Origin of the sequence: Paenibacillus sp. NPDC056933, assembly GCF_042674385.1 — a bacterium.
In the GTDB taxonomy this organism is placed as follows: Bacteria; Bacillota; Bacilli; order Paenibacillales; family Paenibacillaceae; genus Paenibacillus.
The window spans coordinates 2,086,842-2,144,512 of sequence record NZ_JBHUQN010000001.1; the positions used below are offsets into that span (position 1 = coordinate 2,086,842).

The 57,671-nt window shown below is 46.5% G+C and carries 38 protein-coding genes and 2 pseudogenes (1 of these 40 only partly in view); 34 read left to right on the forward strand and 6 right to left on the reverse strand.

From position 1 onward, the window contains the following. Window positions 1-85 precede the first annotated feature (85 nt). The 4 genes from ACFTRD_RS09520 to ACFTRD_RS09535 are packed head-to-tail and all read left to right on the forward strand — an operon-like array spanning window position 86 to window position 4,657. Window positions 86-1,129 (forward strand): ABC transporter ATP-binding protein, encoded by a 1,044-nt coding sequence (locus tag ACFTRD_RS09520; protein WP_379379160.1) that lies wholly within the window; start codon window positions 86-88, stop codon window positions 1,127-1,129. After that, complete coding sequence (opuFB, locus tag ACFTRD_RS09525) at window positions 1,122-2,636, forward strand: osmoprotectant update ABC transporter permease/substrate-binding subunit OpuFB (protein WP_379379162.1); 1,515 nt, start codon at window positions 1,122-1,124, stop codon at window positions 2,634-2,636. Before ACFTRD_RS09520 ends, opuFB begins: the two co-directional genes overlap by 8 nt. 39 nt (window positions 2,637-2,675) lie before the next feature. After that, window positions 2,676-4,019 (forward strand): dihydrolipoyl dehydrogenase family protein, encoded by a 1,344-nt coding sequence (locus tag ACFTRD_RS09530; protein WP_379379164.1) that lies wholly within the window; start codon window positions 2,676-2,678, stop codon window positions 4,017-4,019. Between the two features lie 29 nt (window positions 4,020-4,048). Then, window positions 4,049-4,657 (forward strand): DUF1349 domain-containing protein, encoded by a 609-nt coding sequence (locus ACFTRD_RS09535; RefSeq protein WP_379379166.1) that lies wholly within the window; start codon window positions 4,049-4,051, stop codon window positions 4,655-4,657. Window positions 4,658-4,859: 202 nt separating this feature from the next. Here ACFTRD_RS09535 and ACFTRD_RS09540 read toward each other — a convergent pair whose 3' ends face one another. Next, window positions 4,860-5,336, reverse strand: a complete 477-nt coding sequence (locus ACFTRD_RS09540) for an SET domain-containing protein (RefSeq protein WP_379379168.1) — start codon at window positions 5,334-5,336, stop codon at window positions 4,860-4,862. A 244-nt stretch (window positions 5,337-5,580) separates the two neighbouring features. Here ACFTRD_RS09540 and ACFTRD_RS09545 point away from each other — a divergent pair, with 244 nt between their 5' ends. Together ACFTRD_RS09545 and ACFTRD_RS09550 are read left to right on the forward strand one after the other, a co-directional pair. Beyond that, a complete protein-coding gene (locus tag ACFTRD_RS09545; RefSeq protein ID WP_379379170.1) occupies window positions 5,581-7,137 on the forward strand; it encodes an ABC-F family ATP-binding cassette domain-containing protein in 1,557 nt (518 codons plus the stop codon). A gap of 416 nt (window positions 7,138-7,553) precedes the next feature. Next, window positions 7,554-12,788 carry an S-layer homology domain-containing protein gene (locus tag ACFTRD_RS09550; RefSeq protein WP_379379172.1) on the forward strand — a complete coding sequence of 1,745 codons (5,235 nt, stop codon included), beginning with the start codon at window positions 7,554-7,556 and terminating at the stop codon, window positions 12,786-12,788. A 157-nt stretch (window positions 12,789-12,945) separates the two neighbouring features. Here the strand turns inward: ACFTRD_RS09550 and ACFTRD_RS09555 are convergent, their stop codons facing one another. Beyond that, complete coding sequence (locus ACFTRD_RS09555) at window positions 12,946-13,506, reverse strand: NAD(P)H oxidoreductase (protein WP_192266812.1); 561 nt, start codon at window positions 13,504-13,506, stop codon at window positions 12,946-12,948. 178 nt (window positions 13,507-13,684) lie between these two features. Between ACFTRD_RS09555 and ACFTRD_RS09560 the strand changes: the two genes are divergently transcribed. The 13 genes and pseudogenes from ACFTRD_RS09560 to ACFTRD_RS09620 all read left to right on the forward strand — a co-directional run. After that, a complete protein-coding gene (locus ACFTRD_RS09560; RefSeq protein WP_379379174.1) occupies window positions 13,685-14,074 on the forward strand; it encodes a winged helix-turn-helix transcriptional regulator in 390 nt (129 codons plus the stop codon). A gap of 214 nt (window positions 14,075-14,288) precedes the next feature. Beyond that, complete coding sequence (locus tag ACFTRD_RS09565) at window positions 14,289-16,127, forward strand: assimilatory sulfite reductase (NADPH) flavoprotein subunit (protein WP_379381259.1); 1,839 nt, start codon at window positions 14,289-14,291, stop codon at window positions 16,125-16,127. Window positions 16,128-16,181: 54 nt separating this feature from the next. Further along, window positions 16,182-17,903, forward strand: coding sequence for an assimilatory sulfite reductase (NADPH) hemoprotein subunit (cysI, locus tag ACFTRD_RS09570; protein WP_379379176.1), 1,722 nt, complete (start codon window positions 16,182-16,184; stop codon window positions 17,901-17,903). Window positions 17,904-18,101: 198 nt separating this feature from the next. Then, window positions 18,102-18,818, forward strand: a complete 717-nt coding sequence (locus tag ACFTRD_RS09575) for a YebC/PmpR family DNA-binding transcriptional regulator (RefSeq protein WP_062319838.1) — start codon at window positions 18,102-18,104, stop codon at window positions 18,816-18,818. 197 nt (window positions 18,819-19,015) lie between these two features. After that, entirely contained in the window at window positions 19,016-19,327 is a 312-nt protein-coding gene (locus tag ACFTRD_RS09580) for a tyrosine-type recombinase/integrase (protein ID WP_379379178.1), read from the forward strand. Between the two features lie 770 nt (window positions 19,328-20,097). Beyond that, the gene (locus ACFTRD_RS09585) at window positions 20,098-21,090 is read left to right on the forward strand and encodes a phosphotransferase enzyme family protein (RefSeq protein ID WP_379379180.1); all 993 of its coding nucleotides are present in this window, start codon (window positions 20,098-20,100) and stop codon (window positions 21,088-21,090) included. Window positions 21,091-21,559: 469 nt separating this feature from the next. Next, window positions 21,560-21,877: a hypothetical protein gene (locus ACFTRD_RS09590; RefSeq protein WP_379379181.1), complete on the forward strand. Its 318-nt coding sequence runs from the start codon at window positions 21,560-21,562 to the stop codon at window positions 21,875-21,877. Window positions 21,878-22,476: 599 nt separating this feature from the next. Further along, a complete protein-coding gene (locus ACFTRD_RS09595) occupies window positions 22,477-22,923 on the forward strand; it encodes a LytTR family DNA-binding domain-containing protein (protein ID WP_379379183.1) in 447 nt (148 codons plus the stop codon). 13 nt (window positions 22,924-22,936) lie between these two features. After that, window positions 22,937-23,365, forward strand: coding sequence for a DUF3021 family protein (locus ACFTRD_RS09600; RefSeq protein ID WP_379379185.1), 429 nt, complete (start codon window positions 22,937-22,939; stop codon window positions 23,363-23,365). Window positions 23,366-23,543: 178 nt separating this feature from the next. Next, window positions 23,544-24,848: an alpha/beta hydrolase family protein gene (locus ACFTRD_RS09605; protein WP_379379187.1), complete on the forward strand. Its 1,305-nt coding sequence runs from the start codon at window positions 23,544-23,546 to the stop codon at window positions 24,846-24,848. 162 nt (window positions 24,849-25,010) lie between these two features. Further along, the gene (locus ACFTRD_RS09610) at window positions 25,011-25,286 is read left to right on the forward strand and encodes a DUF7674 family protein (RefSeq protein WP_379379189.1); all 276 of its coding nucleotides are present in this window, start codon (window positions 25,011-25,013) and stop codon (window positions 25,284-25,286) included. A gap of 420 nt (window positions 25,287-25,706) precedes the next feature. After that, a pseudogene (locus ACFTRD_RS09615) lies at window positions 25,707-25,790 on the forward strand (TCP-1/cpn60 chaperonin family protein); the annotation flags it as partial. A 177-nt stretch (window positions 25,791-25,967) separates the two neighbouring features. Beyond that, window positions 25,968-26,180: pseudogene (locus ACFTRD_RS09620) on the forward strand (YebC/PmpR family DNA-binding transcriptional regulator); the annotation flags it as partial. 85 nt (window positions 26,181-26,265) lie between these two features. Here ACFTRD_RS09620 and ACFTRD_RS09625 read toward each other — a convergent pair. The 4 genes from ACFTRD_RS09625 to ACFTRD_RS09640 form a co-directional block, all read right to left on the reverse strand. Next, entirely contained in the window at window positions 26,266-26,751 is a 486-nt protein-coding gene (locus tag ACFTRD_RS09625; RefSeq protein WP_379381261.1) for a DMT family transporter, read from the reverse strand. A 17-nt stretch (window positions 26,752-26,768) separates the two neighbouring features. After that, window positions 26,769-27,467 carry a Crp/Fnr family transcriptional regulator gene (locus ACFTRD_RS09630; protein ID WP_379379191.1) on the reverse strand — a complete coding sequence of 233 codons (699 nt, stop codon included), beginning with the start codon at window positions 27,465-27,467 and terminating at the stop codon, window positions 26,769-26,771. A 33-nt stretch (window positions 27,468-27,500) separates the two neighbouring features. Continuing rightward, window positions 27,501-27,926 carry a DMT family transporter gene (locus tag ACFTRD_RS09635; protein WP_024633836.1) on the reverse strand — a complete coding sequence of 142 codons (426 nt, stop codon included), beginning with the start codon at window positions 27,924-27,926 and terminating at the stop codon, window positions 27,501-27,503. 104 nt (window positions 27,927-28,030) lie between these two features. Further along, window positions 28,031-28,828: a Nif3-like dinuclear metal center hexameric protein gene (locus ACFTRD_RS09640; protein WP_379379194.1), complete on the reverse strand. Its 798-nt coding sequence runs from the start codon at window positions 28,826-28,828 to the stop codon at window positions 28,031-28,033. A 194-nt stretch (window positions 28,829-29,022) separates the two neighbouring features. On the opposite strand from ACFTRD_RS09640, the gene ACFTRD_RS09645 reads away from it, so the two are divergent. The 15 genes from ACFTRD_RS09645 to rhaA all read left to right on the forward strand — a co-directional run. After that, window positions 29,023-29,622 (forward strand): biliverdin-producing heme oxygenase, encoded by a 600-nt coding sequence (locus ACFTRD_RS09645; protein WP_379379196.1) that lies wholly within the window; start codon window positions 29,023-29,025, stop codon window positions 29,620-29,622. Window positions 29,623-29,853: 231 nt separating this feature from the next. After that, window positions 29,854-31,440, forward strand: coding sequence for a TerB N-terminal domain-containing protein (locus ACFTRD_RS09650; RefSeq protein ID WP_379379198.1), 1,587 nt, complete (start codon window positions 29,854-29,856; stop codon window positions 31,438-31,440). Between the two features lie 7 nt (window positions 31,441-31,447). Then, window positions 31,448-32,791, forward strand: a complete 1,344-nt coding sequence (locus ACFTRD_RS09655) for an ATP-binding protein (protein WP_379379200.1) — start codon at window positions 31,448-31,450, stop codon at window positions 32,789-32,791. Next, complete coding sequence (locus ACFTRD_RS09660; RefSeq protein ID WP_379379202.1) at window positions 32,788-35,001, forward strand: DEAD/DEAH box helicase; 2,214 nt, start codon at window positions 32,788-32,790, stop codon at window positions 34,999-35,001. The genes ACFTRD_RS09655 and ACFTRD_RS09660 overlap by 4 nt, the downstream gene beginning before the upstream one ends. A 334-nt stretch (window positions 35,002-35,335) precedes the next feature. Beyond that, window positions 35,336-36,289: an EamA family transporter gene (locus tag ACFTRD_RS09665; protein WP_379379204.1), complete on the forward strand. Its 954-nt coding sequence runs from the start codon at window positions 35,336-35,338 to the stop codon at window positions 36,287-36,289. A 212-nt stretch (window positions 36,290-36,501) separates the two neighbouring features. Then, on the forward strand, window positions 36,502-36,927 hold the full coding sequence (locus ACFTRD_RS09670) for a cupredoxin domain-containing protein (protein ID WP_379379206.1): 426 nt from the start codon (window positions 36,502-36,504) through the stop codon (window positions 36,925-36,927). 96 nt (window positions 36,928-37,023) lie between these two features. Beyond that, entirely contained in the window at window positions 37,024-38,046 is a 1,023-nt protein-coding gene (locus ACFTRD_RS09675) for an SDR family oxidoreductase (RefSeq protein WP_379379208.1), read from the forward strand. Window positions 38,047-38,055: 9 nt separating this feature from the next. Then, window positions 38,056-38,712: a carboxylesterase family protein gene (locus tag ACFTRD_RS09680; RefSeq protein WP_379379210.1), complete on the forward strand. Its 657-nt coding sequence runs from the start codon at window positions 38,056-38,058 to the stop codon at window positions 38,710-38,712. Window positions 38,713-38,885: 173 nt separating this feature from the next. Next, on the forward strand, window positions 38,886-46,400 hold the full coding sequence (locus ACFTRD_RS09685) for a fibronectin type III domain-containing protein (RefSeq protein ID WP_379379212.1): 7,515 nt from the start codon (window positions 38,886-38,888) through the stop codon (window positions 46,398-46,400). Between the two features lie 126 nt (window positions 46,401-46,526). Then, window positions 46,527-47,237, forward strand: a complete 711-nt coding sequence (treR, locus tag ACFTRD_RS09690; RefSeq protein ID WP_192273421.1) for a trehalose operon repressor — start codon at window positions 46,527-46,529, stop codon at window positions 47,235-47,237. Window positions 47,238-47,414: 177 nt separating this feature from the next. Further along, window positions 47,415-50,753 carry a DUF5107 domain-containing protein gene (locus ACFTRD_RS09695; protein WP_379379214.1) on the forward strand — a complete coding sequence of 1,113 codons (3,339 nt, stop codon included), beginning with the start codon at window positions 47,415-47,417 and terminating at the stop codon, window positions 50,751-50,753. A gap of 40 nt (window positions 50,754-50,793) precedes the next feature. Beyond that, window positions 50,794-53,118 (forward strand): beta-galactosidase, encoded by a 2,325-nt coding sequence (locus ACFTRD_RS09700; RefSeq protein ID WP_379379216.1) that lies wholly within the window; start codon window positions 50,794-50,796, stop codon window positions 53,116-53,118. 374 nt (window positions 53,119-53,492) lie between these two features. Then, the gene (locus ACFTRD_RS09705; protein WP_379381264.1) at window positions 53,493-54,425 is read left to right on the forward strand and encodes a glycoside hydrolase family 5 protein; all 933 of its coding nucleotides are present in this window, start codon (window positions 53,493-53,495) and stop codon (window positions 54,423-54,425) included. A gap of 190 nt (window positions 54,426-54,615) precedes the next feature. Then, window positions 54,616-56,685, forward strand: coding sequence for a bifunctional aldolase/short-chain dehydrogenase (locus ACFTRD_RS09710; RefSeq protein WP_379379218.1), 2,070 nt, complete (start codon window positions 54,616-54,618; stop codon window positions 56,683-56,685). Window positions 56,686-56,703: 18 nt separating this feature from the next. Continuing rightward, window positions 56,704-57,671: the 5' portion of an L-rhamnose isomerase gene (gene rhaA / locus ACFTRD_RS09715; RefSeq protein WP_379379220.1), read on the forward strand. The gene runs 304 nt beyond the window's last position; the window shows 968 of its 1,272 coding nt (coding positions 1-968); it begins with the start codon at window positions 56,704-56,706; its stop codon lies off the right edge, out of view.

Here is a 57,671-nt window from a genome sequence, read left to right on the forward strand (position 1 = left end):
CTCAGCCCGGCACGGTGATTATATGTCTGTGATTTTGGGGAAATAGATGAGAATGAATGTTTGATAAAAGGAGAGAAGAGAACGGATGATTCAGTTCGAAAATGTATCCAAGCAATATCCTGATGGAACCCATGCGCTGCGTCAGGTTCATCTCAACATTAATAAGGGAGAATTGTTCGTCATGATTGGTCCGAGCGGTTGCGGTAAAACTACCATGCTCAAAATGATCAATCGCCTGATTGAGCGGACAGATGGAATCGTACGAATTAACGATCGGCCTATCGATGATTACAACATTCATGAATTGCGCTGGAATATCGGATATGTGCTGCAACAGATTGCATTGTTCCCACATATGACGATTGCCGAAAATATTGCGGTTGTTCCTGAACTCCGAAAATGGAAGTCAGAGCAAATCAAGGAGCGCGTGCATACTTTGCTGGACATGGTCGGACTGAAAGGAACTACATACAGTAATCGCAAGCCTGCTGAATTATCTGGTGGACAACAGCAAAGAATCGGTGTACTCCGGGCCCTCGCTGCCGATCCCGAAATAGTACTGATGGATGAACCGTTCAGTGCACTTGATCCAATGAGCCGTGAGAAATTACAGGACGATATTCTGGATATTCAGCGTCAGATGAAGAAGACGATTGTGTTTGTCACCCATGATATTCAGGAAGCGATGAAGCTGGGGGATCGCATCTGCATCATGAAGGATGGGCAGGTGTTACAGGTGGGCACCCCGGAAGAACTGATCCAGCAGCCAGCGAATGAATTCGTGCGTGACTTTGTCGGAAGTCCCAGTCTGGATATGAGCTCACAGCCTGTATCTGGAGAGAGCAACCCGATGTATGGATTACAAATTGCCTCCGATGAACAAGAACGACTGACTGCATTATTTGAACTTGAATCGATCATGTCACCGCTCTCACCCGGACATGTGCCAAAGTCAGCTAAAACGGCAGTTTCCGCATCAATCTCGCTGACAGATCTTTTGGATATTATGACTTCCCATGACCAACTACTGGTTGAGAGAGACCACCAGATTATAGGCCAGATCAGTCGAGCCGATCTGATCCGGTACTGGTCCGGTCAGCTGCAGGAACGGGGTGAAGGACATGAGTAAATTTACGGAGGTGTTCAGTGAGCGCAAAGGACAGTTGTTGTCTGCTCTCCTTGAGCACATTCAGATCTCATTTATCGCATTGTTCTTTGCCGTTCTGATCGCGATCCCGCTTGGTATTTATCTGACACGCAAGCCAAGAGTGGCTGAGCCGATTATTGGGGTTACGGCCGTATTGCAAACGATCCCGTCCCTGGCTCTGCTCGGATTGCTTATTCCGTTATTCGGGATCGGTACACTTCCTGCGATCATTGCGCTTGTGGTGTATGCCTTACTTCCGGTACTCCGCAACACGTACACGGGCATATCCGAAGTCGATCCTTCCATGGTCGAGGCAGCAAATGCCATGGGCATGAACAGTCGCCAACGTCTGACCAAAGTGGAGCTGCCACTTGCGATGCCTGTCATTATGGCAGGCATTCGTACCGCCATGGTTCTCATTGTTGGTACAGCAACGCTTGCTGCCCTGATTGGCGCAGGGGGGCTGGGTGAACTGATTTTGCTTGGGATCGACCGAAACGATACAGCATTAATTATTTTGGGAGCGATCCCAGCCGCATTGCTTGCCATTTTGTTTGATGTGCTGCTCCGCCAGTTCCAACGTTTATCGTTCAAGAAAACATTGGCTACGCTCGGAACACTCGCTCTGGTGGCTGTGCTGGTGATCACGATTCCCTGGCTCTCCCGTGGCGGTCAAAAAGATCTGGTTATTGCTGGCAAGTTAGGTGCTGAACCGGAGATTCTGATTCATATGTACCAATTGCTGATTGAAAAGGATACCGATCTGAGGGTTGAATTGAAACCGGGATTGGGGAAAACTGCATTTCTGTTCAATGCACTAAAATCAGGTGATATTGATATTTATCCGGAATTTACGGGTACCGCCATCTCGGAATTTATGAAAGAAACCGCAGTCAGCACAGATCGCACAGAAGTGTATGAACAGGCAAGGGACGGGATGTTAAGCCAGTTCAATATGGTTCTTCTGAACCCGATGGATTACAACAATACGTATACGTTGGCTGTGCCTCAGAAGGTTGCGGATCAGTATAATCTGAAGACTATATCAGATCTCAAGTCAGTGCAGCAGCAGATGAAGGCAGGGTTCACACTGGAATTCTCTGATCGGGAAGACGGATATGTTGGCATTCAGAAGAAGTATGGCATCCAATTCCCCAACGTAGCCACAATGGAACCGAAACTGCGTTATTCAGCCGTTCAGCGTGGAGATATCAATTTGCTGGATGCTTACTCCACAGACAGTGAGCTGAGACAGTATAAACTGGTTGTACTGGAGGATGATCAGGAATTGTTCCCGCCATATCAAGGAGCGCCGATGCTCCGCAAAGAAACGGCAGACAAATACCCTCAGCTGGTGGAGGTACTGAATCAACTTGCAGGGCGAATCACGGACGATGAGATGCGCCAAATGAATTACGAAGTGAACGTTAATGGAGCAAGTGCAGAACAAGTTGCAACGGATTATCTGCAAAAAGCAGGATTACTATAGCTTGATGTTCACGGTTAACCATGAAGAGGAGGAACCAACATGACACAACTTTATGATCTGATCGCGATTGGTACCGGGAGCGCAGCAAGCTCTGTTATATCCCGCTGCGCCGAAGCCGGATGGAAAATTGCCGTGATTGATGAACGAGAGTTTGGCGGAACTTGTGCGTTACGGGGCTGTGACCCCAAAAAGGTGCTTGCAGGAGCCGCTGAATTGATCGACTGGAATGAGCGAATGAAGGGCAAAGGAGTGGAAGGAAACGCCTCAATTCATTGGCCGGAACTTATGGCGTTTAAGCGAACATTTACGGAAAGTATTCCGAGAGCAAGTGAGAATAAGTTCAAACAGGCCGGAATGGATACATTCCATGGCAAGGCTTCTTTCGTCGATGAAGATCACATTCGTGTAGGAGACGAAGTGCTGCAGGGGAAACATATTCTAATCGCTACAGGTGCGCGTCCAGCGACACTTCCAATCGATGGTGCTGAGCATCTGATATATAGTGATGATTTTCTTGATTTGGAACAGCTGCCAGATAAATTGGTTCTGGTAGGTGGGGGCTACATTGCATTTGAATTTGCACATATTGCAGCCAGAGGCGGTACTGAAGTTCATATTATTCATCGAGGGGAGCAGCCGCTGGAACAGTTTGATTCGGAGCTGGTGGATTTGCTGCTGCAAAAATCAGAAGAAGTGGGCATTCAGGTGCATTTGAATGCGGAAGTGAAGGCGATTCGTCAGGAAGGCAGCACGTATGTAGTCAGCGGAACCCGAAATGGGGCAGATCATCAATGGCAGTGCGGACTTGTCGTTCATGGAGCAGGACGTATTCCGAATGTAGAGGGACTTGAACTGGAGAAGGGAAATGTCAGCTATACGAAAAAAGGTATCTCCGTTAATGAGTACTTGCAAAGCGAAAGCAATCCAAAAGTCTACGCAGCTGGCGATGTTGCCGCAACGGAAGGGCTTCCGTTGACTCCGCTCGCAAGTCAGGAATCACGCGCTGTATCCTTGAATCTGCTCGAAGGCAACCATAATAAACCTAATTATAAAGTGATGCCCTCGATTGTATTTACGGTACCATCCCTGGGTTCTGTAGGCCTTGATGTCGTACAGGCCAAGAAAGAGGGATACGAGGTGAAGGTAAATGACATGTCGAAATGGTATACTTATAAACGTACGAATGAAAAATTTGCCATGGCCAAAGTTGTAACTGATAAGGCAACGGGGCGTATCCTGGGTGCCCACGTATTGGGTGGCAAAACAGAAGAACTGATTAACCTGTTCGCCATGGCGATTCAGTTCGATTTGACGACCGATCAGTTAAACACCATGAATTTTGCTTATCCTACAGCCGCATCGGATTTGGGCTCTTTATTTTAATGTGATGGTGTGGAAGGAAGGGAAGAATCATGTCAGCTAATTTTCACCGAATTCATGACGCCGAGTGGACAACCGAACCAGCTAAGGCGCGAACGGAAGGTGACCGTCTGATTGTGGAGGCACAGGAGGGCAGTGACTTCTGGGAGAAAACCTTTTATGGTTTCTGTCATCAGAATGGACATGCCATGCTTGCTCCATGGGATGGTACCAAGGCAATCGAAGTATCGTTTGATCTCAGTTCATTCACGGAATTATATGATCAGGCAGGGTTGATGCTCTGGCACGGCCAGGATCAGTGGATCAAGGCGGGGGTAGAAGTGAATGACGGTGTGGCCCATGTAGGAGCGGTCGTAACGGATCGATTTTCTGATTGGTCACTCTCGCCTGTACCGGAATGGGGTGGACGCATCGTTACCATTCGGGCTTCATACCATGACGAAGCAGTAGTCATTCGTGCCCGCACTGATGAGCATCCATGGCGCACCATTCGTGTTGCAAGGTTCGCCTATCCGACGAACAAGCAGGCAGGACCGTTTCTTTGTTCTCCGAAGCGGGCCGGGTTCGAGGTTGCGTTTACCAAATGGAAATTGACAGAACCGGATCAGGATCTGCACACAGACCCTCCCATTACCGATTGAGATGGGCCTTATTTGGTTGAAAATGGTGAAGCAATCCATCGTAATAAACTCAACAAGCACGTTTTCCTTGATGGAGAACGTGCTTGTTGAGTTTGAATTTTGGCAACTGCATAGCCGTTATATCGTGCTTATACTGAATGGCATTCAGCCATTTTTTGTTCATACATGAGCATGCAGCTATCGCGGGAGTGTGCATCACAATTTATTTGCTTGGATCCGTCGTGTCTATGGAATTGCTTTCGATGTCAACAGCATCCCCGTTACTATCATTTGTTTCATTCAGCTCACGCATGCGTTCCTCGTAATCGTCCAGAAACCAAAGCGGGTCCATATTATCTTCCTCGCCATTATAATTAATCAAAACTTCTTCGCCGGCTTTGATATCTCTGTACGCATAGAAGTCAAAGGTATGGTTTTCGAAGTTAATGTCATAAGTGGCATTAGGTTCGTAGGAATGGTTGATCAAACTGCCGTATCCCAACAGGATGGCGGTATGATTTGCACCATACTCGAATACGTAATCTTCCAGAATCGTTTTTTCGACATGTTCATGGTCTTCATTCGGATAAGGAACAACCGGGGCCTGATGGATCAGCTGTCCTTTTGGAATATCTACCGTAGCAAAAACACCGCGGTTAAATTCGCCATCTCCCAATTTGGACTGTTTCACTTCAATCATAATGTTCACCTGATGCTCTGCATGAGAGCTCCATTCTTATAGTTGTAAGTCGTTTAAGCAAAAATTTTAACTCATCCATACCTATAAGGCAAATGCATTGATCTCAGTTTGAATGAATTGGGGGTCGAAACGGAGGTTATTTGATCGAAAAATGGTGTTAAATTTACAATATGGCGTTGAGTTGTGCATGATATAACGCTTATAATATACAAAGAATTAAGTCTATATAGAAAAGGTGTCATGAATGAGCATATTAAATGTCGAAAAATTAAGTCACGGTTTTGGTGACCGTGCTATCTTTAACAACGTTTCTTTCCGCCTGCTGAAAGGCGAGCACATTGGGCTGATCGGGGCCAATGGTGAAGGTAAATCCACGTTTATGAACATTATTACGGGCAAGCTTCAGCCGGATGAAGGCAAAGTGGAGTGGTCCAAACGGATGCGTGTTGGTTATTTGGATCAACATGCTGTGCTGAACAAAGGGCAATCCATTCGTGATGTACTTCGCGGAGCGTTCCAGTATTTGTTCGACATGGAGCAGGAAATGAATGATATGTATGGCAAGATGGGTGATGTAACTCCTGAGGAATTGGAACAGCTGCTGGAGGATGTAGGTACGATTCAGGATACGCTCACCAACCAGGATTTTTACATGATCGATGCCAAAGTGGATGAGACGGCGCGTGGTTTGGGTCTAACCGACATCGGTTTGGACAAGGACGTGAACGATCTAAGTGGTGGACAACGTACGAAGGTATTGCTCGCCAAGCTGCTGCTTGAAAAACCGGATATTCTGCTCCTGGATGAGCCTACGAACTATCTGGATGAATTGCATATTGAATGGCTGAAACGCTATTTGCAGGAATATGAGAATGCTTTTATTCTGATTTCGCATGATATCCCGTTCCTGAACAGTGTCATTAACTTGATCTATCACATGGAGAATCAAGATCTCACCCGTTATGTGGGCGATTATAGTCATTTCCAGGAAGTCCATGAGATGAAAAAACAGCAGCTAGAGTCGGCGTATAAGCGGCAGCAACAGGAAATTGCTGATCTCAAGGACTTTGTGGCACGCAACAAGGCAAGTGTGGCTACGCGCAACATGGCGATGTCCAGACAGAAGAAACTGGACAAGATGGAAGTCATTGAAATCGCCAAGGAAAAACCGAAACCACAGTTTAATTTCCGTGATGCCAGAACGTCCGGCAAGCTCATTTTTGAAACAAAAGGGCTTGTCATTGGATACAATGAGCCGTTGTCGAGACCGCTGGACCTGCGCATGGAACGTGGACAGAAGATCGCACTGGTTGGTGCGAACGGAATCGGTAAAACAACCCTGATGCGCAGTATTCTGGGTGAAATTCAGGCTCTGGAAGGAACCGTTCAACGCGGTGAACATCTGGAGATTGGTTACTTTCAGCAAGAGATGAAGGATGCCAACTACAATACGTGTATTGAAGAGATCTGGCAGGAGTTCCCGTCCTACACCCAATTCGAGGTGCGTGCTGCACTTGCGAAATGTGGACTGACGACAAAGCATATTGAGAGCAAGGTAGCGGTGCTGAGCGGTGGGGAGAAAGCCAAAGTGCGTCTCTGCAAATTAATCAACAATGAAACGAACCTGCTCGTACTCGATGAGCCTACAAACCATCTGGACGTTGACGCCAAGGATGAATTGAAACGTGCACTCAAAGCGTACAAAGGCAGTATCCTGCTGATCTCTCACGAACCTGAATTCTATCGTGATGTGGTTACGGAGACGTGGAATTGTGAGTCGTGGACAACGAAGGTATTTTAAAGGATTACAAGTGAGCTTGCGAACAAGCTCGAACGGTGATAAAAGGCGCGTATTTGCTTGCGAAGCAGGCGGAATACGCGTTTTTTTACGTGGTTTCAGCGCGAAATGTCCGAACTGAGTTGGTGGTTGACAGCTTCAAACAGGCAATAATATAATTGAAAGCACTTACATTTACGTGATATAAACCTGTTTCACTACATAGGGGCAAAGAAGACGAGGTATTCCGTTTTGGTACATTGCACTTAGGAGGGAAAACGGGTCTTTTTTTGCACTCTACTGAAACCGGTTTCATTAAAAGAGGAGGTGAAACGCGCACGGCACCGCACGTTGGTTGCATTCTCAGTAAAGGCTGGATAACAGTACCGCGCCCTTAAGAACTATGCTTTCATCTTCCGAGGCAAAGGAGAGAATGAACATTGGATAAACTCAGGAAACCCTTGATATTCATGTTATCTGCTACATTGGCGTTGTCCTCCGGACCATTGATGTCACCAGGCAAGGCATATGCGGATGTGGACGGAATACCCATCACGCTGCTGCAGGACGAATTTTCGGACGGGGATTATACGGCATCACCTGCGTGGAACGTAAGCTCAGGCAATTGGGAGGTAATCGCGGACCCGGCGGATGCGTCCAACGATACTCTTTTTCAGAACGATACCGGGGAAGGCGTTATATCCACCGGTGATCCCTTGGCCGACATGTCCATATCCATGCGTTTTTATACAGGGGCGGGTCAGGGATATCCGGGGATTTTGCCGCGGTTTCAGGATAAGAGCAACTTTTATTATTTTCAAATGCAGGTTCCTTCCAATAAACTCGTCTTCTCCAAGCGGGTGAACGGAACCGATACGACGTTGAAATCGGTGGATTATGCGTTTGCCAAACATACGTGGTATACGCTCAAAATGGTGTTGTCAGGTACTTCCATTCGCGGATACATCGTCGAAAACGGCACGGATAAGTTAGTCTTTGATCTGGTAGACAGTTCCTACGGGGCAGGTACGGTCGGCATTCGGAATCGCTGGCAGTCGGTACATATAGATGACGTTATTATTGCCGAACCGCCGCCAGGGAATGAGGTTATCCTCTCCAGTGATGAGCAATCGGTGTCTTCGGTTTCACTGAACTGGGCCGAAGTAACAGGTGCCACAAACTATCGGCTATATCGTTCGTCTACGCCTGAAGGTGGATATTCTCTGGTAACCAGCACGGGTTCTCAGGTTTACGTGGATGAGGGACTAAGCACCGATACATTGTATTATTACAAGCTCGCATATGAATACGGAGGGATGACGGAATCGTTATGGTCTGCGCCACTGGAGGTTCGTACGACAGCCGCTGCTCCACAGGCTCCAGGCGAACTGAAAGCTGTAGCAATCGATGCCACAACCGTGAAGTTGTCCTGGCTCGCCGTGGACAAGGCGACTGGTTACCGTGTGAATCGGGCAGAGACGGGCAGCGATCAATACGAGCAAATTTACGAAGGCAAGGAACTTGCTTTCAAGGATGAAAGGCTCATGCCAGGGCGTAGCTACAGCTATCGTGTAACAGCCTTCAACGCTGCTGGAGAGTCAGCGTTCATTCCGGCAGAGGCTACGACGTATTCGTTTGATTCCCCTACAGGATTTGCCGCTACAGCCATGACCGATACGTCGATCTCTCTGGGGTGGAACCCCTTGTCAGGATCGGATGTAACGTATACCGTGTCCAGGGCAACCAGTGCTGCTGGTACGTATCAGCAAGTATACAGCGGTAATGAAAGTTCGTTCAGTGATAGCGGCCTGACGACGGGCACGGGATATTTTTATGTCATTCAGGCAACAGTAGACGGCGTTGTTTCTCCGGCATCGGCACCGTTGGGTGTTGCCACCATCCGCACGAGCTTTACGCCCGGACAGTTGTGGCCGGATCAGGGCGGCAAGCCGATTGACGCGCATGGGGCAGGCTTTTTCTATGATGAACAGACTGAGAAATATTATTGGTACGGTGAATACCATACAGGAGGATGGCCAGCCACTGGTGTACGGGTGTATTCGTCAGAAGATTTGCTGAACTGGACAGATGAAGGCATGGCTCTAAGGACGATTCAGTCGATGGATGATTTTGACAATGATCCGATCATTTCCGAATTGTACGCCGGGCGAGAGGACAAAGTGAACATTTGGGCGGACATCCGCAGAGGGCGTATTATCGAACGGCCAAAAGTTATTTATAATGACAAAACGAAGAAATACGTCATGTGGGCCCATATCGATGGAGACAAGGACCCGTACAATGATAATGCCAATTATGGCAAAGCACAGGCCGGTTACGCAATCAGTGACTCCCCGACAGGGCCCTTCGTGTATCAGAAGAGTTACCGGATGGACAGAGCTCCCGAAGGGGAGAAAGACTACTTCCCAAGCGATCGGGGCATGGCACGTGACATGACGTTGTTCAAGGACGACGATGGTACCGGATATCTTATCTATTCCAGTGAGGAAAACCTGACGCTGTATATCTCCAAACTGAATGAAGACTACAGTGACGTAACAGGGTGGCATAAGGAAGGACGAACGGATGACAAAGGCAATCCGGTACGGGATTCCACCTATCAGGCGGAATATGGCGTCGATTATGTGCGCGTGTTTCCAGGAGGACAACGTGAAGCACCAGCGATGTTCAAGTATCAGGGCAAATATTATATATTGACCTCCGGAGCATCGGGTTGGGCCCCTAACGAGAACAAAGTAACGGTAGCGGATAACATTTTTGGTCCCTGGTCAACGATGACCAATCCGTTTGTGCGCACATTGCCAAGCGATCCTGATCCGGGCAAGGCGTTCGGCACGCAGACCACATCGGTAATTCCAGTCGATCCGGAAAAAGGAAAATTCATCTACGTGGGAGATACATGGAATGGCGGCAATTTCTCCAATGATGGAGCAAAATATGTGTTCTTGCCGATTGAGTTCGGAATAGGCTCTGACATTGCAATCCGATGGTACGACAGCTGGACGCCCGATCTGCTGAATTCAATGGGCAAGGTGGACATCGCCGATCCGATGCCGGAGGCTGTGCCGCTTGGGAAAGTGCCGTCCCTGCCAGCAACGGTCAACGTGCGTGACGGAGGCACGCTTGTGCCAACACCAGCGGTGTGGACGGTGGATAACCGGGCCATGACGGCAGACGATTTTGCCAAGCCCGGCCCGATCACGCTGCAGGTAACGACACCGGAGTTCGGTAACAAAAAGCAGGCGGTCCGTGTATATGTCATTCCGGAGAACACGCTGTTTTTCGTGAACAGCGGCGGATACGAAACGGCCGATTACAAGCTGATGGGCGCCTACATGAAAGGCTCGCTTGCCAACCCGGGAATGGCGGATCAGATGTACGCCCCGGCGGAAGGACGAAATTGGGGGTATGTCAGTGCCGATGCGCTGCCTTCCGGTTCGAGCGGCGGGGATATGTTCTCGACCGTTCGTTATCTGAACGGCGGTAATGTCAGCAACTCACCCAAAGGCAGTGATCTGACCTATACCTTCGATGTGCCGAACGGGACATACGATGTATACGCCGGGTTCAACGATCCGTGGACGAACATGTCGCGCAAAGCGAATTTCCTCATCAACGGCACGAATACCGGTGCCGTTACTTATACACCGGCCAGTGTTAGAGCCCACACAGGCATTGTCGTTTCGGACAACAAGCTGGAATTGACCGTACGCAATACGGCATCACAGGACCCGCTAATCAGCTGGATCTTGATCGCCAGGCCTGATGCCGTGCCATCTACAGACGATAGCGCCGGGCTGGATGCCGATATAACGGCTGCAACGAGTGCATCACTCCGTTGGGATGCTCTTCTCGGTGCAGCGAGCTACAAGCTCTATCGCTCGGAGCGCGAGAAAGGAGAGTACAGCGTCGTATACAGCGGCAGTTTGCGGGAATATACGGATAACGGACTGAGTCCCGGCACCAGTTATTATTATAAAGTGGAAGCTTTTGACGCGGCGGGGCATTCGATGCGCGGTTTGTCCTCCGCTTATCAGGTGTTTACGGCCCAACAGACCGCTGCCGATGTGGCTGCAAGCATTACAGCACTGGAGCAGCCTTCTGCAGGTGCGAAGAGGCTGGAGCTGCCGAAAGTGCCGCAAGGATTTGCGGTGGAGATCGCTTCCAGTTCGGTACCGTCCGTCATTCAAACCGATGGAACGATCATACCGCCATCGAAGGAAACGCTGGTAACGCTAGAATTGGAGATTACTCGAACCTCTGACGATAGTAAATCCATGACAGGGCCGTTGACAGTGACGGTGCCAGCCTATGTGTCTACCCCTGGAGGAACAGACCCCGACGGTTCGGGCGGTAACCCAGGTGGAGGTACAGGCGGCAATTCAGGTGGGAATTCAGGAAGTGGCTCTGGCAGCTCCGGAGAGCAGGAAGGAGGCAGTATCCCAAGCACAGGGGCTCCTTCACCCAAACCTGAGCTGCAAAAGGACCGCTCCGTTCTAGTGCTGCAGGGTAAGCCTGACCAGAAGGGCGAAGTAAAGACCCAAGTGGAAGCTTCAACAATTAGAGAGGCTTTCAAAGTTGCTCCCTTTACAGATGCTGGCCAACGTTTGGTTGAACTACGGCTGAAGCCGGTCTTGGGAGCGACGGCTTATGAAGTGTCCCTGCCCGTGTCTGCGTTGTTGGATCATGGCGAGTCACACATACTTCATATCGTTACGGAACTCGGGACGTTAAAGCTTCCCGCGACAGTGTTAACAAAGGATGTGAAGGGCAAGGAGATCGCTTCGGTACGACTAATCAGAACAGTGCTGCCGCAAACGGTCGCCAATCAACTAGGCAAGCAGTATGGGGTTCAATTTGAACTGCATCTGGATGGTCATGAATGGCCGTTGGGGAGCGAGTTGACGCTTCATCTGCCTTACAAATCAGCGCAAGCTGCACTGCAGGAAAGGATTGTAGCGTTTGCCATTGACGCGAGGGGTGTGGCAACCCCGTTGCCGCAAAGTCATTACAATGCAAACAGCGGTGAAGTTATATTCTCTGTAACGTCACCGACAGGAAATTATGTTGTTATGTCTGTGGAGCACACGTTCGCTGACCTTTCAGAAGTGCAGTGGGCCGAGAAAGCGATGAAGGCATTGGCTGTCCGGGGAGTGATTGATGCGGAGGCAAACGGTCATTTCCGCCAGCTGCATCCCAAAGCGGATATGACGCGTGGTCAATACGTGCAGTGGTTAATAACCGCACTGGGCTTAAACACTTCAAGCGGGAATGCGTTCACTGATGTCAGTGCAGAGGCGCCCTACTATGAAGCGGTATCTGCGGCGCGTTCGCTTGGCATCACCAGCGGCACCGGCGATGGACGCTTTATACCTGAAGCAACCATTACCCGTCAGGAAATGATGACACTGACGGTACGGGCACTTGGAGCGGCCGGACTGGTCGAGCCCGAATCGGCTTCGGAGGATAGCCTCGCTCATTTCCGCGATGCTTCGATGATCCGGTCATATGCCCGTGACAGTGTAGCCCTGCTTGTAAATCTGGGCATCGTCGGTGGATACAACAACGAGGTGAAACCTCTTGCCCATGCGACTCGTGCTGAATCGGCAGCGCTGCTGTATGCGATGATGAACAAAATGGTTTGGCCTAAATGACGATAGCAGCAATTGTAGTGTAAGGAGAAAAGGCTTACTTCAACCTGGATTACAGGATGACGTAAGCCTTTTGCTTGTGTGCCCGGCATGGGCAATAACTAGGCGGTGAAAGTCTGCTTCTCAACCAAATGAGTAGCCTTCTGTCCAATTGCCAAGGTCAATTGTAATGTCTGCCGATTTGATACGCTTGCTCCAGCAAACCTTCGATATGTGTTTTGGATTCGGATATGGTTTCATAGAGAAACTCGACTCGGGATTCCTGCATTCTTGCATAGCCTGCGATTCCATTATTCAGATAGTTCGAGATCATGTTGTAATAATCGTATTTATGGAAGGAAGCCTCCGTTCCTCCAGCTAGTGCAATCCAGAGTGCCTTTTTGGAGTTTGCCTTGTTCAGCAGCCCCATGTTCCATACCTTGTCCAGATAGGCTTTGAGCATGGAAGGAACGTTGTACCACCAGATCGGGAAAACAAATACAATGGCATCCGCCGCGAGCACGCGATCCAGCTCTTTGCGAATCACAGGGGCATGCTGCTTATCGGGGTTTTGCCAATCTCGCTCATCTTCTACGCTATATAACGGATCAAATCCATCACGATACAGATCGAGGATATCGATTTCGTGGTCATTCTCCTTTATCCCTTCTATAAAACGATTCATCACGGCAAATGTTAGAGAATCCTGTCTTGGGTGAGTAACGACCAGTTTGATTTTCATGTATAAGTAACCATCCTTTTTTTCTTCAATTTTTGGTTTAGCGTGCTGACCAATGTTATTATAAGATTCATGACATCTAATTGAGAAGTACGCACCTTCGAGTGCTGTAGATACCTTGAGGTTCTTCGGTTACTTTTAATAATGGATATACATATATGTGATTTAAGGGGGACAACGAGTGGAACAGGAACTGAAAAGATATGAGAGCGGTGTGCAGGCGATGCTGGAACTGGTCGGTGGAAAATGGAGGATTCTTATTCTGCATCAACTGATATCAGGTAAAAAACGAACAAGTGAACTTCGCAGAGCCATTCCTGGCATTACTCAAAAGGTCCTTACCCAGCAGCTTCGTGATTTGGAAAAGAATGAAATCATCCATCGAATTATTCATCCCGAGATTCCGCCCAAGGTAGAGTATGAGCTGACCGAATATGGCTTGACATTGCAGGAAATCATCGACCGTATCTGTCTGTGGGGAGAGAATCATTTGGACAAAGTATATGGAGATAAAAGCAAAGTGCTGGAAGATCATTTTAGTGACTATATTCCGCTTTCGAATTCAAACTGAACTGACCGCCAAAATGAAAATAAAACAAAAGCCTCCCTCAATTGAAGCGGAGGTTATTTGTTTTTGTTCTGTCCTTTATCAGCGAAACTGATAAATGCCATAAAATCATCGAAATTGACCCTCAACACCCCGTGTGTTAGGTTCTAAGTAGTAGAAATTAATATGATCATTTTAGTAGGAATTAAAATTGACGCAATGCGCGAGGTGGCAAATGGTGGAACTTCAAGTGACAAACAGCCCTTTTAATCAGGAACAGATTGAATTGCTCAATCGCCTTATTCCTACATTGAACGATGGACAGAAAACATGGTTAAGCGGATATCTGACAGCCATTCAGGGGATTGCAGCTGTGACCGCACCCGCTGGTGGGATACAACAGCCTGTACAATCGGCAGGTGTGGCACCTGCAAATACACCAACGGTTTCCCGGGAAGTAACCGTACTTTTTGGGTCACAAACCGGAAATTCCAGCGGACTATCCAAGAAACTGGCGAAAAAGCTGGAAGAGCAGGGACTCCAGGTGACCCTGTCTGCAATGGGAGATTTCAAACCAAACGGACTGAAAAAAATAGAGAATCTTCTCATTATTGTCAGTACGCATGGAGAGGGCGAACCGCCGGATAATGCGATTCCGCTGCATGAATTCCTGCATAGCAAACGGGCTCCGAAGCTCGATGGACTGCGTTACTCCGTATTGGCTCTGGGAGATACTTCGTATGAGTTCTTCTGCCAGACAGGAAAGGATTTTGATAATCGCTTGCAAGAGCTTGGCGGAACAGCGCTTGTACCCCGTGTGGACTGTGATGTTGACTTTGATGAAGCGGCGGCAGAGTGGATGAATGATGTACTTGCTTCACTCAGCAGCACACCGGCATCTGCGGGGACGGTAACCAGTGAAGCCGTTGGAGCGGCAGGAAGTAGCGAAGAATCCGAGTTCAACCGGACGAATCCTTTCAAGGCGGAAGTGCTGGAAAATCTGAACTTGAACGGCAGAGGGTCTGACCGGGAGACGCGTCATATTGAGTTGTCTCTGGAGGGCTCCAATCTGGACTATGAACCGGGAGACAGCCTGGGTGTATACCCTGAGAATCACCCACGACTTGTGGATGAGTTGATTGCATCCATGGAATGGAATGCAGATGAGCGCGTTACAGTAAATAAAAGTGGGGAGCAAGTATCTGTGCGTGAAGCACTGCTGCGTTACTTCGAAATTACCGCTGTTACGAAACCGGTTGTTGAGCAGTTGGCAAAGCTGAGTCCGGGTAGCGGACTGCCTGCTCTGCTCGCAGATGATTCGGAATTCCGCAAGGTCATGAACGGCTGTGATCTGCTGGATCTGGTACAGGATTACGGACTCAAAGGCATTTCGGCGGCTTCCTTCATAGCTGTGCTTCGTAAAATCCCGGCACGTCTATATTCGATCGCAAGCAGTTCGAAGTCTTTCCCGGATGAAGTTCATCTTACCGTTCGTACTGTACGTTATGAATCGCGCGGCAGAGAGCGCTACGGTGTATGCTCTGTTCATTTGGCTGAACGAACCGAAATCGGCGATACATTGCCTGTCTTCATTCAGCAAAATCCAAACTTCAAATTACCGGAGAACCCGGATGCTCCAATCATTATGGTCGGGCCGGGTACAGGCGTAGCTCCGTTCAGATCCTTCCTTGGTGAGCGTGAAGAGACGGGCGCAGAAGGCAAGACGTGGCTGTTCTACGGTGATCAGCATTTCTCCACAGATTTCCTCTACCAGACTGAATGGCAGCGCTGGCTCAAGGATGGGGTTCTGACGAAGATGGATGTCGCTTTTTCTCGTGATACGGAGGAAAAGGTATATGTGCAGCATCGGATGCTGGAACACAGCAAAGAGCTGTATCAGTGGATTCAGGAAGGTGCAGTTATATATATCTGTGGTGACGAGAAACGAATGGCACATGATGTTCATGCTGCACTCGCAACAATTCTTGAACAAGAGGGTGGCTTAACACCTGAACAGGCAGCGGAATATCTGACACGGTTGCAACAGGAAAAACGTTATCAGCGGGATGTGTACTAATTCCAGAACATGTGGCGGATAAGGTATCCCGTGGATACGAGAGGAGAAAGCAGCATGGCTTATAATAACTTACTTAACCCGCAGCGCGTGAACAGCGATGTGGAAGATATAAAGATCAAAAGTGACTACTTGCGCGGAAGTCTGACTGAAACACTGGCAGATCGAATCAGTGGAGCGATTCCGGAGGACGATAACCGCCTGATGAAACATCACGGAAGTTATATGCAAGACGACCGTGACTTGCGTAATGAGCGGAATAAATCCAAGTTGGAGCCTGCCTACCAATTCATGTTGCGTGTGCGTGCTTCGGGAGGAATCGTTACACCCGAGCAGTGGCTGATGATGGATCGTGTTGCGCATAAATATGCGAATGAGACGATTCGTCTGACGACACGCCAGTCATTTCAACTGCATGGTGTCCTCAAATGGGACCTCAAAAATACCATTCGTGAAGTGAATGATTCGTTGCTCAGCACCCTTGCTGCGTGTGGCGACGTCAACCGGAACGTGATGTGCAACCCGAATCCGGATCAATCGGATATTCATGCCGAAGTATATGAATGGGCATGCCAGGTGAGCAATCATCTGGATCCACGCACCCGTGCTTATCACGAGCTGTGGCTGGATGGGGAGAAAGTTATCGATTCACAGGACAACGATGAAGAAGTGGAACCGATTTATGGCAAGGTGTATTTGCCACGGAAGTTCAAAATCGGGATTGCTGTTCCGCCATCCAATGATGTAGATGTGTTCTCACAGGATCTCGGCTTTATTGCCATCGTAGAGAACGGCAAGCTGCAAGGATTTAACGTTTCTGTCGGCGGTGGTATGGGGATGTCTCATGGTGATCCGAAGACGTACCCTCAGGTCTCCAAAGTCATTGGTTTCTGCACACCTGAGCAAATGATTGATGTCGCGGAGAAGACGGTTATGATTCAGCGTGATTATGGGGATCGTGCAGTTCGTAAGCATGCCCGTTTTAAATATACAATCGATGACCGCGGCTTGGCTTGGTTCGTGGAGGAACTGACCAGTCGTCTCGGTTGGAAGCTGGATGCGGCGCGCGAATTCCATTTTGATCATAACGGAGATCGTTACGGCTGGGTGAAAGGCAGCAACGGCAGATGGCACTACACATTGTTCATTCAAAATGGACGTGTGAAGGATGTGGATGGTTACCCATTGATGACGGGCTTGCGTGAAATTGCGAAGGTTCATACTGGAGATTTCCGCCTGACTGCCAACCAAAACCTGATTATTGGTAATGTAAGCAGCCAGAAGAAGAAAAAGATTGAGGCACTGATTGAGCAATACAATCTGACGGATGGTGCTCATTACTCGGCACTCCGGAGAAGTTCCATGGCCTGTGTTGCGCTTCCGACCTGCGGCCTTGCGATGGCGGAGTCCGAACGATATCTGCCTTCTCTGATCGACAAGCTTGAGCCTGTTCTGGACGAAGCGGGATTGAGAGACGAAGAGATTGTCATTCGTATGACAGGTTGCCCGAACGGCTGTGCAAGACCGATGTTGGCCGAGATTTCGTTTATCGGTAAAGCTCCGGGCAAGTACAATATGTATCTTGGCGGAAGTTTTACCGGGCATCGCCTGAACAAATTGTACAAAGAAAATATTGGCGAAACCGAAATTTTGGATACATTGACTCCGATGGTGAATCAGTATGCCAAAGAGCGCCTTGACGGTGAGCATTTTGGGGATTTTGTCATTCGTGCAGGTTATGTGCCTGAAGTGCTGGACGGTCAGCAGTTTCATGCCTGATTAGTTTATTTTGTGCAAAGAAGCATTCCTTAGGGAGGTGCTTCTTTGGCGTTTATGGAACTAAACTTAAAATTTTGAAGGTTATGTCTACTTGTCTGTTACCATTTTTTCGTGAGTCTAAACTTGTTGAAGTACGCCCAACAAGATATAATGACAAAGTAGAAAGCAGATTATATGTTGAAAGTGAGCGGAAACGATATGGGTCGTAAGTGGAATAATATTAAAGAAAAAAAAGCTTCAAAAGATGCAAATACAAGCCGGGTCTATGCCAAATTCGGCGTTGAGATTTATGTAGCTGCCAAGAAGGGCGAACCGGACCCGGAAGCGAACCGCGCACTGAAAGTCGTGCTGGAACGTGCCAAAACGTATAACGTACCCAAAGCGATTATCGATCGTGCCATGGAAAAAGCAAAAGGCAGCGGGGACGAGAACTATGAAGAATTGCGTTATGAAGGTTTCGGACCTAATGGTGCCATGGTTATCGTGGATGCCCTCACCAACAACGTGAATCGTACTGCACCGGAAGTGCGCTCCGCATTCAACAAAAACGCGGGTAACATGGGTGTGAGTGGTTCTGTTGCTTATATGTTTGATCCTACAGCGGTAATTGGGGTTGAAGGTAAGACTTCCGAAGAAGTGCTTGAAATCCTGCTTGAAGCAGATGTGGATGTACGTGATATCGTGGATGAAGATGAATCGGTTATCGTCTACGCCGAACCAGACCAATTCCATGCCGTGCAGGAAGCATTCAAAGCTGCCGGCGTTACTGAGTTCACCGTAGCCGAGCTGACCATGCTGGCGCAAAACCACATTGAATTACCAGAGGATGCACAAGCTCAGTTCGAGAAGCTGATCGATGCCCTGGAAGACCTTGAAGATGTTCAGCAAGTGTACCATAACGTAGAGTTCGTTTAAGCGAATTGAAAGCCATTTCTCTAGTCATAAGACGGAAATTTGTCCTTAAAACCGCCAATTGTTTTAATAAGCGAGGATATACATGCCTTTGCTTGGTGGATTTTATGATGATGTACGTTTTTCGTCCTTGTTTGAGGATGGTGTAACTTTAAACTCACTTTTTGTATGGAATATCTATACAAAAAGTGAGTTTTTTTATGTTATTAGAAGATGTTTACAGAGAGTTCTTATTTGATCTGGAGATCAAAAATTACAGTGTTCGTACTATAAAAGGCTACCGCAATAACAATAGGGCTTTCCTAAACTTTTTGTGTAACGAATTTGCAGTTACAGAAATCGAGGAAGTTAGTACATCGCACATTAAAGCGTATCTTATGAACTTGAAGAAAAAGGGATTGTCTGAATCATATATTAATGGGATTCAAAAGAATATCCGTTCATTTTTCAAGTTCATTGTGGAGGAAGGCTATATTGCTGAGAAAAGAAATCCTGTTTTAGGGTTGAAGTAGTTGAAGCAACCCAAAGTTCTTATTCAAACATTCGATGATGATGAAGTGAAGAGAATGATCAGTGCATTCAAAGGTGATTATTATTTGAGTTTACGAAACAAGTTGATTCTATTGAGCCTGAGTGCATTCAAATCAATATCCTTGGAGGGAGCCGAATGTACTATGTGTAATGAGTTGTTTCTTTCAGAAAGTACAACTGAAGCATTAATAAGACTTAGTAATGTCTTCGATAGTAAGTTTAGCTTGTTCTATGACTAATGAACGACTTACTGCCATTGAAAAATTAATGTGGAAGATTGAGAGGAAACTGATAGATCAAAAGAAGTTCTTGAAGTTACTATCTAGTAATGAATTGATAGATAGATTAGTGACGATGAAATACGAGCAAAGTAGAATCAAACCCTTCCACTTGGAAAGTGAAGAGTACCAAATGTCGAGTATAGAAGCTATGTACGACGATGAGGATGATGATGACTAAGTAAAATGTAGATCGTATAGAACGCACTAACAATCCCTATTAAAACGACTTATGATAATTAAATTTAGACAGTCGGTAAGTTAATCGGCTGTCTTTTTCATTAAACTAACGGGCAGGTTAGCGCAATAGATCAACCATTTTTGTTGACTGTAAAAAGTTGGATTAGTATGATTGCTATGGAATAGAAAAATCTTGAAAGTGGGGCTTTCGCATGTCACCAGGCATTCATTTTGTTAAATTTAGGAAACAGCGAGTTAGGCCATAATTTAATCTTTATTACTAAGGAGAACTAATGGACCCAAAAATAAAATTATTGTTCTTGGACGAACATGCTGCAGAAGGCGCCGCGCGTTATGGGGTCAGCCAAGAGGAACTCACTTTCATTGGAGGTTTTCAAAACTTTATATATTCCTATAATCGTGACGAATTGAAATATATTCTCCGTTTCACTCCGAGCACTCTTCGCACGTCGGAAGGACTTGTAGCAGAAATGGATTGGATTCATTATCTTTCAGAGAGTGGTATAGCAGTGTCAGAACCGATTTCTTCAATTAATGGAGAGTATTGCGAACTAGTTCAAGGAAATAAAATGGATTTTTACGTAACTTCCTTTAAACATGCACCAGGCCGTAAAATGGGATATCCAGAATGTCTAGGCAATTCTATACTTTATGAAGAGTGTGGACGTATAACGGGCCGACTTCATGAATTAGCGAAGCTTTACAACCCTACGATTGCCAAAAGGCACACTTGGGAGTTTAATGAATACCTCTTACGAGCCGAGGATTATTTGCCGTCAGAACTTCAACCAATCCTTATTGCCCTTGATGAACTTAAAGTACAATTGGGGAGTCTGCCTGTTAATGCGGAGAATTTTGGTTTGATCCACGGAGATATTAATGTGGGAAACTTCACGATCGATGAAGCAGGGGGATTAACTCTATTTGACTTCGACGAGTGCCAGTACAGTTGGTATGTCGAGGATATTGCTATCCAGCTGTATTACTTGCTATATGTATTCGGAGAAGATTCGAAGTTCGAACGAAAGGACCAGTATGAACTTTTCATAAAGCACTTCGAGCTAGGCTATATAGAGGATGGCCGACGAATGCCAGACAAATGGAAGGATTTGTTGAAGCTTTTCCTTAGACTTCGCGAAATCATTGTGGTTGTAGGTATGCATCGGAGCTGGGATTTAAGCAAACCAGATGACTGGACCCGCGATTTCTTGCAAGATAGTAGAATGAGGATTACTAAAGGTATCTCGTTGATCGATGAGTTTTGAACGACTAAATGGAGGATACTCATTGAGCTAACGGGAAACGTTAGCTCAATAAAACTGAGAAGGCATCAAAGTGATCATCTGCTGTTTTCAACTAGCGGACTGACAATAGGGATCGTGCTGACAATCCTTTTTTGTATACCTTTTAAGACGGGAGACTCCTAGGGCGCCTTCATGAAAACTTCAAGTATGTTAGTCCACTATTTTATAGATTAAAAAAACAGAAATCTCACAACTTCCCAGTAATTTACTACGTTATATAAGTACACCTAAAGAACAATTGAAAAATAACTATTGAAAAGGAGCCTCGATCCATGAAGAGAGAAAATTTAGTATTCTATTACTTGCTGGAGTTGTTGCTGGTTCTATTTTAGTAACATCAACTACAACAGCAGAAAGAGTCGTTGCTCAAACTCCGATGGAGGCAGCAACTGAATACTATGATGCTTACATTGCTAAGGATGCAGAGGGAATGATGTTATATTCAAAAGATATAAACTATTTGGATGAGAAAAGTAGGGAAAAAGGATATGAAAAGGATTTCAAAAGCAATCCTACTACTGGGTATGAAATTGTGGGAAGCAAGCAAATCAACAGTAATGAAGTTGAAATTTCAGTGATCGAAAAGTATGCAGGACAAAGCTACGAACAGTCACCACCACTCCCTTATAAAGTTTTCAAAAGCGATAATGAATGGAAGGTTTTGGTGGAACCGTTGGAAATCAACACAGTGACAGGTGAAGTAACTAAAGGTACGCCGGTTCACGCTCGGCAGTATATGGATAATTAGCTTTTTTCAAAAATTCACGTGTCCTGTTCTATTCACGTATTACGTATTCTGGATGGAACATATCCGAATACTTCTCGCTTTTTATGGATACACCCACAAAAGCGTTTTTACATTATAAATGACACTAGTTCTTGAGTTTAACGGTAGCAGTCTTCTCGAAACTTCATTGCCCACTCCAGATAGGCGAGGAGAGCCCATCCCGCGGTGAACGGATCGATCATCACTTTTCCAGATGCTCTAACAGGTCGTAAATGTCCCGGTGACAGGCCCCTTGCCTTCTAAATATAAGTTCTTGAATTCATTGCTCAGACCGACGGATCCGACGGTAATCGTTGTCTTCCCCGTGAGTTTCTTCACCCAACCGGGCAGATCGAGCGACGAGCCCTCGAAGACAGGCTCTCAGAAGCGTCGTGTTGATCAATAGAAAGAGATCCCACGCCTGCATTAATAAAAGTGGTTGTAGCTTTTTCTGACCAACTTAGTGTAGCCAATACATAGTCCTTTTTGTATGGAATTAAGTTGCTTAAAGTAGAAGCTTACGCGTTTTCGTTTATGATTCACGTTATAAACGTAACAAGTTTTAATTCGAATTTCCGAGGGTGATTTTTATTAAAATTTTCATCGAAGTAATAGACCATACAGAAGAAGAGGAGATCCGCATCAGGTGTCACCAAGTAGACGAAGAAATACATGAGCTCGTTAATAAAGTAAAAACCGAAACGCTCATTATACTTGGTTATCATGAGGATAAGATCAGTCGCATCAAAATTAGTGATATTTATTATTTTGAAGCTGTTGACGGAAAAGTGTTTGCGTATTGTAAGAACAACGTTCATGAAGTCAAACAAAAGCTTTATGAACTGGAGGAACTTTGCCAAAAAAATCATTGTTTTCGCGCCTCCAAATCCACCATTCTAAATATAGCTAAGATTTCCAGTATTCATCCTTCGATCAGCGGCCGTTTTCAAGCATTATTGGATAACGGGGAGAAGGTAGTCATATCACGGCAGTATGTGCCAATACTTAAACACATACTTGGTTTATAAAAGGGGGACCAATATGAAGTATTCCGAGCTCATTAAAGAATTGATTAGAGATTTCTTAATTATATTCGCTTCCATCATTATAATCATCACTATTTTGCGGCAAATCTATGCTCCTGATGCAAGTTTCGAATTAAACTCGATTTATACCATTATGGCTTTCTCTTTTCTGGGTGCTTTGACCGGAATTATTTTATACACGCCGCATGCTATTAACGAGAACAAAATGCGCTTCCGGTTGGTTTTTCATTTCTTTTTTCTGGAGGCCCTTTTAATTTCTCTTGCTGTCATATTGAATCTCGTATACACCACTTCCGGTATACTATTATTGGCCTTGCAAATTGCCGTAGTATACGCTATCGTTCGCCTACTGACATATAGAAATGACAAAAAGGAAGCTCAAAAGATTAATGAAAGACTAAAAACATTTAAAAACGAGATATAGAAGGTTTAAACAAACCGCTCCTAAATAAAGTCTTATTCGCAGCTTGAATACACCTTATGGCGTTAATTTTTGCAACTTATTGGCTCTCAGCTACAGCTTATCGTTTATGTGTATACACCTGCTCTGCCATTTCTTATGATGAACTCATAAAAAGTTGGAGGAGGAGCAGAGAAGTCTTATGGAGATTTTAATACTTGTTGTCACGTTGGCTTTTGAGCTGGCAATTGCCGTTTATTCTATTGCAACCAAGCAAAGCCGCAGCAAGATAAAGTGTTGGACGAGAATCGTAATATTTATAGGATTTATGATGTTGATCTTCGGGAAAGTTGTCGTATGGGATTTCACTTGGGGTTTGTTTACAGGCTTACTCTTTATATTAGCGTTCAAGGAAATGGTTACACTTCTGCGTAAACAAACACACTCTTCGCGTTACAAAGCATTCTCTACGATATGGAAATTCCTTTTGTTAGCACTGATCGAAGTCGTTACCCTTGTTCCTGTTTTACTTTTTCCACAGCATAGGCTGCCGCAAGTGACAGGTCCGTATGCCGTGGCGACCGCCACTTACAGCTATGTGGACAAAAATCGTATCGAAGAATTTACGGATCAAGATGACAATCGGTTTGTTAACGTGGAATTTTGGTATCCTGAGCAGGCAGACGGATCATATCCTTTGCTTGTGTTTTCCCATGGAGCATTCGGTATTAAAACAAGCAACACGTCTACCTTTACAGAACTTGCGAGCCACGGTTATGTCGTTGTTTCCATTGACCATCCCTATCATTCTTTTTATACCGTTTCTGAAGATGGAAAGGTCGTGACGGCTAACCCTGAGTACATGCAAGAAGTCAGCAATTCAAATAAAGAAGGGGTTTATTCGCTTGGTGAGTATTTCGAGCTTACTCAGAAATGGATGAAATTGCGAACAGATGATATGGATTTTGTCATAAATACAATTCAGGAACAAGCCGTGCAAAAAAAAGATTCTGTATATGAACGCATTGACACACGGAAAATAGGCGTGTTCGGCCACTCTATGGGGGGGGCCGCAAGCGTAGCACTGAGCAGGGAGCGCGATGATATTGACGCCGTAGTAAATATAGATGCTCCGTTCTTTAGCGAGCTTGTGTATGATAAAGTTACGAACGAATTAACTGCAAAACGCGAAGCTTACACCATTCCGCTTCTTAACGTTTATTCGGATGATGTGTGGATACAGCTAGACAGCATTTCTACGTATATCGCGAATAGAATTTCGAATGAAAATTTTAAAGGTGCATACAACGTTCATTTTAAAGGCGCAAAACATTTAAGTTTAACCGACCTACCTTTATTCTCGCCTATATTGGCATACCTGTTGCAAGGCGGAAAAGCAGATATCGATAAATATTATGCGATTGAAACTCAAAATGAACTTATCCTTCGTTTTTTTGACTATGCTCTAAAGAATCAAGGTCAGTTTGCTCCAAAAGCGACGTATTGAGTATGTTTTCCGCATGCAGGAAGAAGAATCTCTAATTACAACTTGTGTAACCGATCCACAATGTTTTTTGCGTGTGATTAGGGCGTTGGGCCATTTGGTAAAATAATCGCTTTCAAAGTAGATAGGAAAATATAAAGCCCCATGTAAATAGGAGGTATGAGATTGGAAAATGATATTTTAATCGATCAATTCATAAGACAGTTTCCTGAATTCTACGAATGTTATATAGAACATTTTGAGTTTAATCAAGAGTTTTTAGGACATGTGTTTTTTGGTTATGAAGTATCTACCTATGTTGAAAAATTGCTTTGCGAAAATGATGACATAGAACAGATAGAAAAGTTTTTCAACTTCTTTGAGTGGATGGCAACTCAAAATAATCTTTATAGCTACCGACGATTTGATTGGGGACTGCTGAGGATTTTTATTTTTCTTTAGAGTTTTTTCAATTTTTTAATGGCTCGACCACACTCCAAGAAAAAACTTGTGACTACTTTACAGGTCAAACCGACCACTTTACAATTAACAATAACGATAAGTTTTAGGTAGTGGTTTGTGTGTTAGAATATATGAACTAAGTATTGTCCTTACGGAATTGTCAATCGGGGTATAGCGCAGCCTGGTAGCGCGCACCCTTGGGGTGGGTGAGGTCGTGGGTTCAAATCCCGCTAATAATTGGGTGTTCTGAGGACGTTGCTAAGAAATTCGATAATAACGTAAACTCAATAACGATTTGAATAACAGTGAGTGTTTACATCAAACAACCACTGCTTTATGTTGGAATTGAAAGCACTTGTAAAAGAATTGGTCATTGTATATCAATTTAATATAATATAGTGACGATTCTGCATACCGTCAGAGCAGGTAGGCGTAGGTTACAACGCAGCTACTTGCGAATGGGTTGGTATCGTTGACTCTGTAAAAGTAACTCGTTCTGCTCTGTAAAACGCTACTTCCGTAGTAGCTATGTTCTTGATAACAGAATTGGTTATTTCTGACAAACTAACTGGCTTTCTTGAAGATGGATATACATACGAACTATGATGGTAAAATCATTCATAATTTGATATGATAAACGTATAAAATTTCATACAAAAAGTGAGTTGTAACAAACCATATATCGTATATGCCGAGCCGGATCAATTCCATGCGGTACAGGAAGCATTTAAAGCTGCGGGTGTTACCGAGTTCACCGTAGCCGAGCTGACGATGCTTGCGCAAAACCATATTGAACTTCCAGAGGATGCACAAGCTCAGTTCGAGAAGCTGATCGATGCCCTGGAAGACCTTGAAGATGTTCAGCAAGTGTACCATAACGTAGAGTTCGTTTAAGCGAATTGAACGATACATGGTCAATGGCCAAAAAGAGTGTCTAGCCAATCAACGGGATTGGACAGACACTCTTTTTATTGTTCTCCTAGGAGTCGGATTGCAATGCACCAGGAGATTTTTTCGATTTTGCCGATTTTCTACCGCCAAACTTGAATAATACGATGCCGCCGACGATGACGAGAACCCCTAGAAGTTGGTTCCACGAGAATGGAATTTTCTCCAGTCCGAGCCACCCCATGGAATCAAAGAGCAGGGCGAAACTTAGCTGGGATGTGAGTACAATGGAGATGGCAAAGGTGGGGCCGAGCAGCTTCATGCCCTGAACGAGACAGAAGACCACCCCAACCCCAATCGCTCCGCTAAGCCAATACCAGGGCTGCATATGTTGGAAGCTGAACGTATTTTTGCCCTCCACCAGCAGAGAAATCAGAAACGATGCAATAAACCCAGTGAAAAGCACCATCGTTGTCGTGGACCACGAGCCAGTACGTTCATTTACCTTACTATTAAAGATGGTCTGCAGACTGACCAGAGAACCTGCCAGTAACGCAAGCAAAATACCTGTAATGATCATAGATGTAGCTCTCCTTATTCATAGATGTTGTGCCCCGCCACTTCTGCCAGACCTGCCCGATCTTTGACCATAATAAATCCCTGATCCCGCATAATTAATCCCTCCGCACACAGTTTCTGAATCACCCGATTCAAATGCCGATAGCTCGTACCGATCAGATTCGCGATATCCGTCAGATTGAAGGCGTCCAGTTCTTCGTGGACAACTGTTCCTGCTTCTTCGGTAGAAATGGAGAGCAAATAGCTGGCCAATCGAACCTCGACCGGATACATCAGGTTAAAGTTGGAGAAGTTCGAATCAATATAAAACTTGTGGGATATGATTTTGAGCAAAAATTTCAACAGAGGTGCGTACTCGCTGGCATGTTCAGCCAGCCATTGATAATGAATGCGCAGCATCACGACAGGTGAGACGGCCTGTACGGTGTTGACGATGTTGCTTTCCCGCACGTACTCGATATCACCAACCACTTCTAACGGTGTCTTGAAGCAAAGCACAAGTGTTTTATCCTGAGATGAGGTCGTGAAGATTTTGATCTTCCCTTCAACCAGTACGTACAAATATTCGGATAATTCCCCTTCGCGGCAGATCAATTCACACTTCTCGAAGTGGCATAATGTCATATGTGGACGCAGGGGCTCGTGAAATACCGATTCGAGTTGATACTGCTTCAAATAGTGCAATAATTGATGTCCATTTTGGAACTCTTCCATAATGTATTTCACCCCCCGACTTTATTCCAATAGCTACAGCTTCATAATAATGACGCCAGTCACCATTAAAGCGATACCCAGAAATTGCGGCAGTTTCATCTTTTGCTTCACGACGCCAAACCATCCGTTACTGTCGACCAGAAAGGTTAGAAACAGCTGTGCAATTAACAGGGCGGAGATCGTAAACGTTACCCCGATTTGCTGGATTGCCGTAACTTCACTGAAAATGATAACTGCTCCAAATGCACCTCCCGCCAGGTACATGGGTTTCACTTGCTTTAATCCTTGTAGATTGATGTCACGTACAAACACTAGAATCAGAGCTGCCAGAATGAACCCGGTGAGTTGTGTTATGGTTGCCGCTTGCCATGTACCCATGTCCGTGCTGATTCGGGTGTTAGCGACCCCTTGCAGGGTGATACATGCACCGCCTAATAGTGCAAAAATAATTCCTCTCATGGTGGTACTCTCCTTGTCGCATCATTACTTCTTCGATTTCTATTAAATGATAAATTCACTCGAAAAGCCAAGGACAAATGTCCTCAGCTTGGAATTCACCGCATCTAGAGTACTCTGTATACAGGTTGCTCTCCTACAAAGTGAACAGGCAGTTCAGGAAAGTTCTTCGCCATTCTCTCTGCTAACATTTTCATACCGGAAGCCTCACTTTCGGCATGTCCCATCATAATAAGAGCCTTTTGTTTTCCTTGTTGCACAGCATCACGGATGTACTCCGGTGTTTCCCATTCAAATCCTTCACCTGCGATAATGAGATCCAGTCCTTCGTCTTGCAGCAGGGGAATGGTCAGATTACCGTTTCCTCGAAAACCGACCAGAATTGCTGCACGTGTGCAGATCATTGTTGGACTGCCGACCACCCGCACATATTCTATTCCAAGTTTATTTTTAATATGGTGGGCAACATCTTCGACTGTTGTTCCTTCCGGAAGGGATAGAATGTCGGTTTCCGGCCTTCTTTGCTCTACATAAGAGGACCACCCTAATGCCTGAACCAATCCTTCCGTAATGCCATCCGGTTGATAGCGGTGAATGGCATCATGACAGCGATAGATGGCGATGCCCGCTTCGTTGATCAGACTATTTTTCGTGTTATAGACAGGGTCTTCGGCAAGCCAATCGGTATGGCTATGATGGTTATAGAAGGGAGGCTCATGAGCGATAATTAGATTAACTCCACGCTGTATCGCATGCTCAATTACATGTTGTGTAGGCATAAAAGTTACAAAGACGCCTGTGACCTTCTGACTAGGAGAGCCCGTAATCAATTGATCCACCGTGTTTTCAGGAAACTCAACTTCGGTAGTAAGGTGGTCTATAATGTGTTGAATGGTTATATTCATATGCAACATTCCTCCAATAACAGGATATGCCCAGTGTATCATGTTGATGGAAGAACAGCATTATGGATATGCCATTTCCGATTATCAGATTCATATCGTTTTCTCGTACAAGAAAAAGTATACTTATATAGAATCTTTATACACATTAAATGGAGCAGCCGCGACAACCCTAGACTTAGAAAGGTGATGATTATATGACAGCCAGTACCATTATGGAACGTCTGAAGAGTGAGACGGCTCATTATCACAGACAAGTGGAACAGAACAATTTTGCCAAGGCTATTATGAATCAAACCATTAGCCTGGGAGCGTATAAGAAATATCTGGAGAAATTTTACGGGTTCCTGAAACCATTGGAAGATCAGGCGGTACAGCTACCATTCTGGGAGAGCACGGGACTGGATATCGGGATTAGAGGTAAAGCGATTTTGCTTGAAAATGACCTGCGGAATCTTGGCGCCAGTGAAGAGGAAATCAGTCAGGTTCCTTTATGTAAAGACCTTCCGGATATCTCGACACCTGCCAGATTATTCGGTTATTTATATGTCATTGAAGGATCTACCAACGGAGGTCAGATCATGACCAAACGATTGTCACAGTTCCTGCCGATTGAAGCGGATCGGGGCTTGGAATATTTTAATGCCTATGGCACGGAAACCAGAACTAGATGGGCCGAGTTCACGGAGATGCTCCGCCAATCCATTTCCGGGGAAGAAGATCATGACATTATGGTGCATACGGCTTCGGAAACATTCCGGTTGCTTGATCAATGGATTCATACAGATACATTATAAAATGAATTTACAAAACGAAATTCTGAATGCCTTATTGAAGTGATATAGGATATAGTAATACCGTATAGAGGAGTGTGGGTTAAACTGGATATCAGTTTGAACCGCATCTCTTTTTTGTTGTTAAAGGGAAAGTCCTATTTTCGCCACCGCAGACACAAAACAAGTGCTATAATGAGGCATATGGATACACCTGTTCGTATTCTTTTGTGAAGGATGGTGAAATAGAGTTCGATGAAAGAGGATTCAAGACAACTGGAATTTATGGAGATAGATTTAAGTGAGGAGCCAGAGACAGCTGCTGTTCCTGTTCCTGATCGTTCAACGATTGTCCGTGTTGATCTCAATCCAACATTGTCTGGTGGCATGTTGTCTTCGGAGAAACGATTTGTGGAGGAGGCGAGGCAGCTCGCTGAGGTGGAGGGGGAGGAAGCTCCATGGGTTCCTTTCATGAGTTATTGGCCGACCTATGGTGTTATGAATGCACCCCAACGCAAGTGGTATATGTATTGGAGGACCGAAGTACGGCAAGGGCGATTCCCGGATACGGATCTCTCCTATCTGTTTGTTCACATTTATGAGCTGATTAACGGAATTGGTTGGCAGGAGCCCCAGTCTGGTTATGATCAATTAAAAGAACTGTGGATCAACTACCGTGAACGCCTTCCGCAACTGGATGTGTATATGCAGGAGTGGATCATTGATTATGGACTGGTACACAAGCTGAATATGTCCATTTCCGAGATGGTGGACCTCACAAGTGGATATCTGCCCATGGAGGTTCTGGATATGGAGTTGCAACGGCTGCTGAACAATCATATATCGGACGTTTCGCTGAAACTGTTACAACGATACTACGATTACGACATAACACTCAGCAAATTTTACAGGGATGGCGGCAAAGAAGTACTGGAACAGTACATTCCCCGGGTAATGTCTTTGGTCGATTCTTATCTTCTGCGCACACGTAAGGCGGGGATATCAGAGCAGTTTGAACTACTGAATAAGGAACGGAGCATGGAACGCATGCTGTTTCGCAAAGCTGTATATGACGACTCCATATATGGTAAATCGGTTCAGCTTACATACGTGCCGATTGGAGAGCAGGCCGATTTTGTCCAGTTCGTAACCCGAGTTTTTCGATGCACGGAAAATAAATGCCGTGAACTGCTCGGTTTCAGAGGGCGACTTCGCGGAAAGACCCTTGAACCTGAGCTTGCAAATGTGATTGAACGTTACTTGGACAAAGCCTTTACAGCCGAACACGTGCCAGCGGTAGAGCAACCGTTGATCCAAATTGATACAGAGAAACTTGCATCGTTGCAGCAGGAAAGCGAGTATGTACGGAGAGCACTCATGATTGAGGAAGAGCAGGTTTGGGAAGATGGGAATAGCGGAGCGACGTTGTTAATCCCGAATTCAGTTCACGAAACGGATGATGTAAAAGAAATACAACAAGATACGAAGGCGTGCAACCAGCAGGAGCCGTGCGTTGAAGTCCACATTAGCACTTCCGAAGGACAAACGGGCACGGAGCCATTGACTCTGCAATGGGAGGCAGCCTCTTCTGCTGATCTGGATGAAGAATGGGCACATTTCTCAGGGATGCTCTCTCCTCAGCATGTACAGGCCATCCATGCCCTGCTTGGCGATAATCCGGATACGGAGCTGATGCGAGTTGCTGAGCGTTATGGCACGATGCCCGCACTTCTGCTGGATGAAATAAATGATGTGGCTATGGAAACGATTGGTGATCTGCTGGTAGAAGGGGATCGCCTGGTTTCGGAATATATGAATGTGTTTGAACAAGTAAAGAGGTGATAGGACAGTGACAGAATTCAAAATACCGAAGCGGCTGACTACTGCGCTGGTAAATTCGTTGACAGCGGGTGTTGTACCACGAATCGGACTGGAGCAGATCGCTGTTGGCCGGAAGGCTGAAGTCGACGCAATCTTGCGGGACATGGATAACATCGCAGAAGGGGGAGCGGCCTTTAAGCTGATTACAGGAAGATATGGCAGCGGCAAAAGCTTTCTTTTACAGATGATTCGCAACTATGCGATGGATCGGGAATTCGTTGTGGCGGATGCCGATTTGTCACCGGAGCGCAGACTCGTGGGAACCAAGGGTCAGGGGCTAGCAACATACCGTGAGCTGATGATTCGTCTGTCTACTCGTACACGTCCGGATGGCGGCGCGCTGGAACCGATTTTGCAGAAATGGATCGCCAGTCTTCAGCAACAAGCGATGCAGAGCCGAGGCTTGCGCCCGGATGATCCTGCACTTCCTGCTGAAGTGGAGAAGCAGATCTATGCCGTAACGAATGAAATGCAGAATCTGGTTCATGGTTTCGATTTTGCCAAGGTGCTGGCTTCGTACTGGAACGGGTATAAATTGGCGGATGATGACCGCAAACAGGCAGCGCTGCGATGGTTGAGAGGTGAATTCGCCACCAAGACGGAAGCGAAGAAAGAGCTGGCTGTCGGCGTCATTATTGACGATGATAACTGGTATGACTACTTCAAATTATGGTCCGAATTTACGGCACGGATTGGTTATAAAGGACTGCTGCTGTTCATCGATGAAGCAGTGAATCTATATAAAATTACAAACAGCATTTCTCGGCAAAGCAACTACGAGAAGCTGCTCACCATGTTCAATGATACGATGCAGGGAAAAGCAGAACACCTCGGCATTTTTGTAGGTGGCACACCGCAATTTGTGGAAGATGAGAGACGAGGGTTGTTCAGTTACGAAGCACTTCGTTCGAGACTCATTGATGGCCGCTATGCAGCAAGAGCATATGCGAATTATACCGGACCGATCCTGAAACTGTCGATGTTGTCCCATGAAGAGATTCTGATTCTCTTGCAGAAGCTGCGCCAGATTCATGCCATGCATTTTGGATACAGTGCAAGTCTGACAGATGAAGATTTAGTTGATTTTATGCAAACCGCGGTAAACCGACTCGGTGCGGATGAGTTACTGACCACACGGGAAGTGGTAAGGGATTTCATGGATGTGCTCCATACGCTCCACCAGAATCCCGAAGTGACCTATGCCCAATTGCTTGGTGAGCGGGCATTCAAACCGCAGGAAACAGGAAAAGCAGCTGATTCTTCATCCTCTTCCGATGATCTGGATGATTTTCTGGCGGAGTTCGATTTATGAGTGAGAATCCTTTCTACCGGCTTGCACCTTTTGTCCAGGAATTTATTTATAAAAAAAGGTGGGAGTCTCTCCGGCCCGCCCAGATTGAGGCCTGTAATATTTGCTTTCATACTCCGCATCATATGCTGATTGCAGCAGGAACTGCTTCCGGCAAAACGGAGGCGGCTTTTTTTCCTGCACTGACCGAGCTGTACGAACGACCCTCCAAATCTGTAGGCATTCTGTACATTGGGCCGCTTAAGGCATTGATTAATGACCAATTCGAGCGACTAAAGGACTTGTTGTCAGAGGGGAACATTCCAGTATGGCACTGGCATGGGGATGTGCCCCAGGCAGAGAAAACCCGTCTCATGCGACATCCATCCGGTGTGCTTCAGATTACGCCTGAATCGCTGGAAGGTCTGTTAATGAATCGCCCCAATGCAATTCCGGCTCTGTTTCATGATCTGCGATATGTCATTATTGACGAGGTTCATGCATTCATGGGGGCAGATCGTGGCATTCAGGTGTTGAGTGAGCTCGCGCGAATGGAGCGTATGGCTGGATGTAAACCGCGAAGAGTGGGGTTATCTGCGACACTGAGTGATTATGATACAGCTACAGCCTGGCTCGCTGCCGGAACTCACCAGGGGGTGGATGTGGTTTCTTCCCCTGGTGGTCGCAAGCTGCGTCTGCGGGTGGAGCATTTTTCGTTTCCGGATGCACGGGATGAAGAACAGGCTGAACATCTGCATAACGCACGTAAAGTGTATTACGACTTCATTTATGAGAGTACCCATCGCAAGAAAGCTTTGATTTTTACCAACAGCCGGACGGATGCCGAAGTCACCATCCTGGAGATGCGCCGTGTCGCTGCACGCAGACAGGAGCGAGATGTCTTCCATGTGCATCATGGCAGTATCTCCGCCATGCTGCGAGAAGAGACGGAAGCCGCTTTGCGGACGGGATCAGGTCCAGCCGTAGCTGCGGCTACCGTAACGTTGGAACTCGGTATCGACCTGGGTGAACTGGAGCGGGTTGTGCAGCTTGGAGCCCCTTATAGTGCATCGAGCTTTGTGCAGCGTTTTGGACGATCAGGCAGGCGCGAGGATATGGCTTCCGAGATGCTATTTGTATGTCCGGAGGAAGAGGATGAAGAGGCTCAGCTCCCTGCACGTATGCCCTGGACACTACTGCGTGCCATTGCTGTTATTGAATTGTATGTAAAGACCAAGTGGGTTGAGCCGCTGGAAGCCCGCCAAATGCCAATGGGTGTACTCTATCATCAAACCATGAGCATGCTGAAAAGCATGGGGGAAGCTGAACCGAAGGAACTGGCGGAAGCCATTCTATCGCTGGCACCCTTTGCGCAGATTCGACCAGATCAATATGAGGTCTTCCTGAACTATCTGATTGAGACGGATCATCTGCAATGGACCGAAGATCGGGCATTAATTATTGGGCTTACGGGTGAGAAAACCGTTAATAACTATCGCTTTTACGCGGTGTTCAAAGATGATGAAGAGCATAAAGTGCTGAACGGTTCCGAAGAGATTGGATCGATTACAACCGTGCCGCCACCTGGCTACTGTTTCTCCCTTGCCGGAAAACTGTGGAAAGTGGAAGAGGTGGACCATAAGCACAAATCGGTGTACGTAAAGTCTGCCAAAGGCAAAGTCGACACGTTATGGCTTGGTGCTGGTGGTGATATCCACACAGCTGTTGTACAGAAAATGCGTGAAGTACTGTCAGACACGGTGATATATCCCTATCTGTCTCCGCAAGCGGTGAATCGTCTGGAGCGGGCTCGACGTCTTGCACGGGAGAGCGGCCTGCTGAAGCAGGTCGTCATCCCTGCGGGTGGAGATTCCTTATATGTGCTGCCCTGGGTGGGAAGCAAGTCTTTCCGAACACTGGAGCGACTAATGAAGCATAATTTGTCTGACAAGCTGGCCTTGCGTTCTGTGGTGCCCATGGAGCCCTATTATTTTGTGGTGTCTGGCAAAGCTGATGGCCGCACACTTTTGGCCGAAATCATGAGTGAGTGTCGGACAATGGAAGACGCATCTGCGTTACTTGCTGAAGATGAAGCGCCGTATCTTGGCAAATATGATGAATTCATAGCCCCGCCCCTGATTCGTGAAGCTTTTGCAGTGGATGGATTGGATCTACATGGTCTTAGAGAAGGATTACAGCAAACGTTGGCCTGGGAGTCTACAGCGACGAAATAACGTAATAACGCTTGTCAGATGCCTTGAATTTGAATTAAAAAAATTTAAATGATGAATCAGGGTTGACACCACCTCACCTGCCATGTAATATATGAAAAGTCGTCACACACGAATCACGAACAAATGCATATTTCATTTCGTATAACCTCGCAGGCCGAAAGTGTACACAGGGCGAGGGTCTCTACGGGAAGCCTATACTTCCTAACTACGATGCCAGGGAATCATTGTATTCCTTGCTCGTAGTTAGGATTTTTTGCATTTGGATGGTGTCTGTGACCTTGGCATGGATCAAACATGCGGACGCATTTTTCGATCATCAGGAGGTTTATTTACAATGAAATATTATCTGTCTGTTCTCGCAGGAGCGATGAGCTATGGCATCTTATCCACAATTGTGGTTCTGGCTTACGGCGAAGGGTACAAACTTGGAGAGGTCGTGGGCACACAGCTGATCACGGGCTTCATCCTGTCCTGGATGCTGGCATTATACTCGAAGTTTAGAATGAAACGGAAATCACAGGCAGATGGAAAACCATCAGCAGCCGTGGCAAAAGCATTCCAGAAATTAACGTGGAAGCAGCGTTTGCTGTTGATGGCTGCAGGGACACCAACGGTTATTACCGGTCTTGTCTATTATCAGTCTTTACGATACATTCCCGCGTCACTGGCCATTATTCTTTTGTTCCAATTTACGTGGATTAGCGTATTGATCCAGGCCGTGAGCAAACGTCAGCGTCCTGACAAGGTAACGTTCCTGACTTTGATTATCCTGTTTGGTGGAACATTGCTGGCAGCAGGTTTCCTGGAACAGGGACTCGGAGAGTTTAATGGCTTGGGCATAGCGCTTGGCTTGATGGCGGCTGTAAGTTACTCCCTGTTTGTACTGTTCAGCGGCAAAGCGGTTCCAACAGCACATCCGGCATTTCGCAGTGCATGGATGGTTACAGGAGGTCTGGTCCTGCTATGCATCCTGTTCCCGCCGACGTTCTTGTTTAACGGCTTAATCTGGAGCCAGCTGCTTGTGTTCGGATTACTGCTCGGATTCTTCGGAGCATTTATCCCGCCAGTTCTGTTCGCTGTAGGTGTCCCTCATATTGGAGGCGACATGGCCGGAATTCTTGGTGCAGTTGAGCTTCCGATCGCAGTCCTGCTCTCATCCATTGTGCTTCACGAGCATGTGAGCCCATTGCAATGGATCGGGGTTATTGTGGTGTTAATTGGTGTAGCGCTGCCTGAGATTTATAAGTTACGGATGAGACGAAGTCGAAATACACCTATATATTCCTGAGTGGGGAATAAGATAGAGTTATAAAGATAATAGCTATAGCTAAAAGAGTAAGAGCCTGAATGATCAGGCTCTTTTTTTATGAACACATTTGACTGGATTGCTTCATGTTTCATGCCGTTATGGCCCATACGAGTCATTTTCATTTTTAACCGAATGGGGTATGCTGAAGAAGAGTTGCAATAGAATGGAAACATAGAAAGAGGAGCGTTGAGATGAAAAGCTGGATTAACAAAACCTGGCCTTGGCTAACGCTGGGTCTTACTGTAGTCGTGCTGCTGGGATCTTTTATGGTTTATTTTATGGGCAAGGACATGTCCCCAGGCTCGGGAAGTGCCGTAACGGCCAAAGCCGAGACGGTGGAGGACTTGAAAGGATATGAAGTTATTGATGTTAACGTAAGCAATGACGGTTTTGAACCAGACGTTATTGAGGTCAAATCCGGAGTACCCACCAAGATAAATTTTATTCTTACCCGGCAGGTCACACACGTCAAATCTGTTGGATCAAGTAAACTTGGCATGGACCTGTATATGCAAAAGGGAGATAATTACTACACGATAGACAAAGATTTGCAGCCTGGGGAATATGAAATCCACTGCGGGATGTACATGATTTATGGAACGGTGAAGGTCATATAAAATGAGAGGGGCAGAGACTCGGCAATCGAATCTTTGCTCCTCTTTTCTAGGCATGATATATTGAAAGTGATTTAATCCATCTGGAGGTGGTCAAAAATGAAAGCGCTATTTATTGGAGGAACAGGTACCATCAGTACAGCAATTACCAACCAGCTTGCCAAAGAGGGCTGCGAACTTTATCTGATCAACCGGGGGAATCGAAACGATGATTTGCCTTCAGAAGTGAAGATACTTCAAGCCGATATCAACGATGAGGCGCGGGTTGCAGAGCTGATTGCCGACCTGGAGTTCGATGTTGTCGCAGACTTTATTGCGTTTATACCTTCGCAGTTGGAGAGAGATTACCGTTTGTTCAAGGACAAAACGAAGCAGTTTATATTTATCAGTTCAGCATCTGCCTACCAGACGCCGCTTTCGGACTATCGAATCACGGAAGGTACGCCATTATCCAATCCGTATTGGGAATATTCACGCAACAAAATTGCCTGTGAAGACTATCTGATGAAGCAGTATCGTGAAGAAGGGTTTCCGGTGACCATCGTGCGTCCTAGCCATACCTATAATGAACGTTCTGTACCTCTCGGTGTGCACGGAGCAGAAGGCAGCTGGCAGGTTATCAAGCGCATACGTGAAAATAAACCGGTAATCATTCATGGTGACGGTACATCGCTCTGGACCATAACGCATAACCGCGATTTTGCCAAAGGATTCATTGGCCTTATGGGCAACATTCACGCCATTGGAGAATCGGTACATATTACCTCGGATGAGTCGGTCACCTGGAATCAGATCTATGAGATTATTGCAGGTGTGCTTGGTGTCAAACTTCATGCCGTTCACGTATCTTCCGAGTTCCTGGCGGCGTGCAGTGATCAGGATCTTCGAGGCGGTTTGCTGGGAGACAAGGCGAATACGGTTGTATTTGATAACCGAAAATTAAAAAGGCTTGTTCCGGAATTTGTGGCAACGACAAGAGCCGATCAAGGAATCCGGAGTACCATAGAATATATCTTGGCTCATCCTGAATTGCAGACCGAGGATCCGGAATTCGATACATGGTGTGACAGGGTGGTCGGAGCATTGGACGAGGCGTTGTTAAAAATTAGAGATGAGAAGTGAGGCGAGCATATGTCCCAAACCGGGCATCGACTGGTAAAAGAAATTACCAAAACCGTCACATTGGACTATTTGCTGCACATTCCCGAGATGGAGGGACCAGGTGCTGCGGACCAGAAATGGCCTGTCATTTTGTTTCTTCATGGTGCTGGGGAACGCGGAAATGATGTGGAAATGCTTAAAGCAAACCGGGTCCCGCTTATTGCTGATCAGGACAAGAGCTTTCCGTTTATCGTGATTTCCCCGCAATGTCCTGTGGACGAATTTTGGGGTATGCATCGTGAAGCTGTCATGGCCCTTCTGGAACATGTTTTGGAAAACGAAGCAGCTGACCCCGACAGGGTGTATCTAACAGGTCTGAGTATGGGCGGGTATGGTACTTGGGATCTGCCACTGTTTTACCCCAATACATTTGCAGCATTGGCTCCTGTATGTGGGGGAGCAGACCCTTCCAAAGCGGAAGAACTGCGTAATATACCGATTTGGGCGTTTCACGGGGCGAAGGATGACGTCGTTTATGTTTCTGAATCCGAGAAAATTGTGAATGCGCTTAAGGCATTGAATGCGGATGTGAAGCTGACCATATACCCGGAAGGCGATCATGATGCCTGGACGGAAACGTATGCTAACCCGGAATTATACAAGTGGTTTCTCAGCCATAGTTTATAACGGCTCCCCCTTAAAATGAAGAGTTTCACCTTATGCGAGGTATTTACAATTCTTATTTGAATCGTTATAATCAAGAAAAAATGACACTTGTTAGGGGAGGCACCCCAACAGAGGACTTTGTTCCTTTGTTGGGGTGCCTCCTTTTTTTGGTGTGCAGAAAAGGAGAGCAGACGTTGAAGAAATCCCGAAAATTGGTAAAAAAACAAGCCGAGCAGCTGACCAAAGTAGTGCTGGCTTTTGCCTTGCTTTCACCTCAAGCACTGATCGCTGAATGGGGGGCAACAGCCGTTATGGCTGAAGCTGTGGAAAGCATCAGTATTGTATCCGATACCTCCAGCATGAAGGCTGTTCAATCCTCCAAAGTGAAGGTGGAGATGAACAGTGATGGCAAATACAGAATTGTATTGCTTCCCAATACCAACGTATTTTACGGCGGAGATACCGGAAATGTATCCACCATTATTGATCACAACGGAACCCCCATTAACTTTAAGTCATTGCCGCTCAATTATTATCGAATCAACAACAACGTCATTGAAATGTCCCGTCAAAAGGACAATGTCGAGTATATTTTGCGAGTATCCATCGTCAACGCCACGTCTCAAGGCGGTTATATGAAAGTGGAGCTGGAGGCTGTTAATCGCAGCGGCTCGACGCTCAATCTGGGAGGCACGTTCTACTGGGATACCATGGTGAATGGCAATGATGCTTCACCATTTGAAGTGATTGAGAACGGCTGGCGCAATTATAGCGGCGGTGTGCAGGTAACTGCTTTTTATGCCAACACGTATAATGTCGTGGACGCAGATCGTATTTTCATGGGGCAATATAACAGCCCGGATAATGCCCAGCTTACAGGCGGCTCCGCTCCATCTTCGTTTGCGCCAGGGCAGACCGTAACGGCGAGTGATACTGCTGCACAATTTTGGTGGAGTGGCAAAGCGACAGCCAACCAGGCTTCACGGAAATTTTCCACAATTGTGGGCATTGGTCCGAAAAATGCACCGCCCTCCTTTACATTATCAGCCCCTTCTTCGGGCCAGACCTATTATAAAGGGCAGCAGCTGCAAATTTCCGGTACAACCCGGGATACGGATGTGGGAGATCTTTTGACTGTAAAATGGTCGATCGACGGTGGGGCGGAAAACATCCTGACACAGATGACGGCCACAGGTGTGAATCAGTCATTTAACACGAATTATACGTTACCAGAAACTCTCGCCGATGGCGCACATACGTTACAGGTATGGGTGATGGATGACAAAGGGGGAGTGTCTTCAGCAGGAACTGTCCATTTCACGGTGAGAAGTTTCGTTGTTCCAGGAGCGCCGACGTTTGCAGCGGTGAACAGCAATAATATGACGGTGAACTGGGATAAGAAGGCGAATGACGCTTCCGTGACGTATGAATTGAAAAATGTAACGACCAATCAGAGTTTCGATACGGGTACCTCAAACAGTCGCCAGTTGACTGGACTTACACCGAATACACAGTATTCCTTTGCGGTCCGGGCCAAAAATGCAGTCGGTTCCTACACGGGATATTCAAGTTCTGCGGCCAAATATACACTGGCAAACTCGCCCGCTGATGCAGCAGTCACACAGTCTGGTAACTCCGTAACGGCCAGTTGGAACAACAATGGTAATCCCGCTGGAACCAACTACAAAACCGAGATACGAAAATCTGGCGGACAAGTACTCGCATCGGGTACAACCTCCTCGACACGTACTGAATTGGCTATAACTGGGCTCGCCGACGGAGTGTATGAAGTGTATGTAGCAGCACTAAATGGCGAAGGCATACAGACACCATTCATATCTGCTGGTCAGATCACAAAGGACACAACAGGCCCGACTGCTCCCTCTATATCCGTCAATCCATCTACTTGGACCAAGGAAGAGGTGGCAGTTACCATAACAGCAGGTTCGGATGCCTTGAGTGGGGTGCAGAAGACACAGTACAAACTGGGGATAGGGGGAGAATGGAAGGAATACAGCGTACCAGTCACATTTGCTTCTGAAGGAAACACACTCATTTTTGCACGCAGCATAGATACATTTGGCAATACAGGCCAAGAAGCTTCTGTTACGGTACGGGTAGACCGAACCGCTCCAACGCCTCCCATGATCTCATTGAATCCACCGGAATGGACCAATTCGGATGTCACGGTGACATTAACGGCAGGTACAGACGAGGCAAGCGGCGTTGGTCTTACACAGTACAGGCTTGGTGATGAAGGAACGTGGATCAATTACCAGGAACCGTTTATATTGAATGCAGAAGGAGTAACCGGAATTCAGGCGCGGAGTGTGGATCGAGCCTCGAATGTCAGTGGGTCAACTTCAGCTACTGCACGTATAGACAGGACAGGACCCGAGGAGCCGAATATTATGCTCAGTGACGATGACTGGACGAATCAGGATGTGTCTTTTGAAATAATCAGCGGTGAAGATACAGGAAGTGGACTTGTCAAAAGCCAATATCGACTAAATGAGCAAGGTCCCTGGATCGATTACACGGGCGAAGTGAAGGTTACCGACGAAGGACAAACCGCCGTATATGCTCGCTCACTAGATAGGGTAGGGAATATAAGTACCGTAGCAAAAGCAATCATTCGGATCGACAAGACTGCTCCAACAGAGCCGGTCATTACATTAAGCCAATCTGGCTGGAGTAAGGAAGACGTGCAATTTACGATTGCCGGAAGTGTAGATGAACATGCCATATCATATGAGTATAGTTTAAACGGAGATCCATATATCACAGGGAACTCGGGTACTGTGAGCATAAACGGAGCAACTGTCATTCGGGCCAGAGCTAGGGACGCCGTCGGTAATGTTGGCACAGAGATCAGTCGTACGGCTTACGTCGATCAGATTGCTCCAATGATTACATTTACACCGAATGGACAGGGTTGGACTGATACCGATATATCCGCCATGATTCAATATGAAGATGCTGACTCAGGCATCCATGAGCTGAAACGATTCTATCAAATAACGGGCAGCATCGCCCCACCAGAGAACTGGACTGAAGCCGAGTCCAATAAGCCCGTAATTCCAATCGATTCGGAAGGCATCTGGTATATTCATGCCAAAGCAACCGATGAGGCAGGCAATACATATGAAACCGTATCCTCACCTTATCAGATTCAGCGCAAGCCAGAACAACCAGCGAATGTGAGCATCACACAGATCAATGAAACTTCAGCAGAACTTACATGGGACCTGCCGACAGGAGAATGGCACACGGATGGATACCAATATGAAGTGATGAATAAAACAACAGGACAGTCGTGGACAATGGATTATCCGAACCACTCGTTAATGGATGCTTCTCTGAATGGAGGGCAAGTCTATGAATTTGAGGTCAGAGCCAGAAACCACACAGGTTTAAGTGATTCAGTAACGATCCGTGCATTAACGGTTCCTGCGGCGCCGGGATCATTGCAAGTTCGTAAAGTGGAATCTCAGCCAGATCTAGCAGAAGTACATTTCGATTCCGTTCAAGGCGCTACGGCATATCGGATCATGGCTTCAACTACAGACGGAAGAAAGGTATATGATGAGACCATATCCGACTTTTTCCGCATGACTTACATTAGCAATCTGGTCCCTGGGACAATTCATACCATCTCGGTTACTGCTTTGAATGAAAGTGGTGCGGGAGGTCGAAGCCGGACGGGGTTCTTGACTTTGCCTGCAGCACCAGGTCAATTTGCGGCAGTGCAGATTCGGGAGCATGAGATCTCTCTGGCATGGGATACGGTAACTTCAGCCACATATTACAGTCTTTCGCGCAGTGGGACAGGAGTCTTCGAAGGATTGGAAACCGCGTATGTAGATGCAGGTCTGGATAGTGGTACAGAGTACAGCTATGAATTGCTCGCTGCGAATGAAACAGGAGAAGGGCCCCCGGCAGACTTGCAAAAATGGATGACCCTGCCCGGTGTTATTGAAAACTTGACCGTGGATGAGCCTACAACAACGAGCTTGCGTCTAAGTTGGGAGCCTGTAAGAGGTGCTGAGCAATATGAGGTCTATGTGGATGGAGAGAAGAGGCAGGCGCTGCCCGCCGGAACCCATGAATGGGTCGTTACGGGATTGGCTGCAGGTACTATGCAACAGTTGGAAGTGCGGGCGGTCAATGGGAGTGGAGAAGGTCAATCGAATCGGGTAGCTGGAACGACCCTTCCCGAGAGTACTTCAGGGCTTCACTTTGTTCAACCGACCGAGACAGGAGCTATACTTAAATGGGATGAAGTCCCCGGGGCCACCCATTATCGGGTGGTTCTTGATGGACAGAGCTATGAAATATCAGATACACAGCTTATCGTCGATCAATTATCAGGCAGTCGTCGCTATACGTATCAAGTGGAGGCTGGAAATGCTGCCGGGTATGGTGCGGCCACAAGTAGCGAACTGCTCACTTTACCAACCAGACCTGAAGGGATGGCAGTAACGCGTATCGATGAAACAAGCATGGGAATGGAGTGGGAATCGGTAAAGACAGCCGAGTCCTATATTGTGAGAATCAATGGAACTGAGGTTGGTCGAACTTCTCAACTTACCTATACGGCTGAAGATTTATTGCCAGGGCTGGAATATGTGTTGGAGGTACAGGCCGTGAATGCCTCGGGAACAGGTCAATCGGCAAGTTTGATCCAATTATCCAAACCAACGCCGCCTTCAGGAATCGTTGTTGAACCTAAAGTACATAAAGCAACCTTGTCTTGGGACGCTGTAGAAGGTGCATCAGAGTATTTAATTTACCAGAATAATAAGGAGATCTATCGTGGTATGCAGCCGACGGCGCTGATTACTGGGCTTCAAGATGGAACAAGGCACGGCTATACTCTTCGGGCGGTAAATAGACAAGGGACCCAATCCGAAGCGACGAATGTCTCCGTGCTGACCTTGCCTAAGAAACCAGTTAAAGTTCAGGCATATGATGTGTCAGAAAACAGCCTTAGTCTGGATTTCACCAAAACAGGTGTAAAAGGGGCAGACGAATATATCATTGAACGCAATGGGCGTGAGATCGCTCGTTTGGATGCTAGTGAAGGCCGCTTCGTGGACAGGGACTTGTCTTCGGGCACGAAATACACTTATATGATCCGGGCGGTCAATGCAAGTGGCTCAGGCGAATCCTTAACCTATGGGGTAATGACCCAAACACGGCCAGTACCCGCAGATGGGATTAGTGTAATTAAGGGAACACATGCGTTTGATCTGGCCTGGGAAGCAGTTCAGGGGGCCACTGCATATGAAATTCACAATCAGACCACGGGAGAGGTGCAGACGGTAACCGTACCTTCGGCCCATCTCGCGAGTCTGCTAGATGGCACAATGTATGAGTATGAACTCACAGTAATGAATGAGGATGGTCACCGTTCCACTCCAGTGCAGGTTCATTTACTGACCAAGCCTATATCCCCGCAAACCGCAAGTATTGAAGCGGTAACGGATCAATCGGCAACACTTAATCTGAGTGGCAGCGCCACACGAGGAGCGGATCAATTGATCCTTTTGCGGGATGGGAATGAAATTGACCGTATTCCGGCTGACAGGATTTCTTATGAAGACAAGGACCTGACGCCGGGAGAGAAGTACACCTATACGGTCAAGACTTCTAATGCCTCCGGTGATAGCGATACGGGATTCGATGTTCTATTGCGGACGCTACCCGCAACAGTGACTGAACCGCTGCATCCAGATGTGATTGGAGAGACGGAGGCAGTGATTACGTGGGAGAAGGTTCAAGGGGCCGATGGTTACATTGTAAAGATAGCGGATGACGAATTTACTACAATTACAGAGAGAGAACTGACTGTGATCAGACTTACAGGGCTTGCCAGCGCAGCCCCGTATGATCGGGTGCAGATCATTCCTTATAATACGGCGGGTCAGGGAAGGCCTATTAAAGTCACGCCATTTTTCACATTGCCTCATGTTGATTCTATTGAGATGAAGCTGTACCCGGAAACAAATCATGCCAGACTGGAGTGGGCTTTCCCTTATCTCAACGAGACGTTTGTAGTTATGATGGAGGGCATGGAGCTATACCGCGGCAAACAAAAAGAGTATATCGTTGATGAACTGGAGGGTGGAACGAATTACTCCATAGAACTGTATACCGAGAACGAGCAGGGAGACATCTCTCATAAGCTTGAATATACGTTATTGACCAAACCGGAGGCACCGAAGGAAATGGAATATCATTCCACACAAGATAGCATTCAACTTCAGTTTGGAAAGAGCCAAGTCAAGGGGGCCGAACAGTTCATCATTGAACGTAATGGAGTGGAGATCAGCAGAGTATCGGTGGACGAACCTTTTTATAAGGATCAGGGGCTCGAACCTGGAGTCCATTATGAGTACACCATTAAAACAGGGAATGCTTCCGGTATTAGCGAGAATGGTTTGAAGCTTAACGCAGTTACGCTGCCCGGCACTATTTCCTCCTCTCCTATAGTCGAAGAACGAGCTGCACATGGAGCGGATATACTATGGGATATGGCTCCAGGTGCAACGGGCTACCGGATCTACCAGCAATCCGAGCTGATTGCAACAACAACAGAAACGTCCATGCACATTACCGAATTGAAAAGTGCGCAGCGCTATCCTGACTTTTCCATCGTGCCTTTTAATGAGGCGGGAGACGGGAAGACCATCCTTGTACCTGAGTTCGAGACACTGCCGTCGAATGAAGTCATTGTTTCAGCGGCGGCCCAAAGTACAAGCAGTATTGTAGTGAGCTGGAAGCTGGAATCTGCGAATGAAACGGTTGTTCTTTCCCATAACGGGCATGAAATTTATCGCGGGAAGGATCGAAGCTACATCTGGACTGGCTTAACGGGTGGACAGCGTTATGATGTGTTGTTATGGACTGAAAATTCTGCTGGGGAAAAAAGTGAAAGCCAACAGGCTTCGGCTGTTACTATGCCGTATCCACCTTCGAGTGGAGGAACTAGCCCAGCAACGCCTTCTTCCAAACCGGAGACTGAACAGGCAGAAGTGACCCAACCTGATTGGGATGGCAAACCTGATACAGCAACGAAGAAACAGGTCAAATTTTTGGATATTGGTCAAACCTTTAATAAAGATCAGATTATCTGGCTGGCAGAACAGAATATTATTCAGGGTGTGAGTGAGACCCGTTTCGAACCGCGTCGTCCCATTACACGAGCTGAGTTCACAGCACTTATTGTGCGATTAATGGGTGTGGACACATCTGTTGGTTACCAGCATTCTTTTCAGGATGTGAACAATCAGGATTGGTATGCTCCAGAGATTGAGGCAGCGGTAAGGCGTGAAATGGTACATGGTATGGGCAATGGTAAATTTGCACCTAATGCACTTGTCACCCGGGAACAGGCATCCAAGATTATTGCAAATGTTATTCGCAAAATCAAGCCGGAGCCCGCGACTTTACGTCGTGTTTTTACCGATCAGATGGATGTGTCCGATTGGGCCAAAGAAGAGGTGGAAGAGCTTGCCGGAATGTACATGCTAACCGGATACGAAGACGGCAGTTTCCGTCCCATGCAGCATTTGAGCAGATCCGAGGCGGCGGCCCTGATCTTCCGTTTGAACAAACTGATTCGTATTATAGAAGAAAACCAAACTATGGAGGGAAATCAAACGAGTAAAGAGACTAACACACCAAAATGGGATAGGACGATTTAGTTTTAATCCTAAAATGGCTTCATCATTTCATCATCGTCTGTAGAACATTATCGGTTGTTCGACTTTTAATGTTATAATAGGTTGCCAATAGGATAAAAATAGGGTAATGGACAGTGGTGATGAATGATGAATAACAAATTTATACGAATCTATGAAGATATTGCAGCACGAATCCGTACCGCCGAAATTCAAGCCGGATCGCTGTTGCCTTCGGAGCTGGATTTGGCTGAGAGCTACCAAACCTCCAGAGAAACCATCCGCAAAGCACTTAAAATGTTGTATGAAGAAGGATATATTCAGAAAATTCAAGGTAAAGGCTCCATAGTTTTGGATATCCGTAAAATTGACTTTCCAATCTCGGGACTCGTCAGTTTCAAGGAACTAGCCAAAAAAATGGGACACCGTGCTCAAACGTATGTGAAGGTTTTTGAGGAACAACAGGTCGATCAGGCCTTGTACAAAAAAATTAATTTTGGTCTGAATGAACAGGTGTGGGAGATCCGGCGTGTACGCAAAGTGGACGGAGTCCATGTTATTCTGGACAAGGACTATATTAGTCAGAAGCTTATTCCCGGATTGAGCAAGGAGATATGCAATAATTCTATTTACGAGTACATTGAGGAAGAGCTGGGATTGACCATCTCTTTTGCCAAAAAGGAAATTTTGGTGGAGGAACCTACCGCTGAGGATCGGGAACTGCTCGATCTCGATGGATTCCATAATGTAGTTGTCGTTAGAAGCCAGGTGTACTTGGAGGATGCCAGTCAATTTCAGTACACGGAGGCGAGGCATCGACCGGATAAATTCAGATTTGTTGATTTTGCCCGGCGAAGATAATGCACGTTACGTTTTGGTAGTAAAAAGAGTACTTTTTCACTGCTTGTCAGTGAATGAAGTACTCTTTTTGTTATGGGAAAATCCGAAGATCGTCCATCAAGAACCGTTGAATGTCAATGTTCTTCCTTCTTGCCTGAGCGTATGATCTCAATATACACGAGTCGAGGAGTGAATAGATTGAATCACATAACCGTAGAACCCAAAGTTAGAGTATGGGAAGAGAGCAGGAACATTCCGACCTATGGTACAGGCAAACCGGATCAAAATCCGATGTTTCTTGAAAAGCGAATCTACCAGGGGAGCTCCGGGAAGGTGTATCCGCTTCCGGTCGTTGATCGTATTGATGATGAAGTTACGGATCAACCGTACCGAATCATTATTCTTGAAAACGAGTATGTGCGTATAGAGATGATGCCGGAACTGGGTGGTCGCATTTATCGTGCGCTAGATCTTACGAACGATTACGATTTTGTATATTACAATCGGGTGATCAAACCTGCTCTGGTAGGTCTTGCTGGACCCTGGATCTCGGGAGGTATTGAATTCAATTGGCCCCAGCACCATCGGCCCAATACATTCGGTCCGGTAGATTGTACATTTTCGAGCAATGAAGACGGGAGCGCTACCGTATGGATTGGTGAAATAGATCGCATGTACGGGACAAAGATGACAGCCGGTTTTACGTTGCATCCTGGGAAAGCATATCTGGCGATTAATGCCGAAGTATATAACCGTACCCATGAACCTCAAACCTTTCTGTGGTGGGCAAATCCGGCTGTTGCCGTTAATGATCATACGCAATCGGTGTTTCCGCCGGATGTAACGGCTGTGCTGGATCACGGAAAACGGGATGTGTCCCGCTTCCCCATTGCTACAGGGACGTATTACAAGATGGATTATTCTGAAGGTGTCGATATCTCTCGTTATAAAAATATACCGGTTCCAACATCGTACATGGCTTACAAATCCGATTACAATTTTGTGGGTGGTTATGATCATAGTGTTCAGGCAGGGTTGTTGCATGTAGCCAACCATCATGTATCTCCAGGCAAAAAGCAATGGACATGGGGCAATGGTGCATTTGGGCAGGCATGGGATCGTCAACTCACGGATGAGGATGGACCGTACATTGAATTGATGACAGGTGTATTTACGGATAACCAGCCTGATTTTACTTGGTTGCAACCTTATGAGAGCAAGTCCTTTTCGCAGTATTTTATGCCCTACAAAGGGGTTGGTATGGTCAAAAATGCCACGATTGATGCGGCTGTAAACCTGGAGCTCGATAAGGAAACAGGGCAAGTCGTTGTAAGTGTATATGCAACTTCAGTGTTTGCCGATGCGGCAATTGAACTGAAAGGGGCAACTACCGTGTATCTGAGCGAAACTTGTACCCTTTCACCAACCCAATTATATAAGACTTCATTGCAATGGAGTGGTGAGGAGGACTGGCATCAGTTGATGGTAACTGTTCGTGCCGCGGATGGAAGAGTGCTCGTTTCCTATCAGTCGGAGCCAGCTGGACTGAACGAAGTGCCGGAAGCAGCCAAACCACTCCCTCTGCCTACCGAGATTCGGACCAACGAACAGCTTTACTTGGCAGGGCTTCATATTGAGCAATACCGGCATGCCACCTATGAACCAGAGTCTTATTATCTGGAAGGGTTGAAGCGTGATCCGGGTGATATCCGTCATAATATTGCATACGGCACATTGTTGCTGCGAAGAGGCTCGTTTCAGCAGGCAGAGGTTTATTTTCGCCAAGCTGTGCAATCGCTCTCATGGAAAAATACAAATCCCTATGACAGTGAATCCTTCTATCAGCTCGGCCTTTGTTTGAAGCTGCAAGGGAGACATCAAGAAGCGTACAAAGCACTTTATAAAGCAGTCTGGTCTGCACAATATCAGGATAGCGGATATTTACTGCTTGCACAGATCGATACAGCGGAAAATAACGACGTCGAAGCGTTGGAACTGATCGAACGTTCGCTGATCCGTAATACCAGAAACTATAAGGCACGTCATCTGAAGGTGGCTTTGCTGCGCAGGACGGGCCGAGAGCAACAGGCGATGCAGTACGCTCGCGATACTCTGGAGCTGGACCCGATTGATTTTGGAACTGCTTATGAGTTGGTTCTGTTATACAGTGGAACATCTTCACTGGCAGATCATGAAAAGAAAGCCCATGCGATTGTTCATTTCAAAAAGCTCATGCGTGGGGACGTCCATAATTATATGAATGTGGCTGCAGATTACGCTGAGAGCGGATTGTGGCATGAAGCGCTAGGAGTACTTGCTTACTATGAATCCGAAGTAGAGCAGGTGTACCCGATGGTGTATTACGCTCAGGCGTATCTGCACCGTAAGGCAGGTGACCCCGAACAAGCTTTGCAATGTCAACATCAAGGGAAAGTCGCCAAGCCGAATTACTGTTTTCCGAACAGTCTGTTTGAATTGCTTGTGCTGCTGGATTCGCTCATTGCAGATCCGTTCGATGCTCGCGCTCATTATTATGTGGGAAATTGGTTGTATGATAAAAAACGGTACAAGGATGCCATTACCCACTGGGAAACCTCACGTGAAGTTGATCCTACATATCCCACAGTACATCGAAATCTGGGACTCGCGTATTATAACAAGCTTCATCAGCCTGACGATGCACTGGTATCTCTAGAGGAAGCTTTTCGCCTGAATCCTGCGGACGCTCGGGTCTTCTACGAGTTGGATCAACTGCACAAGAAGAGGGGCAGCTCCTGTAAAAACCGAATCGCATTATTGGAACGACACATGGACCTCGTTCATTTCCGTGATGATTTGTACATCGAGTGGGTTACATTGCTGAACATGCTAGGAAGACATCAGGAGGCATGGAATGCACTTCAAGGTAGACATTTTCATCCCTGGGAAGGCGGGGAAGGCAAGGTCACCGGACAATATGTTATGGCCCTTACTGAACTGGCGAAGCAACATCTGGCGAAAAAACAACCCGAACAAGCAGTAGATTTGCTGAAAAAATCGTTGATTTATCCGCACCATTTGGGTGAAGGGAAATTGGAAGGTGCGGGTGACAATCCGGTGTACTTCTATCTTGGTTGTGCCTACGAACTAATGAACAATACCGAGGCAGCAAAAGAGAACTTTCTAAGAGCTTCCATCGGGCTGGACGAACCTGCAAGTGCCATGTTCTATAACGACCAGCCGCCTGAATGGATCTATTATCAGGGCCTGGCCTGGGAACGAATGGGGAATTCAAAGGAAGCAAAGCGTCGATTTAACAAGCTGATTGATTATGCGGAGAGACATATGCACGACCACATCAGAATGGATTATTTCGCTGTCTCCCTGCCGGACTTTCTGGTCTTTGAGGATAATCTGGATCAACGAAACGAGGAGCACTGTCGATACATGCGCGCACTGGGACTGCTCGGCCTTGGACGTAAGGACGAAGCGGGGCTTGAATTGGAACGAGTGCTGGAGATGAATCCGAATCATCAAGGAGCATATGTGCACAGATAAACGTATTATTGAAACCAATGAGCTTGGAGGAGATATATTCATGAATAAAAATATAGCAGGTAGCCATATTCAATTCACGTTGGATGTGGAAGACAAAGAAATTCGTGTGGGACGCATGACCGGAAATGGTGGCAGAAACCCGCAAGGAGAGTCCTACGATTTCACTAACTATTATATGACACGCGACGGTAAACCCCATATTCCGGTCGTTGGAGAATTTCATTTCTCCAGGTTTGCTTATCTGCAATGGGAGGAAGAGCTGCTTAAGATGAAGGCAGGCGGTGTGAGCATCGTGGCTTCCTATATTTTTTGGAATTTTCATGAGGAAGAGGAGGGGCATTTCGATTGGTCGGGAAACCTGAATTTGCGGCATTTTGTGGACTTGTGTGGCAAACATCAAATGCCACTGATTGTACGAATTGGACCTTTCTGTCATGGGGAAGTCCGCAATGGCGGCATGCCGGATTGGTTATTCAGCTATCCATTTGAAGTAAGATCCAACGATGAAGGGTATCTTTTTTATGCGAAAAGGCTGTATGGGGAGATTGCACGTCAACTCAAGGGTTGCTATTTTCAGGAAGGAGGCCCAATCATAGGGGTTCAGCTGGAAAATGAGTATATGCATGCGGGAGCACCACTGGATGTGTGGGGATACAAGAACGGAAAATACATTACTTCTGGAAGGGATGGGCAGAAACATCTGACAGAACTTCGCCGGATCGCCGAGGGGGCGGGTATACGACCGATGTTTTTTACGGTCACTGCCTGGGGAGGTGCAGCCGTTCCGGAAGAAGGCACCCTGCCCATGCTGGCTGGGTACGCCTACACCCCATGGATCCCCAATCAGCCTCCAAGCAGCGAGTATTTATTTCGTGACCTGCATAGGAACCCTGTTGAAGCACTTGACTATGACAGTCAGGCGTACCCCGCTGCCTATTGTGAACTTGCTGGAGGCATGCAAGTCAGTTATCACGCTCGTCCTGTTGTGGACGCAGACAGCGTAGAAGCAATGACCATAGTAAAGCTGGCGAATGGCAGCAACATGGTGGGGTATTACATGTATCACGGAGGCTCCAACCCGATTGGCAAGAAGTCTTATCTGAATGAGCAGGCATTACCCAAAATTACATATGACTATCAGGCTCCACTTGGAGAGTTTGGACGTATAGGTGAGTCGTATGATCGCATTCGTACGCTGTCCATGTTCCTGAAAGCCTACGGAGAGATACTCGCACCTATGGGAAGCGTTGTCCCGGAGATGCAGCATTCCATCAAGCCGGAAAATACACTTGATATGCGCTGGTCTGTTCGTCAACAGTCGGGTTCAGGGTTTTTGTTCATTAACAATTATCAGGATCATGTGAACATGCCGGATCGGGAAGTCTGTCTGGAATTGCAGACTGCAAAAGGAATTACTGCTTTTCCGAAACAAGGAACGATGCAGTTGAGGTCCGGCAGTGCTGCGATTTTACCTTTTCATCTGAAACTGGATAGATTGGAGATTATTAGTGCCACTGTACAGCCCTTGACCCGATTCAAAGCGAATCAGGAGCTAACGGCCGTCTTTTATGCTCATGAAGGAATAACCCCGGAGTATGTCATAGCCAAACGATCTGTTACTGATCTGATCATGGAAGCAGGTAAAGTATTTGAGGTGGATAATGAATATGTTATACAACCCATGGCAGGAAAAGAACATGATTTGCGAGTCATAACGTCGGAAGGGACGGTCATCCGAATCATGACGTTGACCCGTCAGGAGGCGTTAGATTCCTATCGATTTAATCTGGGAGGGGAAGAAAGACTCATCATTAGCAGCAGTCATCTGTATATGAAAAATGATCAACTGATATGTACGTCTTCCGGTCAACCAGAGATGGAACTATCTCTCTTTCCGGTACCGGATACGATGAACGTATCGAATTCTGAATATACGGTTATTTCACAATCGAAGCAGGGGATCTTTGGCACATACACACTCCAAGTTCCGGCGTACGCACCCGCAGTAGAGATTAGTTATCCCAAAGAACATGCTGCTATACTTGATATTGAAGCACAATGGCCTGAGCAAGTGGAAGATGTCTTCGTTGAGATTGATTATGAAGGCGACGTAGCAGAGGCACATATTCATCATCAATTACTGACGGATCACATTCAGTATGGACATAGCTGGAAGATCGGTTTGAAAGCGTCACGTCACCTCTTGTATGATCATGCACTGCGTTTGTCTATCACGCCTCTTCGGAAAGGAACGATAGAGCGCTATGTTAATCAGGCTTATGTTGAAAGATTTGAAGGTGTGGAGATTGGAACGTTTAATAAGATCAAGTTGGTACCGCATTATCGAGTAGGAATTATGATGTGATGAGTAGTGCAGACAAGTAAAAACAACAGGCTCTAACACGGCTCTTTCTCTTGACTTATTCTGGGAGAAGGGGTCTTTCTTGATTTCAGAAATAACTTCCTTATCATGGGAATAAGAACTTGACGGGTAAGCGTTTTCATTTTATTATGAATTTATAACCTTAACGATAAAGTAATTTAAAGTGTACAAGAAACTTATTTGATTCCTATTTATTTCGTTAACTTACTTCGATTCTTGCGTTATTCGTTTCAATTTTAGTTAACCTGCTTATTGCCTTGAGCAAGGTTAATTGAAATATATTTAAAAAATGTGGGAGGTTCTAACGAATGGTCAAGTTGCAAAAGGGCACTATCATCACCGTCATTGCTGCACTCATGTTTGTGATGTTGGGAAGTGCTGCGCCCAAGGCGTCTGCTGCCACAGGATTTTATGTAAGCGGTAACAAATTGTATGATTCTACGGGTAAAGCTTTTGTCATGCGAGGCGTCAACCACGGTCATTCCTGGTTCAAAAACGATCTGAACACTGCAATACCAGCCATTGCAAAAACAGGTGCCAATACGGTACGCATTGTTCTCTCCAATGGGACGCAATATACCCAAGACGATTTGAACGCCGTTAAAAACATAATCAACGTGGTGAGTCAGAACAAAATGATTGCAGTGCTTGAAGTACATGATGCAACAGGCAAAGATGATTATAATTCGTTGGATGCAGCAGTGAACTACTGGATTAGTATCAAGGAAGCTCTAATTGGCAAGGAAGACCGCGTTATCGTAAACATTGCCAATGAATGGTACGGAACATGGAACGGCAGTGCCTGGGCTGATGGGTACAAAAAAGCAATTCCGAAACTGAGAAATGCCGGCATTAAAAATACATTGATTGTAGATGCGGCCGGTTGGGGCCAATATCCGCAATCCATTGTGGATTATGGACAAAGTGTATTCGCAGCAGATGCACAGAAAAATACGGTTTTCTCCATTCACATGTATGAATATGCGGGTAAAGATGCCGCAACGGTCAAAGCCAACATGGAAAACGTGCTGAACAAAGGTTTGGCTCTAATCATCGGTGAGTTCGGTGGATACCACACCAATGGGGATGTCGATGAATATGCAATCATGAAATATGGTCAGGAAAAAGGAGTAGGCTGGCTCGCATGGTCCTGGTATGGTAACAACTCAGATCTGAATTATCTGGATTTGGCTGCCGGTCCAAACGGAAATTTAACGAGCTTTGGCAACACGGTGGTTTATGACACATATGGAATTAAAAACACTTCAGTAAGAGCAGGGATCTATTAATGATCTCTATTAAATTGTGAGCAAGGAGCACCCTGACGAATTCGTCGGGGTGTCTTTTTTTGAAAAGAAGATTATTATAAAACCACCTTTTGAATTTTTCCGTTTATATTTAAAATCTTTTGTTTTCAAAACAAAACAAAGATGATAAACTCGGATTAGGAATAAAACAAACATTATCGGAGGGGAACAAATGGTACAGAGTTTATGGAATTCATCACAGGCTTCGGAGAAAACAACAGGGCTGGAACAATTGGTCTACCGATCCAATCTGATTGGCGCAGACCGCAGTGTATGTAATATTTTCGGAGGCAATACGTCTACCAAAACGACAGTAAAAGATTTTCGTGGCCGTGATATAGAAGTAATGTACGTGAAAGGCAGCGGTTCTGACCTGGCTTCCATGCAAGAGAAGCACTTTACAGGGCTTGGACTTGAAGATATTCGTCCATTAATTGAGCGTGAGTCGATGTCGGATGAAGAGATGGTCGAATATCTGGGGCATTGTATGATCGATTCCAAGCATCCACGTGCTTCCATTGAGACATTGCTGCATGCATTCCTTCCATATAAACATGTGGACCATACCCATCCGGATGCTATTATCAGTCTGTGTTGTGCAGATAACGGAAAAGAACTGGCGAAAGAGATTTACGGGGATCGATTTGTGTGGGTTCCTTATGTACGTCCAGGATTCACACTATCCAAGATGATTGCTGAAAGCGTATTCTCGAACCCTAATGCCGAACTGGTTTTGATGGAGAAGCACGGACTTGTGACTTGGGGAGAAACATCGGAAGAATGTTACGCACAGACGATCAAAATGATTAATGAAGCGGAAGCCTTCATTGAGGCGCGTGTTGACGAAGGAAGCTTGTTTGGCGGAGAGAAACATCCTGCGCTTGAGGCAGAAGTTCGCCGTCAGATCGTATCCAAGGTGATGCCGACCATTCGGGGAGCGGTATCGGATAGCAAAAAAATGATTCTGTCCTTTGACGATCAGGAGGATGTGCTTGCTTTTGTGGGTGGAGTGAATTCACCAGAACTGTCCCAGGTGGGCGCGGCGTGCCCGGATCATTTGGTGCATACCAAAGTGGTACCTTTGTTCATCGATTGGACACCGAATGCGGAAGATATCGAAGGACTGAAAGCCAAACTGGTGGAAGGCGTAGCCGCCTATAAAGAGCAGTATCAACAATATTTTGAAAGCAACAAAAACGAAGGTGACGTCATGTTCGAAGCTGCACCTCGTGTCATTCTCATTCCTGGTGTGGGCATGATCAACACAGGCAAGAGCTGGGCACTGTCCCAGGTAAGCGGGGCATTGTATCATAGAGCCATTGCCGTAATGCGCGGTGCGACAAGTCTGGGCCAATTCGTATCCCTCAGTGCGAATGAGTCTTACAATGTGGAATACTGGCCGCTTGAGCTTTACAAATTATCGTTGGCTCCGGCAGAGACCGAATTTTCCCGCAAAGTGGCGTTTATTACCGGGGGCGCCGGTGGAATTGGGAGTGAAACGGCACGCAGATTGGTATCCGAAGGGGCACACGTTGTTCTCGCGGACCTCAATCTTGAAGGTGCTCAGAAGGTGGCGCAGGAAATTAACGATCAATATGGTGCCAATCGAGCATATGCATTGAAGATGGATGTGACCGATGAGGAAGCCGTGCAATCTGCGTATGCTGAAGTTGCCGTACAATATGGCGGAGTGGATATCATCGTGAACAATGCGGGCTTGGCAACTTCAAGTCCTTTTGACGAAACATCCTTGAAGGAATGGAACCTGAACATGAATGTGCTGGGTACGGGATATTTTCTCGTGGCACGCGAAGCGTTCAAATTGATGAAACAGCAGGGGATTGGCGGCAGTATGGTTTTTATCGGGTCCAAAAACTCGGTTTATGCGGGTAAAAGCGCCTCCGCTTACAGCTCGGCCAAAGCACTTGAAGCTCATCTGGCACGCTGTATCGCGGCAGAAGGCGGGGAATATGGTATTCGTGTAAATACGATTCTCCCGGATGCCATCTTGCAAGGTTCAGCGATCTGGAATGGTTCATGGAGAAATGAGCGTGCAGCGGCATATGGCATCGAACCGGATCAACTGGAGGAGTACTATCGCAAACGTACAACTTTGCTTGTTAATATTTATCCAAGAGACATTGCGGAAGGCATTGCATTCTTTGCCTCTTCCAAATCGGAAAAAACGACCGGATGCATGATGACCATTGATGGCGGCGTGCCGGCAGCATTTACACGATAATAAGGAGGGTTCTCGCACATGGGAAATCAAGTCAAGCAAGCATATGAAGCAGCCAAAACATTATATGCCCAGCATGGAATTGATACGGATGAAGTGTTGAAGAAGCTCGCGGAAATCAAGGTATCTGTTCATTGTTGGCAAGGGGATGATGTGAGAGGCTTTCTGAACAAAGATGGAGAACTCACGGGTGGGATTTCCGTTACAGGTCAATATCCAGGAGCTGCAACGACGCCTGCAGAGCTTCGGGCAGACCTGGAACAGGCATTTTCCCTAATTCCGGGGAAGCACAAGGTCAACTTGCATGCGATTTATGCGGACACAGACGAACAAGTCGAGCTGGACCGAATTGAGCCGAAGCATTATGAGAACTGGGTGACATGGGCAAAAGAGCAGGGGCTTGGCCTGGACTTTAATCCAACCTGCTTTTCTCACGAAAAATCAAGTGACGGATTCACGTTAAGTCATCCTGATCCGGCAATTCGCAAATTCTGGATCGATCATTGCAAAGCTTCTCGCCGCATTGGCGCTTACTTTGGAGAGCAGTTGGGTCAAACCTGTGTAACCAATGTATGGGTCCCGGACGGTTTCAAGGATAATCCGGTGGATCGCATGACACCGCGGAAACGACTCAAGGATTCTCTGGATGAGGTATTTGCCGAGAAGCTTGATCCGAAGCATCATCTGGATGCAGTAGAGAGCAAGCTGTTTGGTCTTGGTTCCGAAGCGTATGTTGTGGGCTCGCATGAATTCTACATGGGTTATGGACTGCAAAATGGTACTTTAATATGCCTGGATGCAGGACATTTTCATCCAACGGAAGTCATATCCAACAAACTGTCTTCACTGGCTCTGTTCACCAGCGGCATTCTGCTGCATGTAAGCCGTCCAATGCGTTGGGACAGTGACCATGTTGTCATTATGGATGATGAGCTGCTGGAAATTGCCCGCGAACTGGTACGTCATGATCTGCTTCCAACGACACATAT

What these genes read in the sequence shown, in the direction of transcription:
- ACFTRD_RS09545 (WP_379379170.1), top strand. Translation starts at nt 5,581, where the DNA reads ATGAGCATATTAAATGTCGAAAAATTAAGTCACGGTTTTGGTGACCGT.
- ACFTRD_RS09585 (WP_379379180.1), top strand. Translation starts at nt 20,098, where the DNA reads ATGGACCCAAAAATAAAATTATTGTTCTTGGACGAACATGCTGCAGAA.
- ACFTRD_RS09640 (WP_379379194.1), bottom strand. Translation starts at nt 28,828, where the DNA reads ATGAATATAACCATTCAACACATTATAGACCACCTTACTACCGAAGTT.
- treR (WP_192273421.1), top strand. Translation starts at nt 46,527, where the DNA reads ATGAATAACAAATTTATACGAATCTATGAAGATATTGCAGCACGAATC.
- opuFB (WP_379379162.1), top strand. Translation starts at nt 1,122, where the DNA reads ATGAGTAAATTTACGGAGGTGTTCAGTGAGCGCAAAGGACAGTTGTTG.
- ACFTRD_RS09535 (WP_379379166.1), top strand. Translation starts at nt 4,049, where the DNA reads ATGTCAGCTAATTTTCACCGAATTCATGACGCCGAGTGGACAACCGAA.
- ACFTRD_RS09645 (WP_379379196.1), top strand. Translation starts at nt 29,023, where the DNA reads ATGACAGCCAGTACCATTATGGAACGTCTGAAGAGTGAGACGGCTCAT.
- ACFTRD_RS09700 (WP_379379216.1), top strand. Translation starts at nt 50,794, where the DNA reads ATGAATAAAAATATAGCAGGTAGCCATATTCAATTCACGTTGGATGTG.
- ACFTRD_RS09590 (WP_379379181.1), top strand. Translation starts at nt 21,560, where the DNA reads ATGATGTTATATTCAAAAGATATAAACTATTTGGATGAGAAAAGTAGG.
- ACFTRD_RS09705 (WP_379381264.1), top strand. Translation starts at nt 53,493, where the DNA reads ATGTTTGTGATGTTGGGAAGTGCTGCGCCCAAGGCGTCTGCTGCCACA.
- ACFTRD_RS09635 (WP_024633836.1), bottom strand. Translation starts at nt 27,926, where the DNA reads ATGAGAGGAATTATTTTTGCACTATTAGGCGGTGCATGTATCACCCTG.
- ACFTRD_RS09555 (WP_192266812.1), bottom strand. Translation starts at nt 13,506, where the DNA reads ATGAAAATCAAACTGGTCGTTACTCACCCAAGACAGGATTCTCTAACA.
- ACFTRD_RS09540 (WP_379379168.1), bottom strand. Translation starts at nt 5,336, where the DNA reads ATGATTGAAGTGAAACAGTCCAAATTGGGAGATGGCGAATTTAACCGC.
- ACFTRD_RS09680 (WP_379379210.1), top strand. Translation starts at nt 38,056, where the DNA reads ATGTCCCAAACCGGGCATCGACTGGTAAAAGAAATTACCAAAACCGTC.
- cysI (WP_379379176.1), top strand. Translation starts at nt 16,182, where the DNA reads ATGGCTTATAATAACTTACTTAACCCGCAGCGCGTGAACAGCGATGTG.
- ACFTRD_RS09650 (WP_379379198.1), top strand. Translation starts at nt 29,854, where the DNA reads ATGAAAGAGGATTCAAGACAACTGGAATTTATGGAGATAGATTTAAGT.
- ACFTRD_RS09605 (WP_379379187.1), top strand. Translation starts at nt 23,544, where the DNA reads ATGGAGATTTTAATACTTGTTGTCACGTTGGCTTTTGAGCTGGCAATT.
- ACFTRD_RS09520 (WP_379379160.1), top strand. Translation starts at nt 86, where the DNA reads ATGATTCAGTTCGAAAATGTATCCAAGCAATATCCTGATGGAACCCAT.
- ACFTRD_RS09710 (WP_379379218.1), top strand. Translation starts at nt 54,616, where the DNA reads ATGGTACAGAGTTTATGGAATTCATCACAGGCTTCGGAGAAAACAACA.
- ACFTRD_RS09630 (WP_379379191.1), bottom strand. Translation starts at nt 27,467, where the DNA reads ATGGAAGAGTTCCAAAATGGACATCAATTATTGCACTATTTGAAGCAG.
- ACFTRD_RS09575 (WP_062319838.1), top strand. Translation starts at nt 18,102, where the DNA reads ATGGGTCGTAAGTGGAATAATATTAAAGAAAAAAAAGCTTCAAAAGAT.
- ACFTRD_RS09580 (WP_379379178.1), top strand. Translation starts at nt 19,016, where the DNA reads ATGTTATTAGAAGATGTTTACAGAGAGTTCTTATTTGATCTGGAGATC.
- ACFTRD_RS09675 (WP_379379208.1), top strand. Translation starts at nt 37,024, where the DNA reads ATGAAAGCGCTATTTATTGGAGGAACAGGTACCATCAGTACAGCAATT.
- ACFTRD_RS09670 (WP_379379206.1), top strand. Translation starts at nt 36,502, where the DNA reads ATGAAAAGCTGGATTAACAAAACCTGGCCTTGGCTAACGCTGGGTCTT.
- ACFTRD_RS09600 (WP_379379185.1), top strand. Translation starts at nt 22,937, where the DNA reads ATGAAGTATTCCGAGCTCATTAAAGAATTGATTAGAGATTTCTTAATT.
- ACFTRD_RS09530 (WP_379379164.1), top strand. Translation starts at nt 2,676, where the DNA reads ATGACACAACTTTATGATCTGATCGCGATTGGTACCGGGAGCGCAGCA.
- ACFTRD_RS09665 (WP_379379204.1), top strand. Translation starts at nt 35,336, where the DNA reads ATGAAATATTATCTGTCTGTTCTCGCAGGAGCGATGAGCTATGGCATC.
- ACFTRD_RS09660 (WP_379379202.1), top strand. Translation starts at nt 32,788, where the DNA reads ATGAGTGAGAATCCTTTCTACCGGCTTGCACCTTTTGTCCAGGAATTT.